Origin of the sequence: Streptomyces sp. NPDC098101, from assembly GCF_044760185.1 — a bacterium.
Lineage (GTDB): Bacteria > Actinomycetota > Actinomycetes > Streptomycetales > Streptomycetaceae > Streptomyces.
In genome coordinates this window covers 228642-284944 of the sequence record NZ_JBIWAS010000008.1, presented here as the reverse complement: position 1 = coordinate 284944, position 56303 = coordinate 228642, and the positions used below count along the sequence as shown (strand labels likewise).

The following is a 56303-nucleotide window of genomic DNA, read 5'->3' as shown; positions in this document are numbered from 1 at the left end:
CATCACCAACCCCAAGAAGGCCGCCGAGGCCCTGCAGTGGGTGGTGCGCGAGATGGACCTGCGCTACGACGACCTGGCGGCCTTCGGCTTCCGGCACATCGACGACTTCAACGAGGCCATCCGGGCCGGCAAGGTCAAGCTCCCGGAGGGCAGCGAGCGCGAGCTCAGCCCCTACCCGTACCTCCTGGTGATCGTCGACGAGCTCGCCGACCTGATGATGGTCGCGCCCCGGGACGTCGAGGACGCGATCGTGCGCATCACCCAGTTGGCCCGTGCCGCCGGCATCCATCTGGTCCTGGCCACCCAGCGGCCGTCCGTGGACGTCGTCACCGGTCTGATCAAGGCGAACGTGCCCTCCAGGCTCGCCTTCGCCACCTCCTCGCTCGCCGACAGCCGGGTCATCCTCGACCAGCCCGGCGCCGAGAAGCTGATCGGCAAGGGCGACGGGCTGTTCCTGCCGATGGGCGCCAACAAGCCCGTCCGGATGCAGGGCGCCTTCGTCACCGAGCACGAGGTCGCCACCGTCGTGCAGCACTGCAAGGACCAGATGACGCCCGTCTTCCGGGACGACGTCACCGTGGGCAGCAAGCAGAAGAAGGAGATCGACGAGGAGATCGGCGACGACCTCGACCTGCTGTGCCAGGCCGCCGAGCTGGTCGTCTCCACCCAGTTCGGCTCCACCTCCATGCTCCAGCGCAAGCTGCGCGTCGGCTTCGCCAAGGCCGGTCGGCTGATGGACCTGATGGAGTCCCGCAACATCGTCGGACCCAGCGAGGGCTCCAAGGCCCGCGACGTCCTCGTCAAACCCGACGAACTCGACGGGGTCCTCGCCGTCATCCGGGGCGAATCGGCCGGGTAGCCGGAGGCCCGCGGCCGGGGCCGGGTGTGGGCGCCGGAAGGCGGGGTACCCGTTCGAGATCCGGCCGAGACTCACTCGTAAGAAAAGGGTGAGCAACCGTTTCCCCTGGCCGTACGTCAAGTTGGAGGGAGGGACAGAAGGATGTCCCAGCCTCATGGCGTACAAACAGCACCCGCCCGGTTGCCCCACCCTTTCGTACCACCCATAGACTGAACGTCCAGCAGGTGGCTACACGCTCGAAAGGCGCTCTCGTGTCCATCGGCAACTCCCCCGAAGACGACCGGACCTTCCCGGCAGACGACCGGGACCCGATCGGTCGTGCCCTCCAGCAGGCCCGTATCGCCGCCGGTCTCACCGTCGAAGAGGTCAGTGCCTCCACCCGTGTCCGGACCCCGATCGTGCACGCGATCGAGGAGGACGACTTCTCGCGCTGTGGCGGCGACGTCTACGCCCGCGGCCACATCCGTACCCTCGCGCGCGTCGTCGGCCTCGACCCGGCTCCGCTGATCGAGCAGTTCGACGCCGAGCACGGCGGCCGTCCCGCACCCACCCCCGCCGCCCCGCTGTTCGAGGCGGAACGCATCCGTCCCGAGCCGCGCCGGCCCAACTGGACCGCCGCGATGGTCGCGGCCATCGTCGCCGTCGTCGGGTTCGTCGGCTTCACGATGTTCGACGACAACGACGCCCCGAAGGGGACCACCGCGGCCGACGGCGGCCCGGCGCCCGCCCCGGAGCAGGCGACCTCGGCCGCCAAGCCGAAGCCGGTCAAGCCCGTCGCGCCCAAGCCCACCGAGAGCGCGATCGCCGCGGTCCCGCAGGACAAGGTCACGATCAAGCTCTCCGCCGTCGACGGCAAGAGCTGGATCTCGGCCAAGGCCCACGACGGCAAGCTGCTCTTCGACGGGCTGCTCCTGGAGGGCGAGACCAAGACCTTCCAGGACGACGAGCGCATCGACCTGGTCCTCGGCAACGCCGGTGCCATCGAGCTCTACGTCAACGGCAAGAAGGTCGCCGACAAGTTCGAATCCGGCCAGGTCGAGCGGCTGACGTACACCAAGGGCGACCCCCAGGCCGGCTGAGCCGGTCCGGTCACCGCCCCGATGTGACCTCCGTCGCGCGGGTGAACCCTGCGCGACGGGGGAACGGCCGGGACGAAGTAGTCTTGAGTCCATGCCCGAACGCCGTACCGTCGCCCTTGTCACTCTTGGCTGCGCCCGTAACGAGGTGGACTCGGAGGAGCTCGCAGGCCGCTTGGCAGCGGACGGCTGGGAGCTCGTCGAGAACGCCGAGCAAGCGGACGTCGCCGTCGTCAACACCTGCGGATTCGTCGAGGCCGCCAAGAAGGACTCCGTCGACGCCCTGCTCGAAGCCAATGATCTGAAGGACCACGGCAGGACCCAGGCCGTCGTCGCCGTCGGCTGCATGGCCGAGCGGTACGGCAAGGAGCTCGCCGAAGCCCTCCCGGAGGCCGACGGCGTCCTCGGCTTCGACGACTACGCCGACATCTCCAACCGCCTCCAGACCATCCTCAGCGGTGGCAGCGTCGAGGCCCACACCCCGCGCGACCGGCGCAAGCTGCTGCCGCTCTCGCCCGTGGAGCGCCAGGAGGCCGCGGCCGCCGTGGCCCTGCCCGGACACGGCGACGGCGCCGAGGCGCCCACCGACGCCCCGGCCGACCTGCCCGAGGGCCTCGCGCCCGCCTCCGGTCCGCGCGCGCCGCTCCGCCGGCGCCTGGACGCCAGTCCCGTCGCCTCCGTGAAGCTGGCCTCCGGCTGCGACCGCCGCTGCACCTTCTGCGCCATCCCCTCCTTCCGCGGCTCCTTCGTCTCGCGCCGCCCCTCGGACGTGCTGAACGAGACGCGCTGGCTCGCCGAGCAGGGCGTGAAGGAGATCATGCTGGTCTCCGAGAACAACACCTCCTACGGCAAGGACCTCGGCGACATCCGCCTCCTGGAGGGCCTGCTGCCCGAGCTGGCGGCCGTGGACGGCATCGAGCGCGTCCGCGTCAGCTACCTCCAGCCCGCCGAGATGCGCCCCGGTCTGATCGACGTCCTCACCTCCACCGAGAAGGTCGTCCCGTACTTCGACCTCTCCTTCCAGCACAGCGCCCCGGACGTGCTGCGGGCCATGCGCCGCTTCGGCGACACCGACCGCTTCCTGGAGCTCCTGGAGACCATCCGCTCCAAGGCCCCCACGGCCGGCGCCCGCTCCAACTTCATCGTCGGCTTCCCCGGCGAGACCGAGGCGGACTTCGCCGAGCTGGAACGCTTCATCACCCACGCGCGCCTCGACGCCATCGGCGTCTTCGGCTACTCCGACGAGGACGGCACCGAGGCCGCCACGTACGAGCACAAGCTCGACCAGGAGGTCGTCGACAAGCGGCTCGCCCACCTCTCCCGGCTCGCCGAGGAGCTCACCGCGCAGCGCGCGGAGGAGCGGATCGGCGAGACCCTGGAGGTACTCGTGGAGTCCCTGGACGAGGAGGACGGCTGGATCGGCCGCGCCGCCCACCAGGCCCCCGAGACCGACGGGCAGGTGGTCCTCGTCACCGCCGACGGCACGGACCCCGACCTGGCCCCGGGCCGTATGGTCAGGGCGAAGGTCGTCGGGACGGAGGGCGTCGACCTGGTGGCCGAGTGTCTTTTCGAGGAGGCGGGCAGATGACCGGAGTCCCGGCATCCGCGACGGGCGGGACCGGTAGGCCGACGCCCCGCGGCAAGCTGGGCGCGGCGGCCGTCAACCAGGCCAGCCTGTGGAACATCGCGAACATCCTCACCATGATCCGGCTGGTGCTCGTGCCCGCCTTCGTGGTGCTGCTGCTCCAGGACGGCGGGCACGACCCCGCGTGGCGGGCCTGGGCCTGGGCGGCATTCGCGGTGGCCATGATCACGGACGTCTTCGACGGGCACCTCGCCCGTACGTACAACCTGGTCACCGACTTCGGGAAGATCGCCGACCCGATCGCGGACAAGGCGATCATGGCGGCCGGTCTGATCTCCCTGTCCTCGCTCGGGGATCTCCCCTGGTGGGTGACGGCGGTCATCCTGGCCCGGGAGCTGGGGATCACCCTGATGCGGTTCTGGGTCATCCGGCACGGAATCATTCCCGCCAGTCGCGGCGGCAAGATGAAGACCCTGGCCCAGGGCACGGCCGTCGGCATGTACGTGCTCATGCTCACCGGGCCGCTGGCCACCCTCCGCTTCTGGGTGATGACGGTGGCCGTCGTGCTGACGGTCCTCACCGGCCTGGACTACGTGCGGCAGGCCGTCGTGCTGCGGCGCAGGGGCCTCGCCGCCGAGCGGGCCGCCGCCGAGCGCGCGGAGGCGGCCGCGCGATGACCGAGGCCGCCCGGGTGCTCGCGCTGCTCGCCGAGCGGGGCCAGACACTGGCCGTCGCGGAGTCGCTCACGGGCGGTCTGGTGGCCGCCGAGCTCACCGGCGTCCCCGGCGCCTCGGCGTCCTTCCGGGGCTCCGTCACCGCCTACGCCACCGCCCTCAAGCACGAGCTCCTCGGCGTCGACGGGGCCCTGCTCGCGGAGCGCGGAGCGGTGGACCCCGAGGTCGCGTCGCAGATGGCGGCCGGTGTACGGGCCCGGCTCGGCGCCGACTGGGGCATCGCGACGACCGGGGTCGCGGGCCCCGACCCGCAGGACGGACAGCCCGTCGGAACCGTCTACGTGGCGGTCGCGGGACCGGCCGGGGCGGTCGCGGGACCGGCCGGGGAGGCGTCCCCTACGGGGTCCCCCGCCGGGTCACGGGCGGGGTCACGGGCGGGTTCGCCGACGGGGAAAGTGGTCCCGTTGAGGTTGAACGGCGATCGTGGGGAAATCCGTAGGGAGAGCGTACGGATCGTGCTCGCACTGCTCCACGGGGAACTCTCGGGAAATGCGCGGGCACAGGATACGGAACAGAACGGGGGGAATTGATGTTTGCAGCCCTGAGTGAACACGACATCGCTCCCCGCACGGCCGCGGCGCGAGGCGGTACGGTGGGGCGTGAAGGATGCGGCTACGCGGTCCGAGGAGGGAGCCACCGATGATTCTGCTCCGTCGCCTGCTGGGTGACGTGCTGCGTCGGCAGCGCCAGCGCCAGGGCCGTACTCTGCGCGAAGTCTCCTCGTCCGCCCGAGTCTCGCTCGGCTATCTCTCCGAGGTGGAGCGGGGGCAGAAGGAGGCTTCCTCCGAGCTGCTCTCCGCGATCTGCGACGCGCTGGACGTACGGATGTCCGAGCTCATGCGCGAAGTGAGCGACGAGCTGTCGCTGGCCGAACTGGCCGAGTCGGCAGCAGCGAGCGAACAGGTGCCGGCACCGGTTCGTCCGATGCTCAATTCGGTGTCGGTGACGTCGGTGGCGGGTGTGTCCCCCGAGCGGGTGACCATCAAGGCGCCCGCGGAAGCGGTCGACGTCGTCGCCGCCTGAACCGAAACGAGGGTGAGGCCCCGGTCCGTGTCCCGTCAGGGACGCCGACCGGGGCCTCACCTTTTTCCGGTATTCCTTTGAGCTGATTTGTTTGAGATGCCGGGTTCCGGAGAGGCGTGCCATGGTGGGAGAACGTTCGACTGGTTGGAGATTCCGCATGTCTGTCGTGAAGAGCACGCTGTCCGAGACCGACCTCAAGACCGTGGGGAACGCTCTCCAGGGAGCCCTCGTCGACCTGGTCGACCTCTCCCTGGTCGCCAAGCAGGTGCACTGGAACGTCGTCGGACCGCGCTTCCGCTCCGTCCACCTCCAGCTGGACGAGGTGGTCACCACGGCCCGGACGCACTCCGACACCGTGGCCGAGCGCGCCTCCGCCCTGGGCGTCAACCCGGACGGGCGAGCGGCCACCGTGGCGTCGTCGAGCGCGATCGGAACGGTGCCGGAGGGCTGGATCAAGGACGTGGACGCGGTGAAGATCCTCGTCGACGCCCTCGGGGCCGTCACCACCCGGATGCGGGAGCGGATCGACGCGACCGGCGACCCCGACCCGGTCACCCAGGACATCCTGATCGCCCTGACCGGCGAGCTCGAGAAGCACGCGTGGATGTTCCAGGCGGAGAGCGTCTGAGGAGGGCCGGGGCGTGCTGATACGCACGGTGTGCGCCGGGGCGGGCCCTGGTGCGCCCTCCCGCAGGGTGATCCTGTCGGTCTAGCGTCGACCGCAGGAGGCGGCCATGGTACGGCGACGGTTTCCGCCGGCAACGCTCGCGCTGGTCGCGGTCGGGCTGGTGGCCGGGGGGCTCTGGTGGTGGGCGGTGCTCCGCCTGTTGCTCGTGCCCGGCGAGGCCGGACCGGTCGAGGCGGTGATGGTCGCGGGCGGCTGGGGACTGAGCCTGCTGCCCGTGCACGTGGCGGCCTCGTCGGGGCGGCCGGGCGCGGCCGCCCGGCGCCTCGGCCGGGTGCCGTGGCGCCGGCGGTGGGGCACGGGCTCCGGGGCGGCGTGAGGACGCGGGGATGTGCGTGAGGGTGCGGGGAGTGTGACGGGACGAAGAGCCGGGCCCGACGGAGGGTCAGCTCGACGGGCTCGTGCCGGTGTCCTGCCGGTGCGGGCCCTTTTGGCATTCCGGGCACCAGTACGTGATCCGGTCCCCCAGCTCCGCCTTGCGGATCCGGGCGCCGCAGCGCAGGCAGGGGCGGCCCGCGCGGCCGTAGACGTGGAGCGGGGTGCCGGGGCGGCGCACGGTGGTGACGCGCCGGTCCGGATGGTCCTTGTTGACGTCGAGCAGCCGGTGGGCGGTCGCCACCAGACGCGCGGGGACCCCGGGCTCCAGCTCGCCCACGGGGAGCCAGGGGGTGACGGCGGCGAGGAACGCCAGCTCCGACTTGTAGATGTTGCCGATGCCGGCCAGGTTGCGCTGGTCGAGGAGGGCCTCGCCGAGCGTCCTCGCAGGATCGGCCGTCAGCCGGCGCACGGCCTCCTCCGGATCCCAGTCGGGGCCCAGCAGGTCCGGGCCGAGATGGCCCACGACCTGAGATTCCTCGTCGGTCCGGAGGAGCTCCACGATGGGGAGCCGGTAGCCGTACGCGGTGGACTCCGCGTTTCCCAGGACCGCCCGGATCTGGTGGTCGGGACCGCCGCGGGGCCGCTCCCCGGTGGCGTACACCCGCCAGGCGCCGTCCATCCGCAGATGGGAGTGGAGGGTGAGCCCGCCCTCGATCCGGGCGAGCAGGTGCTTGCCGCGCGGGGTGACGTCGAGGAGCGTGCGGCCGGTGAGGTCGGCGGTGGCGAACCGGGGCACCCGGAGGTCCGAGCGGGTCAGCACCCGCCCGGCGAGCGCGGCGTGCAGACGGCGGGCCACCTGCCAGACGGTGTCTCCTTCGGGCACGGTCCTCCTCGGGTCATGGTCCTTCGCCCACGGTTCCGCCGAGCCTGGGCGGTGGGCGCCGGGCGGTCGGGGGCCGGGCGCGCCGGGGGTCTTTCGGGCTTCTTCCCGGATACGCGCCGACTACGGCCTGTCCGGCGCATCGGGGGCGCGGCCCTCGTCGTGATCCGCCGGACGAGCCCTAGGCGCGCAGGCGCAGGCCTCTGGGGGTGGCCAGGAAGCCCGCCGCCTCCAGGGGGCGGGCCAGGGGGGAGGTCAGGGCCGGGACGCCGTTGAGCCGCTCCACCGTGACCGTGCCCAGGGAGCCCGCGCGGGCGGACGCGGCCAGGGCCTCGGCCGCCGCTGTCAGGGCCGGGTCGTCCGGGTCGTCCGGCCAGGACAGGAGCGTCTTGCCGCCGCGCTCCATGTAGAGCGTCAGCTCGCCGTCGACCAGGACCACCATCGCGCCCGCCTTGCGCCCCGGCTTGTGCCCGGCGCCGGTCGGCGGCTCGGGCCAGGACAGGGCGGCCCCGTACGCGTTCGCTGGATCGGCCGCCGCGAGGACGAGGGCGCGCGGACCGGCCGCCGCCTCGACGCCCCGGTCACGGGCGGTCGCCGCGGCCCGCAGCCGGTCCACCGCGCCGTCCATCGCGAACTGGGCCGCGCCCAGACCTTCCACGACGTAGCCCCGGCGGGCCTGGCCGCTGTCCTCGAAGGCGGCCAGGATCCGGTACACGGCCGAGAAGCCGCCCTCCACGCCCTCGGCGGCCACCGCGCCCCGGGTGACCACGCCGTGCCGGTCCAGGAGGGTGCGGGCCAGGGCGTGCGCCCGGTGCGTCGGCTCCGGCTCGGGCGGCGGCAGCAGCGACCAGCGGCCGGAGACCGTGGGCGGACCCGTGCGGGACACCGGCCGGGCGGACGCGGTCAGGGTGCCGTACCGGCCCCGGGGGACCGTGCGGCGCGCGCGGTGCGCGGTCGAACCGGCCGTGCGGCCCGAGCCGAGCAGCGCGCGCAGCGGGGCGAGGGTGTCGTTGGTGAGCCGCCCCGACCAGGCCAGGTCCCAGAGCGCGTCGGCGAGCTGGGGATCGGTGGCGTCCGGATGGGTGGTCGCCCGGACCTGGTCGGCGATCTGGCGGAAGAACAGGCCGTACCCGCCGGAGAGGGCGGTGAGCAGCGACTCGTGCAGCGCGGACAGCTCCAGCGGGTGCGGCGGGGGCAGGAGCAGCGGGGCCGCGTCCGCGAGGTGGAGCGAGACCCAGCCGTCCTTGCCGGGCAGCGAGCCCGCGCCGGCCCACAGCACCTCGCCGGTGGTCGTCAGCTCGTCCAGCATCGCCGGGGAGTAGTCCCGGACCCGGGACGGCAGGACCAGCTTCTCCAGGGCGGAGGCCGGGACGGGCGCGCCCTGGAGCTGCTCGACCGCCCGGGCCAGGCCGTCGATGCCGCGCAGGCTGTTGCTCCCCAGGTGCTGCCACTGCGGCAGGAAGGAGGCGAGGGCCGCCGGGGGCACCGGCTCCAGCTCGTGGCGCAGGGCCGCGAGGGAACGCCTGCGCAGTCGGCGCAGGACGGTGGCGTCGCACCACTCCTGGCCGATGCCCGAGGGGTGGAACTCGCCCTGGACGACCCGGCCGGACGCGGCGAGCCGCTGGAGGGCGCCGTCGGTGACGGCCGTGCCCAGGCCGAAGCGCTCGGCGGCGTGGGAGGAGGTGAATGGGCCGTGCGTGCGCCCGTACCGGGCGAGGAGGTCGCCCAGCGGGTCCTTGACCGGTTCGGTGAAGGCCTCGGGGACCCCGACCGGCAGGGCCGTGCCCAGGGCGTCCCTGAGGCGGCCCGCGTCCTCGATCGCGGCCCAGTGCTCCCGGCCCCCGATCCGCACCCGGATCGCCCGGCGGGCCGCTTCCAGCTCGCCCGCCCAGTCCGCCTCGGCGCCGCGCTCGGCCAGCTCGGCGCCGGTGAGCGGGCCCAGGACCCGCAGGAGGTCGGCGACGCCCTCCACGTCCTTGATCCGCCGGTCCTCCGTCAGCCACTGGAGCTCCCGCTCCAGCTCCGTCAGGACGTCCGCGTCGAGCAGCTCGCGCAGCTCGGCCTGGCCGAGCAGCTCGGCGAGCAGCCGGGAGTCCAGGGAGAGGGCGGCGGCCCGCCGCTCCGCGAGCGGCGAGTCGCCCTCGTACAGGAACTGCGCCACGTAGCCGAAGAGCAGCGAGCGGGCGAAGGGGGACGGCTCGGGGGTGGTGACCTCGACGAGGCGGACCCGGCGGGCCTCGATGTCGCCCATCAGCTCCGTCAGGCCGGGGAGGTCGAAGACGTCCTGGAGGCACTCGCGGACGGCCTCCAGGACGATGGGGAACGAGCCGAACTCGCTCGCCACCTGGAGGAGCTGGGACGCGCGCTGCCGCTGCTGCCACAGGGGGGTGCGCTTGCCCGGGTTCCGCTTCGGCAGCAGCAGGGCGCGGGCTGCGCACTCGCGGAAGCGGGAGGCGAACAGCGCCGAGCCGCCCACCTGGTCGGTGACGACCTGCCCGATCTCGCCCTTGTCGAACAGGGCGTCGGCCGCGCCGACCGGCGCCTTGTCCGCGTCGTACGCGGCGTCCGCGTGCCGGCCCGGGTCGACGGGTTCGTGGTCGAGGAGGTCCAGGCCCATGTCCAGGCCCATCAGGTCGGCGTCCGGCAGGCGCAGCACGATCCCGTCGTCCGCGTGCATCACCTGCGCGTCCATGCCGTACCGCTCGGCGAGCCGGGCGCCGAGCGCCAGCGCCCACGGGGCGTGCACCTGCGCCCCGAACGGGGAGTGGATGACGACCCGCCAGTCCCCGAGCTCGTCCCGGAAGCGCTCGACCAGGATCGTCCGGTCGTCCGGCACGTGGCCGCAGGCCTCGCGCTGCTCCTTCAGGTACGCGAGGACGTTCTCGGCGGCCCACGCGTCGAGCCCGGCGGCGAGCAGCCGCAGCCGCGCGTCCTCCTCCCCGAGGGCGCCGACCTCGCGGAGGAACGCGCCCACCGCCCGGCCCAGTTCGAGCGGACGGCCCAGCTGGTCGCCCTTCCAGAACGGCAGCCGGCCCGGCGCGCCGGGCGCGGGGGTGACCAGGACCCGGTCCCGGGTGATGTCCTCGATCCGCCACGAGGTGGTGCCGAGCGTGAACACGTCGCCCACCCGCGACTCGTACACCATCTCCTCGTCGAGCTCCCCGACCCTGCCCCCGCCCTTCTTGGGGTCCGAGCCCGCCAGGAAGACGCCGAACAGGCCCCGGTCGGGGATCGTGCCGCCCGAGGTGACGGCGAGTCGCTGCGCGCCCGGCCGGCCCGTGACCGTCCCGGCCACCCGGTCCCAGACCACGCGCGGGCGCAGCTCGGCGAAGGCGTCCGAGGGGTAGCGGCCGGCCAGCATGTCGAGGACGCCCGTGAACGCCGACTCGGGCAGCGAGGCGAACGGCGCCGCCCGGCGCACCACCGCGAGCAGGTCGTCCACCTGCCAGGTGTCGAGCGCGACCATCGCGACCAGCTGCTGCGCGAGCACGTCGAGGGGGTTGGCGGGGATCCGCAGGGACTCGATGGCCCCCGACCGCATCCGCTCGGTGACCACCGCCGCCTGCACCAGGTCGCCCCGGTACTTGGGGAAGACCACGCCCGTGGACACCGCGCCGACCTGGTGGCCGGCGCGGCCCACCCGCTGGAGCCCGGAGGCCACCGAGGGCGGCGACTCGACCTGCACGACCAGGTCGACCGCGCCCATGTCGATACCCAGCTCCAGGCTGGAGGTGGCCACCACGGCGGGCAGCCGGCCCGCCTTCAGATCCTCCTCGACCTGGGCGCGCTGCTCCTTGGACACCGAGCCGTGGTGGGCCCGGGCGAGCAGCGGCGGGGCGCCCTGCGCCGCCCCCGACTGGGCCATGACCTCGGCCGGGGGAGCCCCCTCGGGCAGGGGCTCGCCGGTCGCCCGCTCGTACGCGATCTCGTTGAGCCGGTTGCACAGGCGCTCGGCCAGCCGCCGGGAGTTCGCGAAGACGATCGTGGAGCGGTGGGACTGGACCAGGTCGGCGATCCGCTCCTCCACGTGCGGCCAGATCGACGGCCTGTCGCCGCCCTCCTTGCCCTCGGAGGCCGGGGAGCCGCCCAGCTCGCCCATGTCCTCGACGGGCACGACGACGGAGAGGTCGAACTCCTTGCCCGACGGCGGCTGCACGATCTCCACCGCGCGCCCCGGCGAGAGGTAGCGGGCGACCTCGTCGACCGGCCGGACCGTGGCCGACAGGCCGATCCTGCGCGCGGGCCGGGGCAGCAGCTCGTCGAGCCGCTCCAGGGAGAGCGCCAGGTGCGCGCCCCGCTTCGTGCCCGCGACCGCGTGGACCTCGTCCAGGATGACCGTCTCCACGCCTTCGAGGGCCTCGCGGGCGGCGGAGGTCAGCATCAGGAACAGCGACTCGGGGGTGGTGATCAGGATGTCCGGCGGCTTGGTCGCGAGCGTCCGGCGCTCGGCGGCCGGGGTGTCGCCGGAGCGGATCCCGACCCTGATGTCGGGCTCGGGCAGCCCGAGCCGCACCGACTCCTGGCGGATGCCGGTCAGCGGGGAGCGCAGGTTCCGCTCGACGTCCACCGCGAGCGCCTTCAGCGGGGACACGTACAGCACGCGGCAGCGCTTCCTCGGCTCGGCGGGCGGGGGCGCGGACGCCAGCCGGTCCAGGGAGGCGAGGAAGGCGGCCAGCGTCTTGCCCGAGCCGGTCGGGGCGACGACCAGCACGTCGGAGCCCGCCCCGATGGCGGTCCAGGCGCCCTCCTGCGCCGCCGTGGGCGCGGTGAAGGCCCCGGTGAACCAACCACGGGTCGCGGGGGAGAACGAGTCGAGCGCGGACCTGACCATGCCCCCCATCGTGCACCCGGCCACTGACAAGCGCCCGGACCTGTGGAAAACCCGCTGGGCAGCGCGGCGGGCGTCCCTCTTCGGAGTGGTCCCCCAGGGAGTGGCGGCCCGTCCGTCCCCGGCCCGTCCGTTCCCGGCCCGTCCGTCCCCCGCCCGTCCGTCCCCGGCTCGTCCGTCCCCCGCCCGTCCGTCGCCCGCCCCGGCCCGTTTGCTCCCCGGCGCGGCGGCCGGTGCTCCCGCCGGCGCGGACCGGAGCGGCGGTCCCCGCCGCCCCTGGCGCAGAATGGAGGCATGGCGAGCGGGGAGCGGGCACGGTACTGGCAGTACCCCGAGCTGCCCGGGGTCGACCTGCTGCACGCCCACTACGTCCGCAAGGCCTTCGCCCGCCACACCCACGAGACCTTCGTCTTCGCCGCGATCACCGAGGGCGTCGAGGCCTTCCACCACCACGACGACCTGGTCCACGCGGGACCCGGCCAGATCGCCCTGGTCAACCCCGACACCCCGCACACCGGGCACGCGGGGGTCCCCGAGGGCTGGACCTACCGGACGATCTACCCCGACGCGGAGATCGTCCGGTCGATCGCCGCCGACACCCTCGCCCTGCGCGGCTCGGTCGGTTTCACCTCGCCCGTCGTCGACGACCCGTACGCCGCACGGCTCGTCGTCGGCGTCCACCGGGCCGCGGAGGAGGGCAACGCCCTCGCCGCCGACAGCCTGCTCCGGCTCGTCACGGCCCGGCTGCTGCGCAGCCACGGCGGCCCGATCACCGCGCTCCCGCCCCGCTCGGCGGGCGCCCGGAACGCGGCACGCGCGCGTGAGGTCCTGGAGGGCCGGATGGCCGAGCCGCCGACCCTGGAGCGCCTCGCCGCCGAACTGGACACCAGCCCCTTCGCCCTGCTCCGGTCCTTCCGCGAGACGTACGGGATGCCGCCGCACACCTGGCTCACCGACGCGCGCGTGCGCCGGGCCCGGCAGCTGCTCGACGCCGGTGTGCCCCCGGCGGAGGCGGCCGCCGTCGTCGGCTTCACCGACCAGTCGCACCTCAACCGGCACTTCACCCGCAGCGTGGGCGTGCCGCCGGGCGCCTATCAGCGCGCGCGTGGCGGCGGAAAACCCGCGAGGCCGGGCAGGTCCGGCTGACCGGGCGGCTCCGGCCGGACCGGCAGGGCCCGCCCGGTCCGGCGCAAGAACGTACAAGACCCGGTGGTCCCGGCCGCCGTAGCGTCCCTGACGTGGCAGAACAGACAGCACCCCCCGTGATACCCGACGACCCCCCGGCCAAGCCCGACGCCGCCGTCGTCCGCGACGCCCTCGGCGTCGGCGTCGCCGTCGGGCTCTCCGGCTTCGCCTTCGGCGTGACCTCGGCGGGCTCCGGACTCAGCCTGCTCCAGACCTGCGTCCTCAGCCTGCTCGTCTTCACCGGCGCCTCGCAGTTCGCCCTCGTCGGCGCGCTCGCCGCGGGCGGCAACCCCTTCACGGCCGCCGCCGGAGCGTTCTTCCTGGGCACCCGCAACGCCTTCTACGGGCTGCGGCTCTCCCAGCTCCTCGCCCTGCCGAAGGCCGTCAGGCCCCTCGCCGCGCACTGGGTGATCGACGAGACCGCGGCGGTCGCGCTCGCCCAGCCGTCCCGCCGGGCCGCCCGCATCGGCTTCACCGCCACCGGGCTCACGCTGTACGTCCTGTGGAACGCCACCACGCTCCTCGGGGCCCTCGGCGCCGAGGCGATCGGGGACACCGCCGCCTGGGGGCTCGACGCGGCCGGGCCCGCCGTCTTCCTGGCCCTGCTCGCCCCCATGCTCAAGTCCGCGACCGAGCGGGCCACCGCCGGACTCGCCGTCCTGCTCGGCCTCGGCCTGCTGCCCGTGCTCCCCGCCGGAGTGCCGGTCCTCGCCGCCGCCCTCGCCGCCCCCGCGGTGCTCTGGGCACGGGGCCGGCGCACCGCGTCCGAGCGAGAGGAGGACCCCCGATGAACGTCTGGATCGCGATCGCCCTCACCGTCGCCGGGTGCTACCTGGTCAAGCTCGTCGGCCTGCTCGTCCCCGCCGGGGCCCTGGAACGCCCGCTCGTCCAGCGGCTCGCGGCACTGCTCCCCGTCGCCCTGCTCGCCGCGCTCACCGCACAGCAGACGTTCAGCACGGGCGGCGACCTCGTCCTGGACGCCCGGGCCGCCGGACTCGCCGCGGCCGCCGTCGCACTCGTCCTGCGGGCGCCGTTCCTGGTCGTCGTGGGCGCCGCCGTGGCCGTCACGGCGGGGGTACGGGCCCTGGGCTGGTGAGACCGGCCCGGAGGACGTAACCCCGGAAGACCCCCGTACGCCCGCCCCGTCAGCCGATGGGGCGGCCGTGCGCGCGAAGGGTGCGCAGGGCCTCGACGGTGACGATCGGGCGCCACTCCAGGGCTGAGCCGGGGGCCCAGGCGCGCCAGCGGATCGGCCAGCCGCCGTCCTCCTCCTGGTCGGCCGCGAGCCGGTCGAGCGAGCGGGCCGTCTCCTCCTCCGTGAACCAGCGCGCGGCCAGCGAGTCCGGCACGCGCGCGTAGTCGTGCGGGAAGTGGTGCTCCCCGGGCGCGTACCCGTCCGCCACCGGCCAGTCCTCGGGCCGGTCCGGGTCGAGGACGGCCAGTCCCTGCTCCCGGACGAGCCGGCCGAGGCGGTCGGCGGCCGCCTCCGCGCGCGAACGGTCCGGGACCCCGTCGAGGAAGGCGACGGCGGCCTGGATCTCGTACGGGTGGGACTTCTCCAGGGACTCCACGGCCGACCAGCAGAACTCGGTGGCCCGGAACAGCCACGCGTGCCACACCTGGTTGCGGTGGAGCAGCCCGACCGCCGGGCCGGTCGAGAGCAGCGCGCTCGGCGGGGAGTCGACGACCGGGACGAACGGCGCCGAGGGATAGCCGCGCTGGGAGGGGTGGATCGCGGGGAGGGCGCCGTCGTGCGTGGACACCGCCGTGAGGTAGCGGCAGATCCGCTCGATCCGCGGCCCGCCGCAGCGGCCGACGGAGTCCAGGACCCGCAGCGCGTGCGCGGTGTGCAGCGGCTGGCTGACGGGCCCGCGCAGATCCGGTTCGAGCGCGTGACCGTAGCCGCCGTCCTCGTTGAGGTACGCCGTGAGCGCCGTCTCGACCTGATCCGCGCCGCCGCGCTGGAAGTGGTAGGCGAACCGGCGCTGTTCGAGGACGCGGGCCGTCAGCCAGACGAAACGCTCGGCGCGGGCCAAGGGGGTCGAGGACGCGGAGGGGAGGGGGTTTTCGGCCATGCTCCGACCGTAGGGCGGAAAGCCGTGCTGACAAGACCTCCGGAGCGGGCTGCACTCTTCGGAGCGGGATACTGGGGTCATGCGGTTGACGATTTTCTGGGAACGAATGGCCGACCACTTCGGTGCGTCGTACGCCGAGTCCTTCGCGAGCGATCACGTGATGGCGGAACTCGGCGGCCGGACCGTACGGGAGGCGCTGGACGCAGGCTGGGAGGCGAAGGACGTGTGGCGCGCCGTCTGCGCCGCCGTCGACGTGCCTGCCGACAAGCGCTGACCCACCGCCGGAAGGGGCTGGCCCGGGGATCGCCCGGCGGACCGGCGGACGGATCGCCGGGCGGAGGAGCCGACGGGATGCGCGGGGGCCCCGGAGGAATGTCCGCGCGGTGCGCGAGACTGGCGGGGTGGCCCCGACTGACGACAGCGACGACACCGACAAGACGCACGACACCGACGAGTCCCGGGGGACCGGCGAGCCGGGCGGCACCGGCGAGAAGTCCCGGAACACCGGCGAGTCCGACGGCACCGGCAGGACCGGTTCGACCGATGTGACGGCCGCTCCGGCCCCGACCCCGCCCGCCGGGACCGGCACCGGCGGCAGCGTCCTCGTGGACGCGCCCCCCGCCCGGGAGACCGCGCCCCCGGACCCCACCGCGCGGATGCCGCGCTGGCTGCCCCGCGCGCTCGTCCTGGCCTTCGCCCTCTACTCCTGTTTCCTGCTGGGCAACTGGGCCTTCCACCAGCTCATCGGCCTCCTCGTCAACATCCTCCTGGCCTTCTTCCTCGCCCTCGCCATCGAACCGGCGGTCGGGCGCATGGCGGCGCGCGGGATGCGCCGGGGCCTCGCCACCTTCCTGGTCTTCCTGGCCGTCCTCGTCTTCAGCGCCGGCTTCGTCGTCCTCCTGGGGTCGATGCTGGCCGGGCAGATCGTCGACATGGTCGAGAACTTCCCCAAGTACCTCGACTCGTTGATCAAATGGATCAACGACAGCTTCCACACGGACCTGTCGAGGGTCGAGGTCCAGGACAGCCTGCTCAAGTCCGACTGGCTGCAGAGGTACGTGCAGAACAGCGCGTCCGGCGTCCTCGACGTCTCCGCCACCGTCCTCGGCGGCCTGTTCCGGCTCCTCACGATCTTCCTGTTCTCGTTCTACTTCGCGGCCGACGGGCCCCGGCTGCGGCGCGCGCTCTGCTCCGTCCTGCCGCCCGCCCGGCAGGCCGAGGTGCTGCGGGCGTGGGAGATCGCGGTCGACAAGACCGGCGGCTATCTGTATTCGCGCGGTCTGATGGCCCTCATCTCGGGCGTCGCGCACTTCGTGCTCTTCGAGATCCTGGACGTGCCGTACGCCCCGGCGCTCGCCGTGTGGGTCGGCCTGGTCTCGCAGTTCATCCCGACCATCGGCACCTATCTGGCCGGTGCCCTGCCGATGCTGATCGCCTTCACCGTCAACCCCTGGTACGCGGTGTGGGTGCTCGGCTTCGTCGTGGTCTACCAGCAGTTCGAGAACTACATCCTCCAGCCGAAGCTCACCTCGAAGACCGTGGACATCCACCCGGCGGTGGCCTTCGGCTCGGTCATCGCGGGGACGGCGCTGCTCGGGGTCGTCGGCGCGCTGATCGCGATCCCGGCCGTCGCCACCCTGCAGGCCTTCCTCGGCGCGTACGTGAAGCGGTACGACGTGACGGACGACCCGCGCGTCCACGGCCACCGCAGGTACGGCGAGGCGGTGGTCGCCCGGCTCCAGAAGGCCCTGCACCACAAGAAGGAGTCCGCGCCGGAGGAGTGAGGCGTTCCGGCCGGAGCCCCGGGAGCGCGGGGCTCAGAGGTACGAGGGCCGGGTGACCCGGTGCCGGAAGGCGTACCAGGTCCAGGCCTGGACGGCCACGAGCAACGGGGTGACGACGAGGAGCGCGGGCACGAGCAGGGCGAGCGTGGCCGGGTCGGCCGCCCGGTCGGCCAGCGGCAGCGCGCTCCCCGCCCAGAGCGGCAGCCAGGCGAGCAGGGCACCGGTGAGCGCGAAGGACTGCCACGGGTGCCCGGTCCGGCCGACGAGCCGGCGGGCCCGCTCGTACGGCGGTCCCGTGAGCCGCAGCGCGGCGAAGCCGAGGCCGTGCGCGGCGAACAGCGCGGCCACGGCGAGGGCGATGAGGACCGCCGCCGGGCCGGTCGCCGGGGTGTACGGCCGTCCGGTGAGCAGGGCGGCGAGCAGCCACCCCCAGGAGAGCGCGACGGTCCAGCTCCCGCAGACCACGGCGGCGTCGCAGTAGGCGCGCCCACGCGGTCCGGCGCCCCGGCCGCGCGACCAGAGGCCCGTGTCGCGCACGACCCACCCGGCGAGCAGGGCCACGACGACCGGGAACTGACCGCTCAGGAGGTCCCCTTCGAGGTCGGGGAAGCAGCCGACGAACACTCCGGCGGCGGCCACCAGCCAGACCTCGTTGCCCAGGAAGAAGGGGGCGAAGGAGGCGAGGACGAGCCGCCGTTCGCGGTCGCTCCGGCCGAGCCACGGGGCGAACATGCCGGTGCCGACGTCCGTCCCCGCGAGGACGAACCAGCCCGCGGTGAAGAAGGCGAGCAGGGCGATGGCCGGGGTCTCCACGGGGGACTCCTCTTCCGGTAGGGGCGGAGAGCGAAAACTCAGTAGCGGGGGGCCGGCAGCGCGTCGGCCGGATCGCCCGGCCCGCCCGGTCCGTTCGGGTCGCCTGGACCACTCGGCCCGCTCGACCCGCCGTCCGTGCCCGGCCGTTCGTCGTGTCCGAGGCCGGAGTCGACGGGACCCCGGCGGGCGTGCCGGGCGAGGAGCCGGGCGTTGAGGACGGCGAGCAGGACGAAGAGCGTGGTGAAGACGGTGAGCGAGAGGCGCATGGCGCCGGGGGAGAGGTCCGAGACCGCGTCCTCCGTCCTGAGGAGCCCGTACACCACCCACGGCTGTCGGCCCGCCTCCCGGAACACCCAGCCGCTGATCATCGCGAGGTACGGCAGCGGCACGGCCGCCATCAGGACGACGTGCCAGAGCCGGAACCGGAAGACGGCCTTCTTGAAGCAGGCCAGGACCACCCCGGCGAAGCACAGGTACATCATCAGGGCGAAGCAGAGGAGCATCACCAGGCCGCCGCCCCGGGTCCAGGCCTCCGAGGGCACGTAGTCGCCCGGACCGAAACGTTCCGTCATCTCCGCCCGGAGACGGGCGACCTCGGCCGCCTTTCCGCCGAAGACCGCCGCCTTCATCGGCTGGAGGGTGGCGAGGGCCCCGAGCTGGAGCCCGCCGAAGACGGCCGCCGCCATCAGCGCGGGCGCCGACAGGAACACCCCGATCCGCAGGCTGCGGCCGAAGAACTCCCACTCCGGACTGCGGCGGAAGAGGTGGTACGCGCTCACCCCGGCCATGAAGAACCCGGCGGTGAGCAGCGCCCCCGCCAGGACGTGGCCGAAGGCGAGGAGCGCCGAGGGGTTGGTGAGGACGGCGACCGGGTCGTCGAGCACGAGCCCGCCGTCCCCGGAGGAGCCGTACCCCACGGGGTGGTTGAGGAAGCCGTTGGAGACGAGGATCCAGTACGCCGACAGGTATGCGGTCAGGACGACGATCCAGATCGCGGCCAGGTGGGCCCAGCGGTTGAGCCGGTGCCGGCCGAAGATCCACAGGCCGAGGAAGGTCGACTCGACGAAGAACGCCACGACCGTCTCGACGGCGAGCGAGGCCCCCAGGACGTTGCCCGCCTCGTGCGTGAGCCCGCTCCAGGCCATGCCGAACTGGAACTCCATCACCAGGCCTGTGACGATCCCGACCGCGTAGTTGATCACGTACAGCTGGCCCCAGAAGCGCACCATGCGCGCGTGGACCGGGTTCCGGCCGAGCGTCGCCCGCGTCTGGAGCACCGCCACGACCGTCGCGAGCCCGAGGGTGAGGGCGACGAAGAGGAAGTGGCCGCCGGCGGTGAGGGCGAACTGCAGCCGCGCGAGATCGAGTACGTCCTGGTTCACCCGTTCAGCGTCGGCGTACGACGGGGGGCCGGGCGTCACCCCGGGGTGGACACCGGCCGTACCCCGGGGGTTGCGCCGGTCCCCGCGCGCGTACCCCGTGAGTTGTCCCCGCCGGAGCCCGTCCCCTAAGGGACGTCAGGCAAGCCAGCCCGGCGTGATCATCCCGGACTCGTACGCCAGGATCACCAGCTGCGCCCGGTCCCGTACGGCCAGCTTGGTCATGATCCGGCTGACGTGGGTCTTGGCGGTGGCGGGGGAGAGGACCAGGCGACCGGCGATCTCGTCGTTGGAGAGCCCCGCGCCCACCAGGCCGAGGACCTCGCGCTCCCGCTCGGTGAGGGCGTTCAGACGGGGGCTCGGGTCCGGCCGCCGGTCGGCCCGTCCGGCGAACTCGGCGATCAGGCGGCGGGTCACGGCCGGGGAGATCAGGGCGTCGCCGCGCGCCACCACCCGCACCGCGTGGAGCAGCTCCATCGGCTCGGTGTCCTTGACGAGGAAGCCCGAGGCGCCGGCGCGCAGCGCCCCGTACACGTGGTCGTCCGCGTCGAAGGTGGTCAGGACGACCACCCGGACCCCCTCAAGCCGCTCGTCGGCGGTGATGCGGCGGGTGGCTTCGAGGCCGTCGAGCACCGGCATCCGGATGTCCGTCAGGACCACGTCCGGGCGCAGTTCGCGGGCGAGGCCGATCGCCCGCTCCCCGTCGCCGGCCTCTCCGACGACCTCGATGTCCTCCTCGTCCGAGAGGATCGACCGGAAACCGGCCCTGACCAGGGTCTGGTCGTCGGCCAGCACGACACGGATCATCGGGCGCCCTCCTGGGAGCTCTCCTCGGGTACGGCGCGGGTCATCGGGTGTCCTCCCGAGGGGGTTCCCCGGACCCGGGTACGGCGTACGGCAGCCGGGCGTCCACCAGGAAACCGCCGCCCTCCCCATTCTCGGCGGTCAGCTCGCCGCCGAGCGCGCGGGCCCGCTCGGCCATGCCCCGGATGCCGCTGCCCGGTGGCCGGCCCTCCGGCGCGCCCCCGCCGTCGTCCGCGATCCGCAGCCGCACCGCGTCCGGGCCCCAGTCGAGGGCGATGTCCACGGTCCTCGCGCCCGCGTGCCGCGCGATGTTCGTCAGCGACTCCTGCACGATCCGGTACGCGGCGAGGTCGACGGGCGGCGGCAGCGGCACGGGGGTGCCCGTGGCGCCCGTACGGACGTCGAGACCGGCGCTCCGGGCCCGCCCGGCGAGGTCGCCGAGGAGCGCGAGGCCCGAGGAGGCCGGGGTCGTCGGGGTGGCCTCGCCGGCCCGGCGCAGCACCCCTAGGGTCGCCCGCAGCTCGCGCAGCGCGTCCTTGCTGGTGGCCTTCACCGCCTCCAGGGCCTCGGTCGCGGTGGCGAGTCCGGACTCGGGGGCCGGCTTCTTGCCGAGCCGGTGGAGCGCGGCCCCGGACTGCACGTTGATCAGCGAGATGCTGTGGCCGAGGACGTCGTGGACCTCGCGGGCGATCCGCAGCCGCTCCTCGGTGGCGCTCTGCCGGGCCCGTGCCTCCTGCTCCCGCTCGGCGGCCAGCGCCCGCTGCTCGGCCTCGTGGAGGTAGGCGGCCCGGGTGCGCTGGGCGCGGCCCACCGCGACCAGGCTGATCAGCCAGCCGGCCAGCATGGCGAGCGAGGTGTCGTCGATCTGCCGGTGCCCCGGCTGCTGCCGGATCTCTCCGGCGCCGACCGCGACCAGGGTGACGGCGGCGAGCGCGACGGCGGCGGCGAAGCGTCCTTCGGCGGCGGTCGTGTAGAGCGCGAGCGCGAAGGTGATCATCAGCGGGCCGTCCTGGGCGGACAGCGGGTAGTAGACGGCACAGGCGAGCAGTGTGACGACGGCGACCGCGACCGGCTGCCGCCGCCGGAAGTACAGGGCCCCGCAGCCGGCCAGGACGAGGGCCCAGCCGAGCGCCGCCCGGAGCGCGGGCTCGCCCGTGTGGCGCGCCGCGACCAGCGTCCAGACCGCCACGACGAGCAGGACGGCGCCCGCCACGAGGGCGTCGGCGGCACGCGGCGACGGACGGCCGCCGCCGGGGGCGCGGAGGGGGAGGGACATGCGTCGAAGGATAGGACGGAGGGCGGGTACGGGGAGTAATAGCACAGTTGCCTAGTCAAGGAAGTGAGTAGGGTGAGGGGAGGGTGAAGGACGGACTCGCGAGTCCGCTCGCCCGCCGGGTCGATCGACGGTGAGGGAAGGCGGAGGTCCGATGACGGACGGCACGTTTCTGCGGTACGTCGCGCTGGGGGACAGTCAGACGGAGGGCGTCGGCGACGGCGACGACACCGGCGGCCTGCGCGGCTGGGCGGACCGGCTCGCCGAACTGCTCGCCCGGGACCGGCCCGGCACGCTCTACGCCAACCTGGCCGTACGGGGCCGCCTCGCCGGACAGGTGCGCGCCGAACAGCTCGCCCCCGCCCTCGCGCTCCGGCCGGACCTCGCCACCGTCGTCGCCGGCTTCAACGACCTGCTGCGGCCCCGCTTCGACCCGGACGCGACGGTCGGGCACCTGGAGGAGATGTTCGCCGCGCTGACCGGGCAGGGCGCGCGCGTGGCGACGCTCACCTTCCCCGACGTCGGCCGCATCACCCCGCTGGCCCGGCCCCTCGTCCCGCGCGTCCGGGCCGTCAACGCGCGCATCCGCGAGGCCTCGGCCCGGCACGGCGTCATCGTCGTCGAGACCGGCCACCACCCGGTCGTCACCGACCCCCGGCTGTGGAGCGCCGACCGGCTGCACGCCGGTCCGCTGGGCCACGCGCGCATCGCCGCCGCCGTCGCCCAGGCCCTCGGCCTGCCCGGCGCCGACGACTCCTGGACCCGCCCGCTGCCACCGCCGGCCGTCCCCCTCCCGGTGGGACTCCGTGCCGAACTGCGCTGGGCCGGTGACTTCCTGGGCCCCTGGCTGGGCCGCCGGCTGCGCGGCCGCTCGTCCGGCGACGACCGCGCGGCCAAGCGCCCGGAACTGCTGCCGGTGGTACGGGGCTGAGGGAGCCTCGCGTACGGCTCCGCTCGCCCCCGCCGCGCCGCGCGAGCGCCTTCGCGGGTGCGGCGGGTGCGATGGGTACAGCGGGTCCGGTGGGTACAGCGGGTTCGGTGGGTTCGGCGGGTTCAGAGCGTGAGGACGGGGCGGACGGAGGCGTCCTCGACGAGGTCCTCGCCGTCCGGGCCGTACACGAACTCGGCCGTGTGGGGATTGCGGTGGGCGGTGGCCAGGGGGAGCCACGCCAGCAGGTTCCCGTAGCCGCCGCACACCGACTCGCCGCCGTCCCCGCCGTGCACCGAGGTGGGGTCGCTCGTCAGCTCCATGTCGTACGTGTCGTGGGCGATGCGCGGGCCGAAGGCGCTCGGCAGGCGGTGCGGGCCGGTGTCGTCCCCGTAGGGGATCCGGTCGAGGGGGCACTCGTCGCCCCAGCGGAACAGGGTGTCGGCCCCGGCCCCGCAGGCGTGCTCCCACTCGTCGGGGTCCGGCATCCGCAGACCGCGCTCCGCGAGCGCGGCGGGCACGGCGGCGGGCGGCTCCGACAGGCGCTCGCTGTCCACGGCCATGAGGACCGTGGACAGCGTGACCTCGCGCCGGGGGCTGAGCACGCGCGCGAGGTGGGCCCGCAGGTCGGGGCCGTCGCCGAAGCCCTGCTCCACGCTCTCCGCGTAGTCGGCGAGCTGTGCGGGCGTCGGCCGCCAGGCGGCGGTGTCGAAACCGAGGGCCACGGGGCCACCGGGTATCAGGGCGAACTCCCGGCCGTCCCGCTCCACGCGGGCGCGGTGCAGCGGGGCGCCGAGGTGCTCGACCGTGTCGACGGCGGTCACGCGCCCGTCCACCCGGCGCGCGGCCTCCTGGGCGAAACGGCGTGCCGTGGACAGGTCGAAGGACCGCCACTGGTGGAGGGTGAGATCGGCGAGGGACATGCTCTGCAGGGTGGCACAGGGGTGTGACAGCGGCCGGGGCAGTGACCCGGGACGCCTCTCAGTGCCGGATCAGGCCTCCGACCGGGACCGGGCCGACGTGGCCGGTCGGCGGGAGGGAGCGCGCCAAGGCCAGGCCGATGTCGACCAGGGACGACCGGCGCAGGCCGGTGACGGCGGGCAGCGGGGTCCAGACCGATTCGGGGGTCTCGCCGTTCGGCTCGGGGCGGAGGCGGCCGGGGGCGAGCCGGATCCGGTAGAAGACGCCCACGTTCTGGTGCTCGACGCCCGCGCGGGCCTCGGCGGCGGGGATCGTCCGCGAGTCCACGCCCAGCAGGCGCTCGACCACCGCGTCGCGGCCGGTCTCCTCGGCGACCTCCCGGACCACCGCGTCGAACGGGTCCTCCCCGTGCTCCACCCCGCCGCCCGGGAGCGTCCAGGTGGACTCGCCCTCCGGTGACACGTGGCGGGCGAGCAGCACCCGCCCGTCCTCCACGCACACGGCGTACGCCGCCAGCCGGAAACTCATCCTTCTGCCTCCTGGGAGAGCCGGGCGCGGCCACCGCGGGGGCCCCGGCGGGGCCGGCCGGGTCCGCGTGGCGCGCTTGACACTGAAATCGAACATCCATTCTGATGGAGTTCCGGCCCTTGGAAACGCGGGGTTGTCGCGGAGTTGTCCACAGGTCGGGCGGGACGCCGGGGCCCATTGTCAGTGGCAGGGGTTAGCGTCTTTCACATGAAGCGATCGACTCAAGCAAACCGGGTGGAACCCATGGCAGGAACCGACCGCGAGAAGGCGCTCGACGCCGCGCTCGCACAGATTGAACGCCAATTCGGCAAGGGCGCCGTGATGCGCATGGGCGACCGCACCCAGGAGCCGATCGAGGTGATCTCCACCGGCTCGACCGCCCTGGACGTCGCCCTCGGCGTCGGCGGACTGCCGCGCGGCCGCGTCGTGGAGATCTACGGACCGGAGTCCTCCGGCAAGACGACCCTGACCCTGCACGCCGTCGCCAACGCGCAGAAGGCCGGCGGCCAGGTCGCCTTCGTCGACGCCGAGCACGCCCTCGATCCCGAGTACGCCAAGAAGCTCGGCGTCGACATCGACAACCTCATCCTGTCCCAGCCGGACAACGGCGAGCAGGCCCTCGAGATCGTCGACATGCTGGTCCGCTCCGGCGCGCTCGACCTGATCGTCATCGACTCCGTCGCCGCGCTCGTCCCGCGCGCGGAGATCGAGGGCGAGATGGGCGACTCGCACGTGGGTCTCCAGGCCCGTCTGATGAGCCAGGCCCTCCGGAAGATCACCAGCGCGCTCAACCAGTCCAAGACCACCGCGATCTTCATCAACCAGCTCCGCGAGAAGATCGGCGTGATGTTCGGCTCGCCGGAGACCACGACCGGTGGCCGCGCCCTCAAGTTCTACGCCTCGGTGCGCCTCGACATCCGCCGCATCGAGACCCTCAAGGACGGCACGGACGCGGTGGGCAACCGCACCCGCGTCAAGGTCGTCAAGAACAAGGTCGCGCCCCCCTTCAAGCAGGCGGAGTTCGACATCCTCTACGGTCAGGGCATCAGCCGCGAGGGCGGCCTGATCGACATGGGCGTGGAGCACGGCTTCGTCCGCAAGGCGGGTGCCTGGTACACCTACGAGGGCGACCAGCTCGGCCAGGGCAAGGAGAACGCCCGCAACTTCCTGAAGGACAACCCCGACCTCGCCAACGAGATCGAGAAGAAGATCAAGGAGAAGCTGGGCGTCGGCGTCCGTCCCGAGGCCCTGTCGGCCGAGCCGGGCGCGGACGCGGCGGCCACCGACCCGGCCGCCGCGGACGACGCCGCCAAGAGCGTCCCGGCCCCCGCGGCCAAGACCGCGAAGGCGACCAAGGCCACCGCGGTCAAGAGCTGAACCGGTGACCGGGCGCACCGAATGGCCGGGTGACAGCCCCGACTCGTCGAGGGCCGAGAAGGAGCTGTCACCCCAGGATCCGGCTGAGCGGGCGCGCGCGATCTGCCTGCGCCTGCTCACCGGGACCCCCCGCACGCGCAAGCAACTGGCCGACGCGCTGCGCAAGCGGGAGATCCCCGACGAGGTGGCGGAAGAGGTCCTCTCCCGCTTCGAGGACGTCGGGCTCATCGACGACGCCGCCTTCGCGGGGGCCTGGGTGGAGTCCCGCCACCACGGCCGGGGCCTGGCCCGCCGCGCCCTCGCCCGGGAGCTGCGGACCAAGGGCGTCGAGCCCACCCTCATCCAGGAGGCGGTGGACCAGCTCGACTCCGAGCGGGAGGAGGCCACGGCGCGCGAGCTCGTGGCCCGCAAGCTGCGCGCCACCCGCGGCCTGGAGCGCGACCGGCGGCTGCGGCGGCTCGCCGGGATGCTCGCCCGCAAGGGCTACCCCGAGGGCATGGCCCTCCGCGTCGTCCGCCAGGCGCTGGAGGCGGAGGGCGAGGACACGGAGGGACTGGACGAGCCCCTCTGAGAGGGGGCTGCTGTTACCGGGGTCTTCTGCTGAGACGGAGGCCTCATGACACCGGGGTCTGTTGAGACGGGGGTCTGCTGACGCCGGCGTCTTGCGATGCGGAGAGCTTGCGGTACGGGGGAGCCTCCCGGGGCGAGGGAGCTTCTGGACGGACGGGCTTCTGGCGCGGGGGAGCTTTCGGCACCGAGAAGCTTCTGGCGTGGGGGGACAGAAGGGTTCGTCCGGTTCGGGCGGCAGGGCCGGGGGAGGCCCCGGCCGTCCACATCAGGTCCGGGCCGCCGGAAGGAGGACCGGGAGACCGGCCGCCTTCCAGGCCTGGAAGCCGCCGATGAGGTCCGTCGCCCGATGCAGGCCCAGGCGGCGCAGGGACTCGGCCGCGAGGGAGGAGGCGTAGCCCTCGTTGCAGAGGACCACCACCCGCAGGTCGTGGCTGTCGGCCTCCGCCGCGCGGTGGCTGCCCAGGGGGTCCAGCCGCCATTCCAGCTCGTTGCGCTCCACGATCAGGGCGCCCGGGATCAGCCCGTCCCGCTCGCGGAGGGCCGCGTAGCGCGTGTCCACCAGGAGCGCGTCACCCGCCTCGTACGCCTCGTAGGCCGCCCGGGGCTCGATCCGGTCGAGCCCCGACCTGACCTGCTCCAGAAGCTCGTCGATGCCCACCCGGCCCGACACTTGGCTCGACACCCGACCCGCCACCTGATCCGTCACCCGATCCGCCACTCGCTCCGTCACCCGGTCCTCCCGCTCCTCGACGCTCACTGCCAGTCCTCCGGCCGCTCGACCTGCTCGAGACGCAGCACCGCGCCCGTGCGGCTGAAGCGCCGGATCAGCGGGAGCGGCGGATAGTAGGCGTGCACCGACACCGCGTGGGTGTCCGGGGAGTCGTTGAACACCTCGTGCACGTGGTGGCGGCCGAAGGCCCGGCCCACGCCCTCTCCCAGACGGCGGGAGCGGTCGACCCCGTCGGCCAGTTCCAGGGTCTTCCAGCCGCTCGCCGGCAGCCGGACCGCGAGCGCGTTCTCGGTCAGCGTTCCGCGCGCGGTCGCGAAGGCGCCCTGCGACTCGGCGTGGTCGTGCCAGCCGGTCCCGGTGCCGGGCGGCCAGCCGATGAGCCAGGCCTCGCTGCCGCCGGGGCCGTCGAGCCGTACCCAGGTACGGCCCTCGGGGTCGAGCGGCAGGGAGGCGATCAGTTCCCGGTCGGCGGCCGTGCGCCGGACGAAGTCGAGCAGCTCGGTCGCCGTCGGAGTTGTCGGAGCCGTCGGAGTCTTCGGGGCGGCCGGAACGGACGAAGCCGGGGCGGCCGGGGCGGTGGTGGGTGGAAGCGAGGTGGCGTGCTGGGACACGGGTGACCGTCCTGTGGGTTCGCGAAGAGCGCGCGACGGCACACGGCACACACGGACCCGCGTCGGCGGACGCGGAAGGGGGCGGCGGGGCGCGCGCGGGGCAGGGGCGAGATCAGCAGGACGGGCGACACACGCAGCCCGCATAGCGGAGCAGGTCCATGTGGACCCTCCGCCACAGGCGCACATCGGTGTCGGTCACGCTCCGGAGTACACCACGCGGCCCCGGCGGAATCAATGCATGTCCGCCGTGCGGTCGCTCTCCGCGGGCACCTCGGAGGGTGCTCCGGAGGACCTTCCGGAGGCCACCTCGGCGGGTTCCCGGTCGGTGAGGGGGCCGCCGCGGACCGCGTCCGCCGCCGCGTACAGCTCCTCGGGGCGCACCCCGGAGAACGCCGCGACGAGGTGCCCGTCGGGCCGTACGAGGAGGACGGCGTGGGCCGGCGCCCCCGGGTAGGACTCCGACACCAGGACCTCGGACCGCACCGGGAGGGCGCGTACGGCCTCCTCCAGGCGGGGCATCACCCCGGCGGTCCGCCAGTGGCGCCGGTCCCACACCCCGGTGCCGGGTGCGATCAGGAGGACCAGGAGGCGGCCCTGACCGAGCCGGTCGCGGAGCCGTACGGTCGTGCCGTCGGGGGCGGTCACGCGGACGTCCTCGACGGGGGCGCCCGGCGGGGTCCCGACCGGGATCTGCCCGTCGGCGTACGGAGGCGCGAGGGGGGAGTGCGGGTACGCGGGGGGCGCGCCCAGCGGCCCGCGCCCCACGTGCCCGTCGGTCAGCAGCGCGTCGTGACCGCGCGCGGCCCCCGGCAGGTACGTCCGCAGGCCCCCGCCGCCGCGCAGCACCGGCAGCGACTGGTCCGCCGCGCGCAGCCGGGTGGCCACGGCCGCCCGCCGCTCGCTCTGGTAGCTGTCGAGCAGCCGGTCCGAACCGCCGTGGTGCCAGGTGAGGGCGAGCTTCCAGGCGAGGTTGTCCACGTCCCGCAGGCCCTCGTCGAGCCCCTGGGTGCCGACCGCGCCGAGCAGGTGCGCCGCGTCCCCGGCGAGCAGGACCCGGCCGACCCGCCAGCGCCGGGCCAGCCGGTGGTGCAGTGTGTGCACCCCGGTGTCGATGAGCTCGTACGGGGGCGTCACGCCGTCGCACCAGCCGGCCAGGGTCTCGCGGATGCGGGCGATCAGGGCGTCCGGGGTGACCAGGTCGCCGCGCGGCGGAAGCAGCCAGTCGATCCGCCACACCCCGTCGGGCAGCGGGCGCGCGCCGATCTCCTCGGCGGCGCCGCGCCACGGCGGCTGACGGTGCAGCAGGGCCTCGCCGGGCCAGGGGAGTTCGGTGCGCAGTGCGGCGACGGCGTGCCGTTCCACCGCCGTACGGCCGGGGAAGCGGATCCCGAGCAGCTTGCGCACCGTCGAACGGGCGCCGTCGCAGCCCACGAGGTGGCTGCCGCGCCACCAGGTGCCGGCCGGGCCCCGGGTGTGGGCGACGACCCCGTCCCGGTCCTGCTCGACGCTGTCGAGCCGGGCCTCGGGGACGAGTTCGATCAGCTTCTGCCGGGCGACGGCGTCGCGCAGGCCACGGGCCAGGGCGTGCTGGGGGATGTGCAGCGGGGCCGCCGGGGCGGCGGGCGCGGCGGGGTCCTCGGACCACTCCTCCGTACCGCCGAGGCCCAGGTCGAGCTCCAGGTGGCGCACCACCTGGCGGCGGCGCATACCGCGCCAGCCGACCCAGCGGACCCCCTCGTCACGGAGGGTCGTGCAGCCGAGGCGCTCGACCATCGCGGCCATGTCGGCGCGCAGCACGACGCTCCGGGCCGGACGGGGCTCCTCCTTGCCGGGGCCCTCGTCGAGGACGACGCTGGGCACGCCCTGCGCGGCGAGCGCGAGGGAGAGCGCGAGGCCGACCGGCCCCGCGCCCACGATGATCACCGGGTCCACGGCGCGGCTCCTGAAGGCCGGACGGTCATGAGGGCAGCACGGTCGAGTGTGGCACGGGCCCGGTGGTTGATCACAGACCGTATGCAACCCACTGAGGGTGCTTGCGTCAAGCGACGGGGTGGGCGCGGTGCGACCGACCTCAAGTCGGTGCCGCGAACGGCGGGCTGGGGGCGGCCTGCCGGGCTCGTGACGGGGGCGTACGCGAGGGGCGGGGCGGGCTGACGGGGGCTCTGGGGCGGTGTCGTACGCGAGGGTGGAGGCGGCTGCTGGGCTTGGAGCGGAGCCGTACACGAGACGCAGGCGGACGGGACGCCTGGGCAGTGTCGTACGCAAGGAGCGGGGGCGGGCTGCCGACCCAGAGGCCCCGTCAGCCCGTCCCGCGATGCCGCCGTACGCGGAAGAGCGGGCGGGGCGGCCGATCTGGTGTCGGTGCCGCTCCGCCCGCTCTTGTGGCTCCAGGCCCCGCAGGGTCACGCGCCGCTGACGGCCTCCGCCGGGGCCTCGCCGGTCTTCGTGACCGCGCTCTCGGTGACGCCGGCCGTCTTCCGGCCCTGACGGAGCCGCCGCTCCAGCCAACCGGCCAGGGTGGTCAGGGCGAAGTTGAGGGCGATGAAGATCAACGCGATGACCGTGAAGGTGGCGATCGTGTTGGCGCCGTAGTTGGCGGTGATCTGCCGGTTCTGGCTGAGCAGTTCGGGGAAGCCGAGCAGGGCGCCGCCGAGCGCGGTGTCCTTGACGATCACGACGAGCTGGCTGACCAGGGCCGGGAGCATGACGGTCACGGCCTGCGGAAGCAGCACGTACAGCATGGTCTGGCCCTTGCGCATCCCGAGCGCGACGGCCGCGTCGCCCTGGCCCCGGGGCAGCGAGAGGACGCCGGCCCGGACGACCTCGGCGATGACCGAGGCGTTGTAGAGGACCAGGCCGGTGACGACCGCGTACAGCGGGCGGAAGTCGGAGCTCACGGGCGTGAACTGCGCGTACACGGCGCTCGCGAACATCATCAGGAGCAGGACCGGGATGGCGCGGAAGAACTCCACGACCGTGCCGACGGGCACGCGCACCCAGCGATGGTCGGAGAGCCGGCCGATGCCGAGGAGGGCACCGAGCGGCAGCGCGATCAGGATGGAGAGCGCGGCTGCCTTGAGGGTCTCGACCAGACCCGGCAGCAGGTACGTCGTCCAGACCCGGACGTCGGTGACGAACGGGCTCCACTTGTCGGCCGACAGCTGGCCCTTGTCGGCGAGGGCGGAGAGCACCCACCAGGCCACCAGGGCGAGGACCGCGAGGAAGCCGACCGTGTAGAGGACGTTGCGCCGCTTGGCGCGCGGGCCGGGGTTGTCGTACAGGACGGAGCTCATCGCTTCACCGCCAGTCGCTTGGCCGCCCAGCCCAGGGCCAGGCCGGTGGGGAGGGTGAGGACGATGAAGCCGAAGGCGAAGATCGCGAAGACGGTGAAGAGCGCCTGGGCCTCGTTCTCGATCATCTCCTTCATCAGGAACGCCGCCTCGGCGGCGCTGATGGCCGCCGCCACGGTGGTGTTCTTGGTGAGGGCGATGAGGACGTTGGCGAGCGGGGTCACCGCGGCGCGGAAGGCCTGCGGGAGCACCACCAGGGTGAGGACCTGGAAGAAGCTCAGGCCGAGCGCGCGGGCGGCCTCGGCCTGGCCGGGCGGCACCGTGTTGATGCCGGAGCGCAGCGCCTCGCAGACGAACGTGCCGGTGTACGCGACCAGTCCGAGGATCGCGAGGCGGAAGCCGACCTCCTTGAAGTCGGAACCGCCGAGCGTGACCCCGAGAGTCTGGTCGAGGACCAGCGAGCAGGCCACGATGACCACGGTCAGCGGGGTGTTCCGGACGAAGTTGACGTACGCGGTGCCGAAGGACCGCATGAGCGGGACCGGGCTGACCCGCATGGCGGCCAGGGCCGTGCCCCAGATCAGTGAGCCGATCGCCGAGTAGAGGGCGAGTTGCGCCGTCACCCAGAAGGCGCCGAGCAGGTCGTACTGCCCGGAATCAAGAAAGTCGAACACGATGCCCCGCGCTCTCCCCTGGTGGTCGGTCGGTGTGGAGGCCGTCGCGGTGGCGGCGGCCGGTGTCGGAGTGACGGCCGTCCCCGTGCGGGACGGCCGTCACTCCGGAGGCGGGGTGGATCAGCCCTGGACCTTCGGCGCGGGCTCGTACTTGTAGCCGGACGGGCCGAAGTGCTCCTTGACGAGCTTCTCCCAGGTGCCGTCGGAGACCATCTTCTCCAGCGCCTTGTTGATCTTGCCGCGCAGCTCGTCGTCGCCCTTCTTGACGCCGATGCCGTAGTTCTCGTCGCTCATCCGGAGGCCGACGAGCTTGAACTTGCCCTGGTGCTCCTTCTGCGAGGCGTAGCCCGCGAGGATGGAGTCGTCGGTGGTCAGGGCGTCGACGCGCTTGTTCTGCAGGCCGGTCAGACACTCGGAGTAGCCGCCGAGCTGCTGGAGGTCGGCCTTCGGGGCGAGCTTGTCGCGGACGTTCTGCGCGGAGGTCGAGCCCGTGACCGAGCAGAGCTTCTTGGAGTTGAGGTCCTCGACCTTGGTGATCGAGGTGTCGTCGGCGCGCACGAGCAGGTCCTGGTGGGCCAGGAAGTACGGACCGGCGAAGTCGACCTCCTTCTTGCGCTTGTCGTTGATCGAGTAGCTGGCGACGATGAACTTCACGTCGCCGTTCTTGATCAGGTTCTCGCGCTCGGCGCTCGGCGCCTGCTTGAAGTTGATCTTGTCCTCGGCGTAGCCGAGCTCCTTGGCCACGTAACGGGCGACGTCGACGTCGAAGCCGGCGTACGTGCCGTCCGGGGTCTTCAGGCCCAGGCCGGGCTGGTCGAACTTGATGCCGACGGTGATCTTGTCACCGTTGCTCCCGGAGTCGGACCCGCCACCACAGGCCGTCGCGGTCAGCGCGAGCAGGACGACGGCCGCGGCGGCGGCGGAGGTGTTGCGAAGCTTCATCGAGGAAAGTCCCTTGCGTAGGCGTGAGTTGGGAAGAGTAAATCCGAACTCGCTCAGTGGTGAAGGATCTTGGAGAGGAAGTCCTTGGCGCGATCGCTGCGCGGGTTGCTGAAGAACTCCTCGGGGGAGGCCTGTTCGACGATCTTCCCGTCCGCCATGAAGACGACGCGGTTGGCGGCGGAGCGCGCGAAGCCCATCTCGTGGGTCACGACCACCATCGTCATGCCGTCCCGGGCCAGCTGCTGCATGACCTCCAGGACCTCGTTGATCATCTCCGGGTCCAGGGCCGAGGTCGGCTCGTCGAAGAGCATGACCTTCGGGTCCATCGCGAGCGCGCGGGCGATCGCCACGCGCTGCTGCTGGCCGCCGGAGAGCTGGGCCGGGTACTTGTCGGCCTGCGTGCCGACGCCCACCCGGTCGAGCAGGGCGCGGGCCTTCTCCTCGGCCGCCTTCTTCTCCGTCTTGCGGACCTTGATCTGCCCCAGCATCACGTTCTCGAGCACCGTCTTGTGCGAGAACAGGTTGAACGACTGGAACACCATGCCGACGTCGGACCGCAGCCGGGCGAGCTCCTTGCCCTCCTGCGGCAGCGGCTTGCCGTCGATGGTGATGGTGCCGGAGTCGATGCTCTCCAGCCGGTTGATCGTGCGGCACAGCGTCGACTTGCCGGACCCCGACGGTCCGATGACGACCACGACCTCGCCGCGGGTGATCGTCAGATCGATGTCCTGGAGGACATGCAGTGCGCCGAAGTGCTTGTTCACGTCGGACAGTACGACCAGGTCGTCCGCGGCACGCGGGGTGTCCTGCGAACCCTTGGACAGGGCGTCCTTCGGCTCCTTGGACACTGACTCTCCGCTCATCGGCCTCTTGCTCCGTCCTCCTCGGTTGGGGAGGACACTAGAGACCCGATGTGACGACCGTCATCACATCTGAGCGGAAATTGAGGATAACGATCCGGCCGCAACCGGACACACTGCGTGAAGTCGGCACCGGCCGTCGTACCAGGTGCATCACGGAAACGCCCACGTAACGGGGGGACACTTGACTGTGACGCCGTTGTCCGGTGTTCATGCTCGGGTACCACCTGGTACACAGAGACCCGGTATCCGGCGCGCGACCCTCAGAACGGCCCAGGACGGCGCGGAGACCCCGGACGGGACCACGGAAGATCACGGAGGAGGTACGGATGCGACTGCTGCTCGTGGAGGACGACGACCACGTCGCCGCCGCCCTCTCCGCGATCCTCGCGAAGCACGGCTTCGCCGTCACCCACGCCCGCAACGGCGAGGAGGCGCTCCAGGCCGTCCTGCCCACCGCGCACGGCGAGCGCCCCTCGTACGGGGTGATCCTGCTCGACCTCGGCCTGCCCGACCAGGACGGCTACCAGGTCTGCGGCCGCATCCGGAAGCTCACCACCACCCCGGTGATCATGGTGACCGCCCGCGCGGACGTCCGCTCCCGGATCCACGGGCTCAACCTCGGCGCCGACGACTACGTCGTCAAGCCCTACGACCCCGGCGAGCTCCTCGCCCGCATCCACGCCGTCAGCCGGCGCAGCCCCGGGCCCGAGGAGACCGGCGCGGCCGCCGGAAGCGCCGAAGGGACCCGGCTGCGGCTCGGCTCCGTCACCATCGAGCTGCCCACCCGCCGGGTCAGCGTCGAGGGCGAGAGCGTCCAGCTGACCCGCAAGGAGTTCGACCTCCTCGCCCTCCTCGCCCAGCGGCCCGGCGTCGTCTTCCGCCGCGAGCAGATCATCAGCGAGGTCTGGCACACCAGTTGGGAGGGGACCGGACGCACCCTGGAGGTGCACGTGGCCTCCCTGCGCTCCAAGCTGCGGATGCCCGCCCTGATCGAGACCGTGCGGGGCGTCGGCTACCGCCTGGTCGCCCCCGCCGCGTAACCCTCCGGCGGTCCCTCCGTGCGCACCCGACTCCTTCCGCTGCTCATCGTCCTCATGGCCGGCGTCCTGCTCGCCCTGGGCTTCCCGCTCGCCGCCAGCCTCGCCGCCTCCGAACAGCAGCGGGTCGTCGTCGACCGGCTCGACGACGCCGCCCGCTTCGCCGCCCTCGCCCAGTTCGTCGACGAGCGCAGCTTCGGCACCGACGAGCGGGGCGCCGTGCTCAGCGGCGAACTCGCCAGCTACCACGACGTGTACGGCATCCGGGCCGGGATCTTCTACCGCGACAACCGCGCCATGGCCGCCGCCCCCGAGGAGTGGGTCGTCCCGTACGACGGCGAGGGCAGGCGCGCCTTCAACGAGGCGCTGCTCGGGCGCCGCAGCCACGACCCGCCCCAGGTGTGGCCCTGGCAGCCCGACGCGCGGCTCACCATCGCCTCCCCGGTCGTCCGGGACGGGGACGTCGTCGCCGTCGTGGTCACCGACTCGCCCACCGGCCAACTCCGCTCCCGCATCCTGCGCGGCTGGCTGCTGATCTTCGCGGGCGAGGCCGCCGCGATGCTGCTCGCCGTCGGCGCCGCCTTCCGGCTCACCGGCTGGGTGCTGCGGCCGGTCCGCGTCCTCGACGCCGTCACCCACGACATCGCCACCGGCCGGATGAACTCCCGGGTCGCCGCCACCGGGGGCCCGCCCGAGCTGCGGCGCCTCGCGCGCTCCTTCAACGAGATGGCCGACAACGTCGAGGAGGTGCTCGAACAGCAGCGGGCCTTCGTCGCCGACGCCTCCCACCAGCTGCGCAACCCGCTCGCCGCGCTGCTCCTGCGGATCGAGCTGCTCGCCCTGGAGCTGCCCGAGGGGAACGAGGAGATCGCCTCCGTACGGACCGAGGGCAAGCGCCTCGCCCGGGTCCTCGACGACCTCCTCGACCTGGCGCTCGCCGAGCACGCGGCGGCCGAGCTGAGGCTCACCGACGTCGGCGCGCTCACCGCCGAGCGGGTCGCGTCCTGGCGGCCGGTCGCCGAGGACAAGGGGGTCGTCCTGGAGGGGGAGTGCGGGGCGGTCACGGCCTGGGCGGACCCGGTGACCCTCTCCAGCGCCCTCGACGCGGTCATCGACAACGCGCTGAAGTTCACCCCGGCCGGGGAGCGGGTCGCGGTCACGGTCGGGCTCGTCCCGGACGGGACGGCGGTCGCCGTCGTCGTCGCCGACCGTGGGCCGGGCCTCACGGAGGAGGAGCTCGGCCGGGTCGGGGACCGCTTCTGGCGCGCGGGCCGCCACCAGAACGTCAAGGGCTCGGGCCTCGGCCTCTCCATCGCGCGCGTCCTGCTGACGGCGGGCGGGGGCGGGGTGGCCTTCGCGCCGAACGAGCCGCACGGCCTGCGGGTGACGGTCGCCGTCCCCCGGCACGCCCCGGCGGAAGCGCAGGGCCAGGGCTTCACCGGGCGGTAGCGGCGCGAAGCGGTGCCGTCAGGGCTTCACGGGGTGGTGGCGGCGCGGAGCGAGGGCAGTCAGGGCTTCACGGGGTGGTGGCGGCGCGGAGCGAGGGCAGTCAGGGCTCCACGCCGTCAGGGTTTCACCGAGCGGTAGTAGCGCCGGGCGCCCTCGTGGAGCTCCAGGGGGTCCGTGTAGACGGCGGTGCGCAGGTCCACCAGCTGGGCCGGGTGGACCTGGCGGCCGATCCCGTCCCTGCTCCTGATCACCGTACGGGTGAAGCCCTCCACCAGGTCCGCGTCGGCCTCCTCCGTGGTGACCAGGAGGTTCGCCACGGCCAGGGTCTCGACCCGCTGCCCGTCCTGCGCCTTCGCGTACGCGTCGGCCGGGATCACCGCCGAGCGGTAGTGGCGGGTCGACTCGCCGACGTCGTGCAGCTGGTCGACCAGCTTCCCGTCCAGCGGGATCAGCCGGACCGAGGCGCGGTCGGCCAGCTTCTGCACGGCCTCGGTGGGCAGCCCGCCCGACCAGAAGAAGGCGTCCAGCCTGCCGCGCTCCAGGAGCCCCGGCATGGTGTCGATGCCCGCCGAGACCGCCTTCACGTCCCGTACGGGGGCCAGGCCCGCCGCCGCGAGGACCCGGTCCGCGATCAGCCGCACGCCCGAGCCGTCCTGGCCCACGCCGACCCGCAGGCCCTTCAGGTCCTCCACCTTCTGCAGCGACGACCCCTTGCGGACCACGAGCTGTACGTAGTCGTCGTACAACCGGGCGCAGCCGCGCAGCCGCTCGAAGCCGGGCCTGCGCTCGCGCTGGTACTGGGCCACCGCGTCGGCCGTGGCGATGGTGAAGTCCGCCTTGCCCGACGCCACCCGGGCCAGGTTCTGCTGGGAGCCCTCGCTGTCCGTGAGCCTTATCGACACCTCGGGCAGGTCCTGGGCCAGGGCCTGCTGGAGGAGCTTCCCGTACCGCTGGTACACGCCGGTGGGGACGCCCGTGCTGAAGGTGACCGAGCCGCTGGGGGCGGGAGGGCCGAAGGGGACCAGCCACCACACCAGCGTCCCGCACACCGCGAGCAGCGCGGCCGCGACCGCCAGGACACGGCGGCGGGCGGAACGGGACGGGGAGGTGAACATGGGGCCGATCCTGCCAGCCCACCGCCGCTCCTGGCCAGGGACGACCGGGGCGGCGCCGTGCTCCCGGGCCCCGGAGCGCGCTCCGCCGAAGCGGTGAGCGCCCCCGGCGGCGCGGACCGCGCCGTGTGTCCTGCCGGGGCGGTGCCGCCCCGGCGGTTAGCGTCGGAAGGCGTTCGGTGATCTTGAGGACAGTCCCCTGTCCGCCCCTGGCGTCCCCTTCCGAACGCACCGGTCCCGTCCGTCCCCGCCCCGGTCCCGATCGCCGGGGCGCGGCCGTGCGGGACCACCGGGTCTTCTGGCCGGCGCGGCGGGCCCGTACGGCTCCCCGGGCGGTCTCAGGCCGCGAAGGCGGCGGCGATGGCGTGGCTGTCCTCGTGCATGTGGTAGCCCGTGATCTTTCCGTCGACGACGGTGAAGTGCAGGGCGAACGGGTTGGTGAACGTCTTCCCGGTGGCGACGACGCCGAAGCGGCTGCGCCCGGTGACGACCGCGTGGACGCCGTCGACGACGGTCGCGGTGACCGTGAACTCCTCGGGCGGGGTGAGGGCGGTGCCCAGGACGGTGAAGAACCCGGCGATCTCGTCGCGGCCCGAACGGGCGCCGGTCCAGGGGACGTCGGGGGAGCCGGGGACGTCGAAGTCGACGGTGTCCGCGAAGAGTTCGAGCAGACCGGGTAGGTCCCCGGCGCCGAAGCGCTCGAAGAAGGCGTCGACGGTACGGAGGGTCTCGGGAGTGCGGGTCATGGCGGCGGATCCCTTGCTTCGTGACGGGCGTCGGGGCGTGTGGAACGGAGCCGTACGGAGGTCGTGCCGAGGGCGGGCCGGATGACTCCAACCGCCCGGTTGGAGTCTGGCACGCGCCCGGACCGAAGTCCAACCATCTGGTTGGGAATGGTTAGGGTGGGGGCATGGCCTGGGACACAGCACGCACCAAACGCCTCCTGCTGGACGCCGCCGTGGAGGAGTTCGCCGCCTTCGGCCCCGAGGGCGCCCGGGTGGCCCGGGTGGCGACCCGGGCGGGCGTCAACAAGGAGCGGATCTACCAGTACTTCGGCAGCAAGGAGAAGCTGTTCGCCGCGGTCCTGGAGTCCGAGCTGGGCAAGATCGCGGCCGCCGTGCCGCTGACCGCCGAGCACGCCGCCGACCTGGGCGCCTACGCGGGCCGGGTCTTCGACTACCACCGCGCCCATCCGCACTTCGTGCGCCTGCTGGCCTGGGAGGGCCTCCAGGGCGGGGACCGCGTGGCGGCCGAGGACGAGCGCGCGGGCCACTACGACGAGAAGATCGCCGCCGTCGTCCGCGCCCAGCGGGACGGCGTCCTCACCGACGAGGTCGCGGCCGGGCAGCTGGTGCACGCGGTCATCGCCCTGACCGCCTCCTGGTTCATGCTGCCGCAGCTCACCCGGATGCTCGTGCCCGCCCTCGCCGGGGCCGGGCCCGAGGCCCAGCGCGAGTCCCTCGTCGCCCTGGTCCGCCGCCTGACCGCCCGACCGCCCGGCGCGGGGCGCGGGCGGGGCCCGGCCGCCGGGAAGGGGGCCGCCCCGGACCGCCTACCCTTGACGCATGACGAGCAGCAGCGACCGGAGCACCGCAGTGAGCGTTGACGGCACCAAGACCTATGAGATCCGCACCTACGGGTGTCAGATGAACGTCCACGACTCCGAGCGGCTCTCCGGTCTGCTGGAGGAGGCGGGCTACGTACGGGCCCCCAAGGGCGCCGACGGCGACGCCGACGTCGTCGTCTTCAACACGTGCGCGGTCCGCGAGAACGCCGACAACAAGCTGTACGGCAACCTCGGCCGGCTCGCCCCGATGAAGACCACCCGTCCGGGGATGCAGATCGCCGTCGGCGGCTGTCTCGCCCAGAAGGACCGCGACACCATCGTCAAGAAGGCCCCCTGGGTCGACGTGGTCTTCGGCACCCACAACATCGGCAAGCTGCCGGTCCTCCTGGAGCGCGCCCGCGTCCAGGAGGAGGCGCAGATCGAGATCGCCGAGTCCCTGGAGGCCTTCCCCTCCACGCTGCCGACCCGCCGCGAGTCCGCGTACGCCGCCTGGGTCTCGATCTCCGTCGGCTGCAACAACACCTGCACCTTCTGCATCGTCCCGGCCCTGCGCGGCAAGGAGGAGGACCGCCGGCCCGGCGACATCCTCGCCGAGATCGAGGCACTGGTCGCCGAGGGCGTCTCCGAGATCACCCTGCTCGGCCAGAACGTCAACGCGTACGGCTCCGACCTCGGCGACCGCGAGGCGTTCTCCAAGCTGCTGCGCGCCTGCGGGCAGATCGAGGGCCTGGAGCGGGTCCGCTTCACCTCCCCGCACCCGCGCGACTTCACCGACGACGTCATCGCGGCGATGGCCGAGACCCCGAACGTCATGCCGCAGCTGCACATGCCGCTCCAGTCCGGCTCGGACACGGTCCTCCGCGCGATGCGCCGCTCGTACCGCCAGGAGCGCTTCCTCGGCATCATCGAGAAGGTCCGCGCGGCCATCCCGCACGCGGCCATCTCCACCGACATCATCGTGGGCTTCCCCGGCGAGACCGAGGAGGACTTCCAGCAGACGATGCACACCGTCCGCGAGGCCCGCTTCGCGAACGCCTTCACTTTCCAGTACTCCAAGCGGCCCGGGACCCCGGCGGCCGAGATGGAGGGCCAGATCCCCAAGGAGGTCGTGCAGGACCGCTACATGCGGCTCGTCGCGCTCCAGGAGGAGATCTCCTGGGAGGAGAACAAGAAGCAGGTCGGCCGCGTCCTGGAGGTCATGGTCGCCGAGGGCGAGGGCCGCAAGGACGGCGCCACCGACCGCCTCTCGGGCCGCGCCCCCGACAACCGGCTCGTCCACTTCACCAGGCCGGACGGGGACGTGCGCCCCGGCGACGTCGTGACCGTCGAGATCACCTACGCCGCCCCGCACCACCTGCTCGCCGAGGGCCCGGTCGCGTCGGTGCGCCGCACGCGCGCGGGCGACGCCTGGGAGAAGCGCACCGCCGAGAAGCCGAAGGGCGTCCTCCTCGGCCTGCCCAAGATCGGCGCCCCGGCCCCCCTCCCGGCGGCCGAGGTCCCGGCCTGCGGGGCGTCCCACTGACCTGAGGCCCGGCGCTCCCGGGGCCGGCGGCTCGGGTCCGCCGGGTTCGGGAGCCGCGTCGGTTCCGGGGCCGCGTCGGTCCGGGGGGTTGTGCCGGTCCCGGGGGGGGGCGTGTCGGCCGGAGGGCTGTCGAGTCTGAAGGCTGTGCCTGCCCGAGGGCTGTCGAGCCTGGCGGTCGTGCCTTGCCCGAGGGGATGTGCCGGTTCCGGGTCTGCCGGTCCTGGGGCCGTTTCGGACCGCAGGGCCGCAGGCACACAGGCCCGGAGGTTGGCCGTTCCCGGGTCCCGGCCGGGTCCCGGACAGGCCCGGAGCCGTTCCCGGGTGCACCGGGAGCCGTCCCCGACGGGACCAGGAGCCGTCCCCGTACGGCTCCGGCCCGGCGCAGTAAGGTGCGGATCATGCTTGTCGCCGCAGCCGTCTGTCCCTGTCCGCCGCTCCTCGTGCCCGAGGTCGCGACCGGCGCCGCCCCCGAGCTGGACGCCGTGCGGGCCGCCTGCGCGGACGCCGTCGGGCTGCTCGCCGCCGCCCGGCCGGACCGGCTGTACGTCGTCGGGCCCGCGGCCGGGGGCGCGGGCGGCGTCTTCCCGGCCGGTGCCACGGGCTCCTTCGCCGGATTCGGCGTCGACCTCTCCGTACGCCTCGGCGACGGACCGGCCGGCGACCGCCCCCTCCCCGTCCCCCTCGCCGTCGGGGCCTGGCTCCTCGACCGGGCCCGCTGGGCCGGCGCGCCCGTCGAGGGCCTGGCCGTGGAGGAGGAGGCCGCCGCCGAGGACTGCGCCGCGACCGGCCGCGAGCTCGCCGCCTCCGCCGGGCGCGTCGCCCTCCTCGTGATGGGCGACGGCAGCGCCTGCCGGACCGTGAAGGCCCCCGGTTACCTCGACGAGCGGGCCGCCGGCTTCGACGCGGAGGCCGTCCGCGCCCTCGCCGGGGCCGACGCGCCCGCGCTGCTCGCCCTCGACGCGGGGCTCGCGCACGAGCTGAAGGTGTCCGGTCGCGCCCCCTGGCAGGTCCTCGCGGGCGCCGCCGAAGGTGCCGGGCTCGACGGCCGGCTGCTCCACGAGGACGACCCCTACGGGGTGGAGTACGTCGTCGCCGCCTGGTCCTGAGCGGACCCGGAGGACAGTCCCGGACACGACGACGGCGGGCGGCCGCGAAGCACGTGCGCTCCGCGGCCGCCCGCCGTCGTCCTTCCGGAGGGGGACCGTCAGGCGGCCGGCGGCGGAGTCACACCGCCACCACCGGTCCCCGGAGCCCCACCGGTCCCGGGCGTGCCGCCGGTGCCAGGGGTTCCGCCGGTCCCCGGCGTCCCGGTGCCCGGCGTGCCGTCGGCCCCCGGAGCGCCACCGTCCTTGTGGCCCATCCGGTCGATGGCCTCCTTCGCCTTGCCCGTACCGGAATGGATCTTGTCGCTGTACTTGCCCTTGGTCTTCTCGTCGACCACCTTCGCCGCCTTGTCCAGGCCCTGGTCGATCTTCCCCCCGTGCTGCTGCGCGAGATCGGCGACCTTGTCCTTGGCCGGGGCGAGCTTGGCCTTCAGCGAATCCAGGAGACCCATGGGGCACCTTCCCTCCGCGGACCCCACGGGTCCGTCCTTCGTGTCCTGCCCCCAGCACCCGGGGGCCTGCCTACGCGCCTTCGGCCGCCTCGGCGCCCTCCGTACGGACCGCGTTCCCGTTCTTCTCCGAAGAACGCGCGACCACGTCCGCCTTCTTGCGCCGCTCAGGGCGGGAACCTATGGCAAAACCTTGCCAAAACACCCATATCCACTCCTCAGCCTACTCGGAGGGAGGGGCCCCCGCGACGACCGACGGCCGGGCGCCGCGTACGGGGCAACGAAGCCGGCCGGGGCCCGTCACGTAGCTCGTTCGGGGACGGGCCCCGAGGTTTGCGAGACTGGGGCGGTGAGAAGCGCAGCTCCCGCCCCGCGGGTCATCGCCGTCGTCGGCCCCACGGCGGCCGGAAAGTCCGATCTGGGTGTCTTCCTGGCCCAGCAGCTCGGCGGCGAGGTCGTCAACGCCGACTCGATGCAGCTCTACCGGGGGATGGACATCGGGACCGCCAAACTGACCCCCGAGGAGCGCGGCGGCGTCCCGCACCACCTCCTCGACATCTGGGACGTCACCGAGGCCGCCAGCGTCGCCGAGTACCAGCGCCTCGCCCGCGCCGAGATCGACCGGCTGCTCGCCGCCGGCCGCACCCCGGTCCTCGTCGGCGGCTCCGGCCTCTACGTGCGGGGGGCCGTCGACGCCCTGGAGTTCCCCGGCACCGACCCCGCCGTCCGGGCCCGTCTGGAGGCCGAGCTCGACGAGCGCGGCTCAGGCGTCCTGCACGCCCGGCTCGCCGCGGCCGACCCCGAGGCGGCCCGCGCGATCCTGCCCAGCAACGGACGTCGCATCGTCCGGGCCCTCGAAGTGATCGAGATCACCGGCAAGCCCTTCACCGCCAACCTCCCCGGACCCGACTCCGTCTACGACACCGTCCAGATCGGCGTCGACGTGGCCCGCCCCGAACTCGACGAACGGATCACCACGCGCGTGGACCGGATGTGGGAGGCCGGCCTGGTCGACGAGGTGCGCGCCCTGGAGGCCCGGGGACTGCGCGAGGGCCGCACCGCCGCCCGCGCCCTCGGCTACCAGCAGGTCCTCGCGGCGCTTGCGGGGGAGTGCACCGAGGACGAGGCGCGCGCCGAGACCGTACGGGCCACCAAGCGCTTCGCCCGCCGCCAGGACTCCTGGTTCCGCCGCGACCCGCGCGTGCACTGGCTCAGCGGAGCCGCCGACCACCGGAGGGAACTCCCGCGAGAGGCGCTGTCGTTGGTCGAACGAGCGGTTACAGCCTGATCACGTGATGGCATCGGGACGCACTGCCCGTCATTCCGGCGGTCGGGAGCGTGCCATCATCGAGCATCGATCGACCAAGTGGAGTCCGAGTGGGGAGGGCGCGTGGCGATGGAGGCCGGCCCTCGCGACAGAGAACAGCACGAAGCGGTCCTGGGCGACCCGACGGCGGACCCGTCGGGTGACGCCCCCGGGCACCCGGTGGACGACGCTCCGGCCGGGCCCCCGGGACTGACCCCGGACGGACCCGACGACGCGGTCGGCACCGCCGTCGAGGTGGACGCCGACGAGGTCGAGGTCGAGCTCCGCCCCCAGCGGCGGCTGCGGATCTGGCAGCTGGCCCCGATCGTGGGCCTCGCCGCCGTCGGCTCGCTGATGTTCGCCTTCCCGCTCGCCTTCGGCTCCGGGGACGGCGGCGCCGTCGTCGCCATGCTCGGCCTGCTCATCAGCTCCTGCGCGGCGGGCTGGGGCGTGATGGCCGCCCGCAAGGTCGGCCACACCTGGCCCGGCCTCCCGGCGCGCGGCTCCGGCGAGCGCCCGGACTGGCGCGTCCTCGCCCTGTACGTGGCGACCATCGGGGCCCTGGTGACCCTCGCGGTCTGGCGCGTGGCCCGCCTCCGCTGACCCCGCGCAGGGGCCCGTACGCCCCGGCCCGCCCCCGCCGGGCCCGCCCCGCGGCACCCGCACGCCCCCGCCCCGTACAGTTGATCTCGTGACCAGCGCGCAGACCTCCCCGCTCCGTTTCCTCAAGGGCCACGGCACCGAGAACGACTTCGTGATCGTCCCCGACGCGGACAACGCCCTCGACCTGCCCCCGGCCGTCGTCGCCCGGCTCTGCGACCGGCGGGCCGGCATCGGGGGCGACGGGCTGCTGCACGTCGTGCGCAGCGCCGCCCACCCCGAGGCCCGGCACCTGGCCGACGAGGCCGAGTGGTTCATGGACTACCGCAACGCCGACGGCTCGGTCGCCGAGATGTGCGGCAACGGGGTCCGGGTCTTCGCCCGCTACCTGGAGCACGCCGGGCACGTCACCGCCGGCGAGGTCGCCGTCGCCACCCGGGGCGGGATCAAGCGCGTCCACCTCGACAAGGACGGCTCCGTCACCGTCGCCATGGGCCGCGCGGTCCTCCCCGAGGCCACCGCCACGATCACCGTCGGCGGCCGCAGCTGGCCCTCCCGCAACGTGAACATGGGCAACCCGCACGCGGTCGCCTTCGTCGAGGACCTCGACCACGCCGGGACCCTGTTCACCGAGCCCGCCCACGCGCCCGCCTCGGTCTACCCGGACGGGGTGAACATCGAGTTCGTCGTCGACCGGGGCCCCCGCCACGTCGCCATGCGCGTCCACGAGCGCGGCGCCGCCGAGACCCGCTCCTGCGGCACGGGCGCGTGCGCCGTCGCCGTCGCCGCCGCCCGCCGGGACGGCGCCGACCCCGCCGACACCGGCACCCCCGTCACGTACACCGTCGACGTCCTCGGCGGGACCCTGGTCATCACCGAGCACCCCGACGGGCGGATCGACATGACCGGCCCGGCCGTCATCGTCGCCGAGGGCACCCTCGACCCCGCCTGGCTCGCCGAGGGCCCCGCGAACGCCGCAGCCCCCGGAATCGAAACTGTCAACGACTGAATTATCGCTCGAATGGGTGATCCGATTCACGCTGAGCGAGAGCGTGACTGCGCCGCGTGGTGGGGTCGGTAGCATCAAGCACCGGCCCCCGGGCACGCCTGGCCCGCCCACCGCCGGTCTGTCGCCGGAGGTGCCCCATGAGCGCAGAGGCCACCAACCCTGTGAGCGCGGCGGAGGACGCCGCCGCCGACACGACCGTCCGCAGACGCGGACGCGCCCGCATCGACCTGCGCCGGCTCGGCCGCGCCGCCCTGCTCGGCGCCACCGCCGGACCGGCCCCCCGCGACCGGCTGCCCGACGCCATCGGTCACGTGGCCGAGGCGCACCGCGCCCACCATCCCGAGGCCGACCTGACGGTGCTGCGCCGGGCGTACGTCCTGGCCGAGTCCTCGCACCGCGGCCAGTTCCGCAAGAGCGGCGAGCCGTACATCACCCATCCGCTCGCGGTCACCCTCATCCTGGCCGAGCTGGGCGCCGAGACCACCACCCTGACCGCCTCCCTCCTCCACGACACCGTCGAGGACACCGAGGTGACGCTCGATCAGGTCCGCCGGGAGTTCGGCGACGAGGTCGCCTACCTCGTCGACGGCGTCACCAAGGTCGAGAAGATCGACTACGGCGCCGCCGCCGAACCCGAGACCTTCCGCAAGATGCTCGTCGCCACCGGCAACGACGTCCGGGTCATGTCGATCAAGCTCGCCGACCGCCTCCACAACATGCGGACCCTCGGCGTCATGCGCCCCGAGAAACAGGCCCGGATCGCCAGGGTCACCCGGGACGTCCTCATCCCGCTCGCGGAACGGCTCGGCGTCCAGGCCCTCAAGACCGAGCTGGAGGACCTGGTCTTCGCCATCCTCCACCCCGAGGAGTACGAGACCACGCGCGCGCTCATCGCCGGAAACCCGCACGCCCCCGACGCGCTCGGCGCCGTCGCGGAGCAGGTCGACGCCGTCCTGCGCGAGGCGGGCATCGCCGCCGAAGTCCTCGTCAGGCCCCGGCACTTCGTCTCCGTCCACCGCGTCCGCCTCAAGCGCGGCGAGCTGCGCGGCTGCGACTTCGGCCGGCTCCTCGTGCTCGTCGCCGAGGACGCCGACTGCTACGGGGTCCTCGGGGAGCTGCACACCTGCTTCACCCCGGTGATCTCCGAGTTCAAGGACTTCATCGCGGCGCCCAAGTTCAACCTGTACCAGTCCCTGCACACCGCCGTCGCCGCCCCTGACGGGGCCGTGGCCGAGGTCCTCATCCGCACCCACCGGATGCACAAGGTCGCGGAGGCCGGGGTCGTCGCCCTCGGCAACCCCCACGTGGGCCAGGAGCCGCCCGAGCAGGCGGACGGCACGGCGCCCGAGGACGGCGAGCGCGTCGACCCCACCCGGCCCGGCTGGCTCTCCCGCCTTCTCGACTGGCAGCAGTCCGCCCCCGACCCGGACACCTTCTGGACCTCCCTGCGCGCCGACCTCGCCGAGGACGACGAGATCACCGTCTTCCGCGCCGACGGGAGCGCCCCCGGCACGATCAGCCTGCCCGCCGGCGCCAGCTGCGTCGACGCCGCCTACGCCCAGTACGGAGAGGCCGCCCACTCCTGTCACGGCGCCCGCGTCAACGGGCGCCTCGCACCCCTGAGCACCGTCCTGGGCGACGGCGACACCGTCCAGCTCCTGCTCGCCCAGGACCCCGTCTCCGGCCCGTCCCCGGAGTGGCTGGACCACGCCCGCACCCCCGCCGCCCGGATCGCCATCGCCGAGTGGCTGCGGGCCCACCCCGAGACCGCCGAACCCCGGCTCCCGTCCCGGCCCGACGCCCAGCCCGGGACACGGCCCGACCCCCGCCCGGCCACCGCCCGCCGCTCCGGCGCCGAACTCCACGCCGACCTGGACGGCGAGCCGCCCGCCGCCGTCCGGCCCGCCGGGTGCTGCACCCCCGTGCCCCCCGACGAGATCACCGGCTTCCGGGTGCGCGGCGGATCGGTCACCGTCCACCGCTCCGGCTGCGCCTCCGCCGACGCCATGCGCCGGGTCGGCCGCGCCCCCGTCGCCGTCCGCTGGGGCGACACCGCCCAGGGCAGGGTCACCCTCGTCGCCGAGTCCTTCGGCCGGCCCGGACTCCTCGCCGACCTCACCGAGGCCATCGCCGCCGCCGGGGCCGCGGTCGTCTCCGCGACCGTCGAGCCGCCCAGCGAGCAGCGGGTCCGCCACACGTACACCCTCCACCTCCCCGACGCGGCGGAGCTGCCCGCCCTCATGCGGGCCATGCGGGACGTGCCCGGGGTGTACGACGTCAGCCGCGCCCGCCACCGCGCGTCACCCCGCCCCCGCCGGACGTGACCGGCGCACGGGAGACCGGCACGTGACCCCCGGGCGCGACCCCCTTCGGGTGGCGGGCGGGCGAGCCGCCGGGGCGCGCGGCGAAAGCCCTGGTAGCCGTAGGTCCAGTCCTCCGGAAAGGCCCTGGCCCATGCCGTTCGCCCGTCCCCCCGTGCCGTTCGACCACGCCCTCCCGCCCCGCGCCCGGTGGCTCCGCTCCGCCGCCCTGGTCGCCTCCTCGGCCGGGCTCGTCGCCGCCGCCCTGCCCGCCCCCGCGCCGCTCGGCATCGGCGACCCGCTCTTCCCGCACCTCGGCAACCCGGGCTACGACGTCCTCGCGTACACCCTCGACGTCGCCTACCCCGGCGCGAACGACAAGCCGCTCTCCGCCGTCACCAGGATCGACGCGCTCGCCACCGACGACCTGGAGCGGATCAACCTCGACTTCACCCACGGCGAGGTCTCCGCCGTCACCGTCGACGGCCGCCCCGCCGCCCACACCAGCCGCGGCGAGGACCTGGTCGTCACCCCCGCGGTCCCCGTCGAGGCGGGCGAACCGGTCCGGATCACCGTCACCCACACCAGCGACCCCTCCGGTCCCGCCGACACCGGCGGCTGGGTCCGCACCGGCGACGGCCTCGCCATGGCCAACCAGGCCGACGCCGCCCACCGGGTCTTCCCGTCCAACGACCACCCGGCGGACAAGGCGTACTTCACCTTCCGGATCACCGTCCCCGACGGCCTCACCGCCGTCGCCAACGGACTGCCCGCCGGCCGCGTCCGCCACGGCTCCACCACCACCTGGACCTACCGCACCCGCCACCCCATGGCCACCGAGCTCGCCCAGATCTCCATCGGCCGCTCCACCGTCGTCCACCGCGCGGGCCCCCACGGCCTGCCCCTGCGGGACGTGGTGCCCACCGCCGACCGGGAGCTCCTGGAACCCTGGCTCCGCAGGACGCCGGGGCACGTGGAGTGGATGGAGCGGCAGGTCGGCCCGTACCCCTTCGAGACGTACGGGGTGCTCGTCGCCGACGCCACCACGGGCTTCGAGCTGGAGACCCAGACCCTCTCGCTCTTCGAGCGCCGCCTCTTCGCGGACACCGCCCTCCCCGAGTGGTACGTCGACTCGATCATGGTCCACGAGCTGGCCCACCAGTGGTTCGGCAACAGCGTCTCGCCCCGCAGCTGGTCCGACCTGTGGCTCAACGAGGGACACGCCAGCTGGTACGAGGCCCTGTACGCCGAGGAGACCGCCGGCCGGTCCCTGGAGCGGCGCATGAAGGCCGCCTACGCCGCCTCCGACGGATGGCGGGCGGCCGGCGGGCCCCCGGCCGCCCCCGAGCCCCCCTCGCCGGACCACAAGATCAGCCTCTTCCGGCCCGTCGTCTACGACGGCAGCTCCCTCGTCCTCTACGCGCTCCGCCAGGAGATCGGCACCGACGCCTTCCGGCGCCTGGAGCGGGCCTGGGTCACCCGGTACCGCGACGGGAACGCCACCACCGCCGACTTCGTCGCCCTGGCCGGCCGCACCGCCGGCCGCGACCTCACCGGCTTCCTCCGGGACTGGCTGTACGGGGAGAAGACCCCGCCCATGCCCGGGCACCCGGACTGGCGCAGCAACCCGGCGGGAGGCGCGCCGAAACCCGGATGACGGGTCCCGGCGGGGCGTGTCACCATCGTCCGGTCGGCGGCGCGGCCGGGTCCGGGAATCTTCCGGCGCCCGCGCGCGTTGTCACCGGCACACACTCTTTCTCTCCTCAGACGTAAGGATCCAATGACCTCCTCTTCATCCCCTTCCCAGGACAACCAGAGCTTCGCGGAGACGAGCCGTACCGAGAGCCTTCGGGCCGATGCCCTGATGGAAGAGGACGTCGCCTGGAGCCACGAGATCGACGGAGAGCGGGACGGCGACCAGTTCGACCGCTCCGAGCGCGCGGCCCTGCGCCGCGTCGCCGGCCTCTCCACCGAGCTCGAGGACGTCACCGAGGTCGAATACCGCCAGCTGCGCCTGGAGCGCGTCGTGCTGGTCGGCGTCTGGACCTCGGGGACGGTGCAGGACGCGGAGAACTCCCTCGCGGAGCTCGCGGCCCTCGCCGAGACGGCGGGCGCCCTCGTGCTCGACGGCGTGATCCAGCGCCGCGACAAGCCGGACCCGGCCACCTTCATCGGCTCGGGCAAGGCGCGCGAGCTGCGGGACATCGTGGTCGAGACCGGTGCCGACACCGTCGTCTGCGACGGCGAGCTCAGCCCCGGCCAGCTCATCGCCCTCGAAGACGTCGTCAAGGTCAAGGTGGTCGACCGGACCGCCCTCATCCTCGACATCTTCGCCCAGCACGCCAAGTCCCGAGAGGGCAAGGCGCAGGTCGCGCTCGCGCAGATGCAGTACATGCTGCCGCGACTGCGCGGCTGGGGCCAGTCGCTCTCCCGGCAGATGGGTGGCGGCGGCGGTGGCGGCATGGCCACCCGCGGTCCCGGTGAGACCAAGATCGAGACCGACCGGCGCCGCATCCGCGAGAAGATGGCGAAGATGCGCCGGGAGATCGCCGAGATGAAGACCGGCCGCGACGTCAAGCGGCAGGAGCGGCGCCGCAACAACGTGCCGTCGGTCGCCATCGCGGGCTACACCAACGCCGGCAAGTCCTCCCTGCTCAACCGGCTCACGGGCGCGGGCGTCCTCGTGGAGAACGCGCTGTTCGCCACGCTCGACCCGACCGTCCGCCGGGCCGAGACGCCCACCGGCCGGGTCTACACCCTGGCCGACACGGTCGGCTTCGTCCGGCACCTGCCGCACCACCTGGTCGAGGCGTTCCGCTCCACCATGGAGGAGGTCGGCGACTCCGACCTCATCCTGCACGTGGTGGACGGCTCGCACCCCGCCCCGGAGGAGCAGCTGGCCGCCGTGCGCGAGGTCTTCCGGGACGTCGGCGCGGTGAACGTGCCGGAGATCGTCGTCATCAACAAGGCGGACGCGGCGGACCCCCTGGTCCTCCAGCGGCTGCTGCGCGTGGAGAAGCACTCCCTCGCCGTCTCGGCCCGCTCGGGCCAGGGCATCGAGGAGCTGCTGGCGCTCATCGACGCCGAACTGCCGCGCCCGAAGGTCGAGATCGAGGCCCTCGTGCCGTACACGCAGGGCGGTCTGGTCTCGCGGGTGCACGCCGAGGGCGAGCTGGAGTCCGAGGAGCACACCCCCGAGGGCACCCTGCTCAAGGCCAGGGTGCACGAGGAACTGGCGGCGCTCCTGGCGCCGTTCGTGCCCGCCGCGCACTGACGCTCCCGCATCGCGTACGCCGAAGGCGCCGGCCTCCTCCCTTCCGGGAGGGGACCGGCGCCTTCGGCCGTTCTCCGTGCGGTGCGGGTCAGCCGGCGAACTTCTTGCTGACCATCTCGTGGGCCGCCCTGGCGCCGCTGCCCAGCTGCGGTCCGGCGAGCCAGCCGTTGCTGCCGGCCGGGCCGATCGAGGTGTTCGACACGAGCGCCGTCTTCCCGTTCGGCAGCACCCGGAACCAGCCGCCGCCGGACGAACCGGCGGTCATCGTGCAGCCGATCCGGTACATCACCGGGGTCGCGGGCGCCGTGGTGAGCCGCGTCGCCCGGTCCAGGCACTTGTGCATGATCACGCCGTTGTACGGGGTGGCCTGCGGGTAGCCCCAGGCGCCGATCGTCCCCGCCCGCGCGGGCGCCGGGGCGGAGAAGTCCACCGGCAGGGCGGCGCCGACGGTCTCCTCCAGGGACTTGCCGCCCCGCTGCGGCTTCACGTGCAGCACGGCGTAGTCGTACGGCCAGGCCTGGTTGGTGCCGCCGGACCTGATCCAGTCGTTCGAGGTCACGGCCCAGTCGGCCCAGTACTGGCCGTACGGGTACACCTCGTGCGGCTTCGCATTGCTCAGCGCGGCGGGGGACTTGCCCAGGTCGTTGTAGGCGGGCACGAAGGTGATGTTGCGGTACCAGCCGCCCTTCTTGCCCGCGTGGACGCAGTGTCCGGCCGTCCAGACCAGGTTCGACTTCCCGGGCCGGCGGGGGTCCTTCACGATGGTGCCGGAGCAGACCATGTGGCCCTGCGGCGCGTCGAAGAAGATCTTGCCGACCGGGGCCGCGTTGCGGTGGTACGGGGTCTTCTCGCGCTGCGCCCGCACGGGCCGGGGGGTCGGGTCGGTGCCGCCGGTGCCGGCCTGCGCCGTGATCGTCTGGTCCGGGCTCTTCGCGGACTGCATCCGCGCCGGGTCCCAGAGCCCCTCGATCACCGGGTTGACGAAGTCCTCGGCCTCACGGAGCCAGGCGTCCCTGTCCCAGTTCTTCCACTCGCCGTCCCTCCACTTGTCCGGGTCGACGCCGTGCTTCCTGAGCTTGTCGGCGAGGTCCCCGGTGAGGCCCGCGTCGCCGTTCCCGGCGTCGGCGGGTGCGGAACCGCTCGTCCCGCCGGCCGGCTTGCCGGCCGCCGGGGTCTCGGTGGGGCCGCAGGCCGTGGCGGTCAGCGCGAGCGCCGTCACCAGGCCGAGGGCCGCGGGTATGAGTCGTACGGAGCGCATGTGGTGGTTTCCCCCTGAGGTGTGGCCCCGGGCCCGGGGCCGGCCGCGATCCGGCGCGGCCCTCGGGACGGGTGGGACATGGGTGGAGGCGGGACCCGGGGGTCCCGCCTCCGCGCCGTCCTACTGTCCGGCGTACTTCTTGCTGACCTCGTCGAAGATGCCCTTGGCCTCCGGGCCGAGGCGCGGACCCGCGAGCCAGCCGGCCGAGGCCGGGCCGATCGAGGTGTTCGACACCAGCGCCGGCTTGCCGTCGGCGCCCTTGGCCACCCAGCCGCCGCCGGACGAACCGCCGGTCATGGTGCAGCCGATGCGGTACATCGTCGGCTGGTTCGCCTTCAGGGACAGCCGGCCCGGCTTGTCCTGGCACTGGAACATCTTCTGGCCGTCGAACGGCGCGGCCGCCGGGTAGCCGGTCGCCGTCATGCTCGCGATCTTCGGCACGGCGGGCGCGTTGAACTCCACCGGAAGCGCCGAGCCGACCGTCTCCTCCAGGGACTTGGCCGAGGAACCCTTCTCCGGGGTCACCTTGATGACGGCGAAGTCGTAGGGAGCGCCCGCGCCGCCGGTGTTCGCGCCCTCGGCGATCCACTGGTCGGAGGTCTTGACCCACTCCGCCCACCACACGCCGTACGGGGCGATCTGCTCGCGGGACGCCTTCTCCAGGTCGGAGGTCGCCAGCGCCGCGTCGTTGTACGAGGGCACGAAGGCGATGTTGCGGTACCAGCCGCCCTTCTTGCCCTTGTGCACGCAGTGGCCGGCCGTCCAGACCATGTTGGACCTGCCCGGGTGCGCCGGGTCCTTCACGACCGTGGCCGAGCAGACCATGGAGCCCTCGGGGCCGTCGAAGAAGACCTTGCCGGACTCGGGGGCGTTGTCGTGGTACTTCGCGTCCACGGGCTTCGCCCGCACCGGGGCCGGAGTCGGGTCGGTGACGCCCTCGTCGCCCGAGATGTCCTCCTCCTCGACCGGCTTGTCGGGGCGCTCGGCCTCCCGCATCCGGTCCGGGTCCCAGAGGTCCTCGATGATCGGGTTGACGAAGTCCTTGGCCTCACGCAGCCACTTGTCGCGGTCCCAGTTCTTCCACTCGCCGTCGCGCCACTTGTCGAGGTCGATCCCGTGTTCCTTCAGGCGGTCCTTCAGGTCCTCCGGAATCTTGATCTTCTCGGCCGGGTTCGGGCTCGCGGGCGCGCTGGGCTTGTCTCCCGCGTTCTCCTCGCTCGGCCCGCAGGACGTAACGGTGAGCGTCAGCGCCGCGACGGCGGCAGCCGCCGTCAGCAGCGGACGAATCGATCGCATCTCGTGATCCCCCTGGGACTACGTCAACTTGTACGGCTTGCTCGTCGGTGAGCAGTGGCCGGATCCCGGCGGATCGCGGCCGACGGCCCCCACTATGCCGGTGACGGAGGGGACGGTACGCGCCCCGCCGGTGGTTCCGGGCACCGTTCGGCCGTTGCCGTGCCGTGATCCGGGACACGCCAAGAACTTGCCTCCGGCCCGTGATCCCGGGGAGTTCCCGTCGTTGGTACGTACGGGGGACACAACGGAGGCGCCGGGGAGGGCCCTTGCGGCAGCTCCACGATGTCCCGATGTGCAACGCAACTGTTACAGCGGGAGGACACCGAGCCGTGGCCGTGACCGAATCAGCTCCGGCCGTCCCGGCGGAGCCGCACGCCCCGCCGGCCCCGGCGGACGCGCCGAACCGGGCGGACGCGCCGAACCAGGCGAGCGCGCCGAACCGGGCGGGCGAAAGCCCCGAACCGCCCGAAAGCGCCGAAGGGGGACAGGTCTCCCCGTCGGGACGGACGGTGCGGGGCACCGGGTACGAGGGGATCCTGCGCCGCCAGTCCCTGCGCGAGTCCGCCGCCCGCACCTACGCCCGCTCCCTGCCGATCGTGCCCGTGCGGGCCCGGGGCCTGACCATCGAGGGCGCCGACGGCCGCCGCTACCTCGACTGCCTCTCCGGCGCCGGGACGCTCGCGCTCGGCCACAACCACCCCGTGGTCCTCGAAGCCGTCAAGAAGGTCCTCGACTCGGGCGCCCCCCTCCACGTCCTCGACCTCGCCACCCCCCTCAAGGACGCCTTCACCACCGAACTGTTCGCCACCCTCCCCGGCGACCTCGCCGACGACGCCCGCGTCCAGTTCTGCGGACCGGCCGGCACCGACGCCGTCGAGGCCGCCCTCACCCTCGTCCGCACCGCCACCGGCCGCGACGGGCTCCTCGCCTTCACCGGCGCCTACCACGGCATGACCTCCGGAGCCCTCGCCGCCTCCGGCGGGGCCCGCGACGTCCGCGTGACCCGGCTGCCCTACCCCCACCCCTACCGCTGCCCCTTCGGCGTCGGCGGCGAACACGGCGCGGAACTCTCCGCCCGCTGGACCGAGAGCCTCCTCGACGACCCCAAGAGCGGCGTCACCACCCCTGCCGGAATGATCGTCGAGGCCGTCCAGGGCGAGGGCGGCGTCATCCCCGCCCCCGACGACTGGATGCGCCGGATGCGTCGCATCACCGCCGACCGCTCCATCCCCCTCGTCGTCGACGAGGTCCAGACCGGGGTCGGCCGCACCGGCGCCTTCTGGGCCGTCGAGCACAGCGGCGTCGTACCCGACGTGATGGTCCTCTCCAAGGCCATCGGCGGCTCCCTCCCCCTCGCCGTCGTCGTCTACCGCTCCGCGCTCGACGCCTGGGAACCCGGCGCCCACGCCGGCACCTTCCGCGGCAACCAGCTCGCCATGGCCGCCGGCACGGCCACCCTCGCGTACGTCCGCGAGAACAAGCTGGCCGAACGGGCCGGCACCCTCGGCGCCCGCATCCTCGGACAGCTCCGGGGCCTCGCCGCGGCCCACCCGTGCGTCGGCGACGTCCGCGGCCGGGGCCTGATGATCGGCGTCGAACTCGTCGACCCCGACGCGGCCGGACCGGACGACACGGTCCCGCCCGCCGCCCCCGCCCTGGCCCTCGCCGTCCAGCAGGAGTGTCTGGCCCGCGGACTCATCGTCGAACTCGGCGGCCGCCACTCCGCGGTGGTCCGGCTCCTGCCGCCGCTCACCCTCACCGACGAGCAGGCCACCGCCGTCCTGGACCGCTTCGCCGACGCCCTCGCCGCCGCCGAACGGGCCCGCATCCCCCACCCGCCCCCCTCCCGCCGGGCCCCCGCCCCCAGGCCCGCCCCCGGGCCGTCCCACCGCCCCCGGACCGCCCCCGGCCCCACCCCCCAAGGAAGCCCGTGAACGCCACGCCCACCTCCCCGGCGCCCGCCACCGCACCCCTCCTCGCCGCCGACCCCCTCGCGGCCGGGACCTTCGCCCCCGGAGCCGAGTGCCCCCGTTCCGGGGACCCCACCGTCCCGCACCAGCACGCCGGACCGCACGGCCCCCGGGCCTCCCGGACCGCCGACCCCCTGGACGATCCCGACGCGGCGCGCGCCGCCGACACGGCCGCGGTCGAGAACCTCCTGCGCTGCTGGGTCCGGGAGAAGAACCTCCCCGCCCCCGCCTCCACCACCCTGCGCGTCCCCCTCGACGCCAGCGGCACCGCCCTCCTCGTCCCCGTCCACTACTGGTCGCCCACCGGCTGGCACCGCTTCGGCGCCCCCGTCCTCGAAGGGCTCCCCTCCTCGGCGCCGCCCGCCGACGCGGTCACCGTCGCCGCCCTCCTCAGCCGGGAGACCGGCCGCCCCGAGGGCACCGAACTCGTCGGCCGGGTCGCCGACTCCGCCCGCCGCACCGCCGACTTCATCACCGAACGCCGCCGCCGGCCCCAGCCGCACCCGGACGCCGACCTCTTCCTCGCCGCCGAGCAGTCCCTCCTGCTCGGCCACCCGCTCCACCCCACCCCCAAGAGCCGCGAAGGCCTCACCGAGGCCGAGAGCCGCCTCTACTCACCCGAGTTGCACGGCGCCTTCCCCCTCCACTGGTTCGCCGTCGACCGCTCCCTCCTGGCCTCCGACTCCGCCTGGACCGAACAGGGCCGCCCCGTCACCGCCGAACAGCTCGCCCTCGGCCTCGCGGAAGGGCTCGCGGTCCCCACCGGCACCGTGCCCCTGCCCCTCCACCCCTGGCAGGCCCGCGAACTCCGCCACCGCCCCGACGTCCGCGCCCTCCTCGACGGCGGCCTCCTCCACGACCTCGGACCCCACGGCACCCCCTGGCACCCCACCTCCTCCATCCGCACCGTGCACCGCCCCGGCGCCCCGGCCATGCTCAAGCTCTCCCTCGGCCTGCGCATCACCAACTCCCGCCGCGAGAACCTCCGCAAGGAACTCCACCGGGGCGTCGAGGTCCACCGGCTGCTCCGGACCGGCCTCGTCGACGAGTGGCAGGCCGCCCACCCGGGCTTCGACATCGTCCGCGACCCCGCCTGGCTGGCCGTCGACACCCCGGACGGCACTCCCGTCCCCGGCCTCGACGTGATGATCCGCCACAACCCCTTCGGCCCCGGCGACGACGCCGTCTGCATCGCCGCCCTCACCGCCCCCCGCCCCTGGCCCGGAGCCACCGCCATGCGCTCCCGGCTCGCCGACGTCATCGGCCGGCTCGCCGCCCGCACCGGCCGCCCCGCCGCAGCCGTCGCCACCGAGTGGTTCCTCCGCTACCTCGACCAGGTCGTCCGCCCCGTCCTCTGGCTCGACGGACACGCCGGCATCGCCCTGGAGGCCCACCAGCAGAACACCCTGGTGCTCCTGGACCCGGACGGCTGGCCGGTCGGCGGCCGCTACCGCGACAACCAGGGCTACTACTTCCGCGAGTCCCACCGGAGCGAGCTGGAGAGCCGCCTCCCCGGCATCGGCGCCCACAGCGACACCTTCGTCTCCGACCAGGTCACCGACGAACGCTTCGCCTACTACCTCGGCATCAACAACGTCCTCGGCCTGATCGGCGCCTTCGGCGCCCAGCACCTCGCCGACGAACGCGTCCTGCTCGCCGCCCTCCGCAGCTTCCTCACCTCCGCCACCGGCCTGGGCTCACCCCTCCCGCACCGGCTCCTGGAAGCCGCGACCCTGCGCAGCAAGGCCAACCTCCTCACCCGTCTGCACGGCCTGGACGAACTCGTCGGCCCGGTCGACACCCAGTCCGTCTACGTCACCGTCACCAACCCCCTCCGCGCCTGACCCGCCGACGACCCCACGCCCGACCGCACCGCCGAGAGGAGAGCGACACCGTGTCACCCACCCGCCCCCCGGTCGACCCGCCGGGGGACGACACCCTCGACCTGAGGGTCGACGACCTCGTCGCCCTCCTCACCCGGGGAGCACCACCCCAGCCCCCGGCCGCCCCCGATGCCCCCACCACCTCCACCCCCTCCGTTTCCGACACACCCGCTCCCACCCCTGTCGCTCCCACTCCCGTTGCCCCTACCCCCGGCGCCCCCTCCGGCGTCCTCTTCCGGGGCGGCCTCCCGCACCGGGAGCTCCTCGACGGCGACCTGCTCGACTCCGTCGCCTCCTGGAGCCCCGCCGTCACCCCGGCGGGCTCCTTCCGGCTCGTCCCCGTCCGGCTCGAACGGGACCTGCCGCTCCTCGTCCGGTGGATGAACGACCCCGCCGTCTCCGCCTTCTGGGAACTCGCCGGACCCGAGACCGT

The 56303-nt window shown here is 73.7% G+C and carries 52 protein-coding genes (2 of these 52 cut by a window edge); 30 read left to right on the top strand and 22 right to left on the bottom strand.

Annotated elements, in window-relative coordinates; all coding sequences use genetic code 11:
* From ACIQVI_RS30285 to ACIQVI_RS30250, 8 genes are all read left to right on the top strand, one after another.
* Positions 1-859: the end of a DNA translocase FtsK gene (locus ACIQVI_RS30285; protein ID WP_403601633.1), read on the top strand. It extends 1994 nt beyond the left edge of the window; 859 of the gene's 2853 nt are visible here — the last part of the coding sequence; its start codon lies beyond the left edge, outside the window; it ends in the stop codon at positions 857-859.
* A 251-nt stretch (positions 860-1110) separates the two neighbouring features.
* Positions 1111-1938, top strand: a complete 828-nt coding sequence (locus ACIQVI_RS30280; protein ID WP_351972332.1) for a RodZ domain-containing protein — start codon at positions 1111-1113, stop codon at positions 1936-1938.
* A gap of 91 nt (positions 1939-2029) precedes the next feature.
* On the top strand, positions 2030-3523 hold the full coding sequence (gene rimO / locus ACIQVI_RS30275) for a 30S ribosomal protein S12 methylthiotransferase RimO (RefSeq protein WP_062751908.1): 1494 nt from the start codon (positions 2030-2032) through the stop codon (positions 3521-3523).
* Positions 3520-4197 carry a CDP-diacylglycerol--glycerol-3-phosphate 3-phosphatidyltransferase gene (gene pgsA, locus ACIQVI_RS30270; protein WP_351973669.1) on the top strand — a complete coding sequence of 226 codons (678 nt, stop codon included), beginning with the start codon at positions 3520-3522 and terminating at the stop codon, positions 4195-4197. Before rimO ends, pgsA begins: the two co-directional genes overlap by 4 nt.
* On the top strand, positions 4194-4784 hold the full coding sequence (locus ACIQVI_RS30265; protein ID WP_403601628.1) for a CinA family protein: 591 nt from the start codon (positions 4194-4196) through the stop codon (positions 4782-4784). The genes pgsA and ACIQVI_RS30265 overlap by 4 nt, the downstream gene beginning before the upstream one ends.
* Before the next feature lie 109 nt (positions 4785-4893).
* Positions 4894-5277 (top strand): helix-turn-helix domain-containing protein, encoded by a 384-nt coding sequence (locus tag ACIQVI_RS30260; protein WP_053646870.1) that lies wholly within the window; start codon positions 4894-4896, stop codon positions 5275-5277.
* A 157-nt stretch (positions 5278-5434) separates the two neighbouring features.
* Complete coding sequence (locus ACIQVI_RS30255) at positions 5435-5905, top strand: DNA starvation/stationary phase protection protein (protein ID WP_351973671.1); 471 nt, start codon at positions 5435-5437, stop codon at positions 5903-5905.
* Positions 5906-6011: 106 nt separating this feature from the next.
* On the top strand, positions 6012-6281 hold the full coding sequence (locus tag ACIQVI_RS30250) for a hypothetical protein (RefSeq protein ID WP_403601624.1): 270 nt from the start codon (positions 6012-6014) through the stop codon (positions 6279-6281).
* Between the two features lie 66 nt (positions 6282-6347).
* On the opposite strand, the gene ACIQVI_RS30245 is transcribed toward ACIQVI_RS30250, so the two are convergent.
* Together ACIQVI_RS30245 and ACIQVI_RS30240 are read right to left on the bottom strand one after the other, a co-directional pair.
* On the bottom strand, positions 6348-7163 hold the full coding sequence (locus ACIQVI_RS30245; protein WP_403601621.1) for an Fpg/Nei family DNA glycosylase: 816 nt from the start codon (positions 7161-7163) through the stop codon (positions 6348-6350).
* Positions 7164-7341: 178 nt separating this feature from the next.
* Positions 7342-11991 (bottom strand): DEAD/DEAH box helicase, encoded by a 4650-nt coding sequence (locus tag ACIQVI_RS30240; RefSeq protein WP_403601618.1) that lies wholly within the window; start codon positions 11989-11991, stop codon positions 7342-7344.
* Between the two features lie 291 nt (positions 11992-12282).
* On the opposite strand from ACIQVI_RS30240, the gene ACIQVI_RS30235 reads away from it, so the two are divergent.
* The 3 genes from ACIQVI_RS30235 to ACIQVI_RS30225 all read left to right on the top strand — a co-directional run bounded on the left by ACIQVI_RS30235 (position 12283) and on the right by ACIQVI_RS30225 (position 14269).
* Positions 12283-13134 carry an AraC family transcriptional regulator gene (locus tag ACIQVI_RS30235; RefSeq protein WP_403601615.1) on the top strand — a complete coding sequence of 284 codons (852 nt, stop codon included), beginning with the start codon at positions 12283-12285 and terminating at the stop codon, positions 13132-13134.
* A gap of 92 nt (positions 13135-13226) precedes the next feature.
* Positions 13227-13964 (top strand): AzlC family ABC transporter permease, encoded by a 738-nt coding sequence (locus tag ACIQVI_RS30230; protein WP_403601612.1) that lies wholly within the window; start codon positions 13227-13229, stop codon positions 13962-13964.
* Positions 13961-14269: an AzlD domain-containing protein gene (locus ACIQVI_RS30225; RefSeq protein WP_125658941.1), complete on the top strand. Its 309-nt coding sequence runs from the start codon at positions 13961-13963 to the stop codon at positions 14267-14269. Before ACIQVI_RS30230 ends, ACIQVI_RS30225 begins: the two co-directional genes overlap by 4 nt.
* Positions 14270-14318: 49 nt before the next feature.
* Here ACIQVI_RS30225 and ACIQVI_RS30220 read toward each other — a convergent pair whose 3' ends face one another.
* Complete coding sequence (locus tag ACIQVI_RS30220; protein WP_403601609.1) at positions 14319-15248, bottom strand: hypothetical protein; 930 nt, start codon at positions 15246-15248, stop codon at positions 14319-14321.
* A gap of 79 nt (positions 15249-15327) precedes the next feature.
* Between ACIQVI_RS30220 and ACIQVI_RS30215 the strand changes: the two genes are divergently transcribed.
* Together ACIQVI_RS30215 and ACIQVI_RS30210 are read left to right on the top strand one after the other, a co-directional pair.
* Positions 15328-15522 carry a DUF3046 domain-containing protein gene (locus ACIQVI_RS30215; RefSeq protein ID WP_030221389.1) on the top strand — a complete coding sequence of 65 codons (195 nt, stop codon included), beginning with the start codon at positions 15328-15330 and terminating at the stop codon, positions 15520-15522.
* Positions 15523-15904: 382 nt separating this feature from the next.
* On the top strand, positions 15905-17032 hold the full coding sequence (locus ACIQVI_RS30210) for an AI-2E family transporter (RefSeq protein ID WP_403601652.1): 1128 nt from the start codon (positions 15905-15907) through the stop codon (positions 17030-17032).
* A gap of 33 nt (positions 17033-17065) precedes the next feature.
* Here ACIQVI_RS30210 and ACIQVI_RS30205 read toward each other — a convergent pair whose 3' ends face one another.
* The 4 genes from ACIQVI_RS30205 to ACIQVI_RS30190 all read right to left on the bottom strand — a co-directional run bounded on the left by ACIQVI_RS30205 (position 17066) and on the right by ACIQVI_RS30190 (position 21304).
* On the bottom strand, positions 17066-17845 hold the full coding sequence (locus tag ACIQVI_RS30205) for a cytochrome d ubiquinol oxidase subunit II (protein WP_403601606.1): 780 nt from the start codon (positions 17843-17845) through the stop codon (positions 17066-17068).
* A 38-nt stretch (positions 17846-17883) separates the two neighbouring features.
* A complete protein-coding gene (locus ACIQVI_RS30200; RefSeq protein WP_403601603.1) occupies positions 17884-19227 on the bottom strand; it encodes a cytochrome ubiquinol oxidase subunit I in 1344 nt (447 codons plus the stop codon).
* A 135-nt stretch (positions 19228-19362) separates the two neighbouring features.
* Positions 19363-20031 carry a response regulator gene (locus ACIQVI_RS30195; protein WP_403601600.1) on the bottom strand — a complete coding sequence of 223 codons (669 nt, stop codon included), beginning with the start codon at positions 20029-20031 and terminating at the stop codon, positions 19363-19365.
* A 40-nt stretch (positions 20032-20071) separates the two neighbouring features.
* Positions 20072-21304, bottom strand: a complete 1233-nt coding sequence (locus ACIQVI_RS30190) for a sensor histidine kinase (protein ID WP_403601597.1) — start codon at positions 21302-21304, stop codon at positions 20072-20074.
* Between the two features lie 151 nt (positions 21305-21455).
* Here ACIQVI_RS30190 and ACIQVI_RS30185 point away from each other — a divergent pair, with 151 nt between their 5' ends.
* Positions 21456-22232, top strand: coding sequence for an SGNH/GDSL hydrolase family protein (locus tag ACIQVI_RS30185; protein WP_403601593.1), 777 nt, complete (start codon positions 21456-21458; stop codon positions 22230-22232).
* Between the two features lie 122 nt (positions 22233-22354).
* On the opposite strand, the gene ACIQVI_RS30180 is transcribed toward ACIQVI_RS30185, so the two are convergent.
* Both ACIQVI_RS30180 and ACIQVI_RS30175 read right to left on the bottom strand, forming a co-directional pair.
* Positions 22355-23152 carry a hypothetical protein gene (locus ACIQVI_RS30180; RefSeq protein ID WP_403601590.1) on the bottom strand — a complete coding sequence of 266 codons (798 nt, stop codon included), beginning with the start codon at positions 23150-23152 and terminating at the stop codon, positions 22355-22357.
* A gap of 58 nt (positions 23153-23210) precedes the next feature.
* The gene (locus ACIQVI_RS30175) at positions 23211-23678 is read right to left on the bottom strand and encodes an NUDIX hydrolase (RefSeq protein WP_403601586.1); all 468 of its coding nucleotides are present in this window, start codon (positions 23676-23678) and stop codon (positions 23211-23213) included.
* A gap of 243 nt (positions 23679-23921) precedes the next feature.
* Here ACIQVI_RS30175 and recA point away from each other — a divergent pair, with 243 nt between their 5' ends.
* Together recA and recX are read left to right on the top strand one after the other, a co-directional pair.
* The gene (recA, locus tag ACIQVI_RS30170) at positions 23922-25055 is read left to right on the top strand and encodes a recombinase RecA (protein WP_121831081.1); all 1134 of its coding nucleotides are present in this window, start codon (positions 23922-23924) and stop codon (positions 25053-25055) included.
* Positions 25056-25059: 4 nt separating this feature from the next.
* Positions 25060-25626 (top strand): recombination regulator RecX, encoded by a 567-nt coding sequence (recX, locus tag ACIQVI_RS30165; RefSeq protein WP_351972425.1) that lies wholly within the window; start codon positions 25060-25062, stop codon positions 25624-25626.
* Positions 25627-25890: 264 nt separating this feature from the next.
* Here recX and ACIQVI_RS30160 read toward each other — a convergent pair whose 3' ends face one another.
* The 8 genes from ACIQVI_RS30160 to ACIQVI_RS30125 form a co-directional block, all read right to left on the bottom strand.
* On the bottom strand, positions 25891-26307 hold the full coding sequence (locus ACIQVI_RS30160) for a rhodanese-like domain-containing protein (protein WP_351972426.1): 417 nt from the start codon (positions 26305-26307) through the stop codon (positions 25891-25893).
* A gap of 71 nt (positions 26308-26378) precedes the next feature.
* On the bottom strand, positions 26379-26966 hold the full coding sequence (locus ACIQVI_RS30155; RefSeq protein WP_403601582.1) for a cysteine dioxygenase: 588 nt from the start codon (positions 26964-26966) through the stop codon (positions 26379-26381).
* A 112-nt stretch (positions 26967-27078) separates the two neighbouring features.
* Positions 27079-27126 carry a hypothetical protein gene (locus ACIQVI_RS30150; RefSeq protein ID WP_311314449.1) on the bottom strand — a complete coding sequence of 16 codons (48 nt, stop codon included), beginning with the start codon at positions 27124-27126 and terminating at the stop codon, positions 27079-27081.
* 71 nt (positions 27127-27197) lie between these two features.
* Entirely contained in the window at positions 27198-28898 is a 1701-nt protein-coding gene (locus ACIQVI_RS30145) for an FAD-dependent monooxygenase (RefSeq protein WP_403601579.1), read from the bottom strand.
* Positions 28899-29368: 470 nt separating this feature from the next.
* A complete protein-coding gene (locus ACIQVI_RS30140) occupies positions 29369-30259 on the bottom strand; it encodes an amino acid ABC transporter permease (protein ID WP_403601576.1) in 891 nt (296 codons plus the stop codon).
* Positions 30256-30930 carry an amino acid ABC transporter permease gene (locus ACIQVI_RS30135; RefSeq protein WP_403601573.1) on the bottom strand — a complete coding sequence of 225 codons (675 nt, stop codon included), beginning with the start codon at positions 30928-30930 and terminating at the stop codon, positions 30256-30258. The genes ACIQVI_RS30140 and ACIQVI_RS30135 overlap by 4 nt, the downstream gene beginning before the upstream one ends.
* A 120-nt stretch (positions 30931-31050) precedes the next feature.
* A complete protein-coding gene (locus ACIQVI_RS30130; protein ID WP_403601570.1) occupies positions 31051-31872 on the bottom strand; it encodes a glutamate ABC transporter substrate-binding protein in 822 nt (273 codons plus the stop codon).
* 53 nt (positions 31873-31925) lie between these two features.
* Positions 31926-32735 (bottom strand): amino acid ABC transporter ATP-binding protein, encoded by an 810-nt coding sequence (locus ACIQVI_RS30125; RefSeq protein ID WP_383402764.1) that lies wholly within the window; start codon positions 32733-32735, stop codon positions 31926-31928.
* A 326-nt stretch (positions 32736-33061) separates the two neighbouring features.
* On the opposite strand from ACIQVI_RS30125, the gene ACIQVI_RS30120 reads away from it, so the two are divergent.
* Positions 33062-33775 carry a response regulator transcription factor gene (locus ACIQVI_RS30120; RefSeq protein ID WP_351972716.1) on the top strand — a complete coding sequence of 238 codons (714 nt, stop codon included), beginning with the start codon at positions 33062-33064 and terminating at the stop codon, positions 33773-33775.
* Between the two features lie 18 nt (positions 33776-33793).
* On the top strand, positions 33794-35221 hold the full coding sequence (locus ACIQVI_RS30115; RefSeq protein ID WP_403601566.1) for an ATP-binding protein: 1428 nt from the start codon (positions 33794-33796) through the stop codon (positions 35219-35221).
* Positions 35222-35337: 116 nt separating this feature from the next.
* Here the strand turns inward: ACIQVI_RS30115 and ACIQVI_RS30110 are convergent, their stop codons facing one another.
* Positions 35338-36336, bottom strand: a complete 999-nt coding sequence (locus tag ACIQVI_RS30110; RefSeq protein WP_403601563.1) for a TAXI family TRAP transporter solute-binding subunit — start codon at positions 36334-36336, stop codon at positions 35338-35340.
* Between the two features lie 335 nt (positions 36337-36671).
* Entirely contained in the window at positions 36672-37079 is a 408-nt protein-coding gene (locus ACIQVI_RS30105) for a nuclear transport factor 2 family protein (protein WP_121831066.1), read from the bottom strand.
* Positions 37080-37243: 164 nt separating this feature from the next.
* On the opposite strand from ACIQVI_RS30105, the gene ACIQVI_RS30100 reads away from it, so the two are divergent.
* From ACIQVI_RS30100 to ACIQVI_RS30090, 3 genes are all read left to right on the top strand, one after another.
* Entirely contained in the window at positions 37244-37939 is a 696-nt protein-coding gene (locus ACIQVI_RS30100) for a TetR family transcriptional regulator (RefSeq protein ID WP_403601559.1), read from the top strand.
* Positions 37899-39422, top strand: coding sequence for a tRNA (N6-isopentenyl adenosine(37)-C2)-methylthiotransferase MiaB (miaB, locus tag ACIQVI_RS30095; protein WP_351972712.1), 1524 nt, complete (start codon positions 37899-37901; stop codon positions 39420-39422). The genes ACIQVI_RS30100 and miaB overlap by 41 nt, the downstream gene beginning before the upstream one ends.
* A 398-nt stretch (positions 39423-39820) precedes the next feature.
* Positions 39821-40528 (top strand): hypothetical protein, encoded by a 708-nt coding sequence (locus tag ACIQVI_RS30090; protein WP_403601555.1) that lies wholly within the window; start codon positions 39821-39823, stop codon positions 40526-40528.
* Positions 40529-40626: 98 nt separating this feature from the next.
* Here ACIQVI_RS30090 and ACIQVI_RS30085 read toward each other — a convergent pair whose 3' ends face one another.
* A complete protein-coding gene (locus ACIQVI_RS30085) occupies positions 40627-40977 on the bottom strand; it encodes an antitoxin (RefSeq protein ID WP_403601552.1) in 351 nt (116 codons plus the stop codon).
* A gap of 346 nt (positions 40978-41323) precedes the next feature.
* Here ACIQVI_RS30085 and miaA point away from each other — a divergent pair, with 346 nt between their 5' ends.
* The 6 genes from miaA to hflX all read left to right on the top strand — a co-directional run bounded on the left by miaA (position 41324) and on the right by hflX (position 49463).
* Positions 41324-42262, top strand: a complete 939-nt coding sequence (miaA, locus tag ACIQVI_RS30080) for a tRNA (adenosine(37)-N6)-dimethylallyltransferase MiaA (protein ID WP_351972709.1) — start codon at positions 41324-41326, stop codon at positions 42260-42262.
* Positions 42263-42370: 108 nt separating this feature from the next.
* Positions 42371-42883, top strand: a complete 513-nt coding sequence (locus tag ACIQVI_RS30075) for a hypothetical protein (RefSeq protein WP_351972718.1) — start codon at positions 42371-42373, stop codon at positions 42881-42883.
* Positions 42884-42971: 88 nt separating this feature from the next.
* Positions 42972-43889: a diaminopimelate epimerase gene (gene dapF / locus ACIQVI_RS30070; RefSeq protein WP_403601548.1), complete on the top strand. Its 918-nt coding sequence runs from the start codon at positions 42972-42974 to the stop codon at positions 43887-43889.
* Positions 43890-44026: 137 nt separating this feature from the next.
* Positions 44027-46213 (top strand): RelA/SpoT family protein, encoded by a 2187-nt coding sequence (locus ACIQVI_RS30065; protein ID WP_403601545.1) that lies wholly within the window; start codon positions 44027-44029, stop codon positions 46211-46213.
* A gap of 130 nt (positions 46214-46343) precedes the next feature.
* Positions 46344-47846, top strand: coding sequence for a M1 family metallopeptidase (locus ACIQVI_RS30060; RefSeq protein ID WP_403601542.1), 1503 nt, complete (start codon positions 46344-46346; stop codon positions 47844-47846).
* A 123-nt stretch (positions 47847-47969) separates the two neighbouring features.
* Positions 47970-49463, top strand: coding sequence for a GTPase HflX (gene hflX, locus ACIQVI_RS30055; protein WP_351971481.1), 1494 nt, complete (start codon positions 47970-47972; stop codon positions 49461-49463).
* 88 nt (positions 49464-49551) lie between these two features.
* Here hflX and ACIQVI_RS30050 read toward each other — a convergent pair whose 3' ends face one another.
* A complete protein-coding gene (locus tag ACIQVI_RS30050; RefSeq protein ID WP_403601539.1) occupies positions 49552-50721 on the bottom strand; it encodes a trypsin-like serine peptidase in 1170 nt (389 codons plus the stop codon).
* A 120-nt stretch (positions 50722-50841) separates the two neighbouring features.
* A complete protein-coding gene (locus tag ACIQVI_RS30045; protein ID WP_403601536.1) occupies positions 50842-52017 on the bottom strand; it encodes a trypsin-like serine peptidase in 1176 nt (391 codons plus the stop codon).
* 509 nt (positions 52018-52526) lie between these two features.
* Between ACIQVI_RS30045 and ACIQVI_RS30040 the strand changes: the two genes are divergently transcribed.
* The 3 genes in view from ACIQVI_RS30040 to ACIQVI_RS30030 are tightly spaced (at most 50 nt apart) and all read left to right on the top strand, a layout consistent with a single transcriptional unit that may run on beyond the window.
* Positions 52527-53951, top strand: a complete 1425-nt coding sequence (locus tag ACIQVI_RS30040; protein ID WP_403601648.1) for a diaminobutyrate--2-oxoglutarate transaminase family protein — start codon at positions 52527-52529, stop codon at positions 53949-53951.
* Entirely contained in the window at positions 53948-55831 is a 1884-nt protein-coding gene (locus ACIQVI_RS30035; protein ID WP_403601533.1) for an IucA/IucC family protein, read from the top strand. Before ACIQVI_RS30040 ends, ACIQVI_RS30035 begins: the two co-directional genes overlap by 4 nt.
* A gap of 50 nt (positions 55832-55881) precedes the next feature.
* Positions 55882-56303 carry the 5' portion of a GNAT family N-acetyltransferase gene (locus tag ACIQVI_RS30030; protein ID WP_403601530.1) on the top strand. 409 nt of this gene lie beyond the right edge of the window, so the window shows 422 of its 831 coding nt (coding positions 1-422); it begins with the start codon at positions 55882-55884; its stop codon lies off the right edge, out of view.

Excerpts from the sequence above, each read along its gene's own strand:
- ACIQVI_RS30250 (WP_403601624.1), top strand. The coding sequence starts at position 6,012 with ATGGTACGGCGACGGTTTCCGCCGGCAACGCTCGCGCTGGTCGCGGTC.
- ACIQVI_RS30260 (WP_053646870.1), top strand. The coding sequence starts at position 4,894 with ATGATTCTGCTCCGTCGCCTGCTGGGTGACGTGCTGCGTCGGCAGCGC.
- ACIQVI_RS30085 (WP_403601552.1), bottom strand. The coding sequence starts at position 40,977 with ATGGGTCTCCTGGATTCGCTGAAGGCCAAGCTCGCCCCGGCCAAGGAC.
- ACIQVI_RS30175 (WP_403601586.1), bottom strand. The coding sequence starts at position 23,678 with ATGAGTTTCCGGCTGGCGGCGTACGCCGTGTGCGTGGAGGACGGGCGG.
- ACIQVI_RS30050 (WP_403601539.1), bottom strand. The coding sequence starts at position 50,721 with ATGCGCTCCGTACGACTCATACCCGCGGCCCTCGGCCTGGTGACGGCG.
- ACIQVI_RS30190 (WP_403601597.1), bottom strand. The coding sequence starts at position 21,304 with ATGTCCCTCCCCCTCCGCGCCCCCGGCGGCGGCCGTCCGTCGCCGCGT.
- ACIQVI_RS30125 (WP_383402764.1), bottom strand. The coding sequence starts at position 32,735 with ATGAGCGGAGAGTCAGTGTCCAAGGAGCCGAAGGACGCCCTGTCCAAG.
- ACIQVI_RS30090 (WP_403601555.1), top strand. The coding sequence starts at position 39,821 with ATGCTTGTCGCCGCAGCCGTCTGTCCCTGTCCGCCGCTCCTCGTGCCC.
- ACIQVI_RS30255 (WP_351973671.1), top strand. The coding sequence starts at position 5,435 with ATGTCTGTCGTGAAGAGCACGCTGTCCGAGACCGACCTCAAGACCGTG.
- ACIQVI_RS30195 (WP_403601600.1), bottom strand. The coding sequence starts at position 20,031 with ATGATCCGTGTCGTGCTGGCCGACGACCAGACCCTGGTCAGGGCCGGT.
- ACIQVI_RS30215 (WP_030221389.1), top strand. The coding sequence starts at position 15,328 with ATGCGGTTGACGATTTTCTGGGAACGAATGGCCGACCACTTCGGTGCG.
- ACIQVI_RS30045 (WP_403601536.1), bottom strand. The coding sequence starts at position 52,017 with ATGCGATCGATTCGTCCGCTGCTGACGGCGGCTGCCGCCGTCGCGGCG.
- ACIQVI_RS30100 (WP_403601559.1), top strand. The coding sequence starts at position 37,244 with ATGGCCTGGGACACAGCACGCACCAAACGCCTCCTGCTGGACGCCGCC.
- recA (WP_121831081.1), top strand. The coding sequence starts at position 23,922 with ATGGCAGGAACCGACCGCGAGAAGGCGCTCGACGCCGCGCTCGCACAG.
- ACIQVI_RS30180 (WP_403601590.1), bottom strand. The coding sequence starts at position 23,152 with ATGTCCCTCGCCGATCTCACCCTCCACCAGTGGCGGTCCTTCGACCTG.
- ACIQVI_RS30265 (WP_403601628.1), top strand. The coding sequence starts at position 4,194 with ATGACCGAGGCCGCCCGGGTGCTCGCGCTGCTCGCCGAGCGGGGCCAG.
- pgsA (WP_351973669.1), top strand. The coding sequence starts at position 3,520 with ATGACCGGAGTCCCGGCATCCGCGACGGGCGGGACCGGTAGGCCGACG.
- ACIQVI_RS30065 (WP_403601545.1), top strand. The coding sequence starts at position 44,027 with ATGAGCGCAGAGGCCACCAACCCTGTGAGCGCGGCGGAGGACGCCGCC.
- ACIQVI_RS30225 (WP_125658941.1), top strand. The coding sequence starts at position 13,961 with ATGAACGTCTGGATCGCGATCGCCCTCACCGTCGCCGGGTGCTACCTG.
- ACIQVI_RS30220 (WP_403601609.1), bottom strand. The coding sequence starts at position 15,248 with ATGGCCGAAAACCCCCTCCCCTCCGCGTCCTCGACCCCCTTGGCCCGC.
- ACIQVI_RS30130 (WP_403601570.1), bottom strand. The coding sequence starts at position 31,872 with ATGAAGCTTCGCAACACCTCCGCCGCCGCCGCGGCCGTCGTCCTGCTC.
- ACIQVI_RS30120 (WP_351972716.1), top strand. The coding sequence starts at position 33,062 with ATGCGACTGCTGCTCGTGGAGGACGACGACCACGTCGCCGCCGCCCTC.
- ACIQVI_RS30075 (WP_351972718.1), top strand. The coding sequence starts at position 42,371 with ATGGAGGCCGGCCCTCGCGACAGAGAACAGCACGAAGCGGTCCTGGGC.
- ACIQVI_RS30235 (WP_403601615.1), top strand. The coding sequence starts at position 12,283 with ATGGCGAGCGGGGAGCGGGCACGGTACTGGCAGTACCCCGAGCTGCCC.
- rimO (WP_062751908.1), top strand. The coding sequence starts at position 2,030 with ATGCCCGAACGCCGTACCGTCGCCCTTGTCACTCTTGGCTGCGCCCGT.
- ACIQVI_RS30110 (WP_403601563.1), bottom strand. The coding sequence starts at position 36,336 with ATGTTCACCTCCCCGTCCCGTTCCGCCCGCCGCCGTGTCCTGGCGGTC.
- ACIQVI_RS30185 (WP_403601593.1), top strand. The coding sequence starts at position 21,456 with ATGACGGACGGCACGTTTCTGCGGTACGTCGCGCTGGGGGACAGTCAG.
- miaB (WP_351972712.1), top strand. The coding sequence starts at position 37,899 with ATGACGAGCAGCAGCGACCGGAGCACCGCAGTGAGCGTTGACGGCACC.
- hflX (WP_351971481.1), top strand. The coding sequence starts at position 47,970 with ATGACCTCCTCTTCATCCCCTTCCCAGGACAACCAGAGCTTCGCGGAG.
- ACIQVI_RS30060 (WP_403601542.1), top strand. The coding sequence starts at position 46,344 with ATGCCGTTCGCCCGTCCCCCCGTGCCGTTCGACCACGCCCTCCCGCCC.
- ACIQVI_RS30210 (WP_403601652.1), top strand. The coding sequence starts at position 15,905 with ATGCCGCGCTGGCTGCCCCGCGCGCTCGTCCTGGCCTTCGCCCTCTAC.
- ACIQVI_RS30105 (WP_121831066.1), bottom strand. The coding sequence starts at position 37,079 with ATGACCCGCACTCCCGAGACCCTCCGTACCGTCGACGCCTTCTTCGAG.
- ACIQVI_RS30240 (WP_403601618.1), bottom strand. The coding sequence starts at position 11,991 with ATGGTCAGGTCCGCGCTCGACTCGTTCTCCCCCGCGACCCGTGGTTGG.
- ACIQVI_RS30140 (WP_403601576.1), bottom strand. The coding sequence starts at position 30,259 with ATGAGCTCCGTCCTGTACGACAACCCCGGCCCGCGCGCCAAGCGGCGC.